31 protein-coding genes are annotated in these 48,484 nt (G+C 75.2%); 25 read left to right on the top strand and 6 right to left on the bottom strand.

Annotation, left to right across the window (positions count from 1 at the left end):
* The 3 genes from ACFVVA_RS38780 to ACFVVA_RS38790 all read right to left on the bottom strand — a co-directional run.
* The coding region (locus ACFVVA_RS38780) for a phosphoadenosine phosphosulfate reductase family protein (protein ID WP_387695403.1) at nucleotides 1-440 on the bottom strand (440 nt) is incomplete at its 3' end.
* Nucleotides 437-1,018 (bottom strand): adenylyl-sulfate kinase, encoded by a 582-nt coding sequence (gene cysC, locus ACFVVA_RS38785; protein ID WP_387695430.1) that lies wholly within the window; start codon nucleotides 1,016-1,018, stop codon nucleotides 437-439. The genes ACFVVA_RS38780 and cysC, both read right to left, overlap by 4 nt.
* Before the next feature lie 96 nt (nucleotides 1,019-1,114).
* Nucleotides 1,115-1,810: a phosphoadenylyl-sulfate reductase gene (locus ACFVVA_RS38790; protein ID WP_387695404.1), complete on the bottom strand. Its 696-nt coding sequence runs from the start codon at nucleotides 1,808-1,810 to the stop codon at nucleotides 1,115-1,117.
* A gap of 1,056 nt (nucleotides 1,811-2,866) precedes the next feature.
* On the opposite strand from ACFVVA_RS38790, the gene ACFVVA_RS38795 reads away from it, so the two are divergent.
* From ACFVVA_RS38795 to ACFVVA_RS38815, 5 genes are all read left to right on the top strand, one after another.
* The gene (locus tag ACFVVA_RS38795; protein WP_387695405.1) at nucleotides 2,867-10,255 is read left to right on the top strand and encodes a type I polyketide synthase; all 7,389 of its coding nucleotides are present in this window, start codon (nucleotides 2,867-2,869) and stop codon (nucleotides 10,253-10,255) included.
* 198 nt (nucleotides 10,256-10,453) lie between these two features.
* Nucleotides 10,454-14,674, top strand: coding sequence for an amino acid adenylation domain-containing protein (locus tag ACFVVA_RS38800; protein WP_387695406.1), 4,221 nt, complete (start codon nucleotides 10,454-10,456; stop codon nucleotides 14,672-14,674).
* 20 nt (nucleotides 14,675-14,694) lie between these two features.
* Nucleotides 14,695-18,102 (top strand): amino acid adenylation domain-containing protein, encoded by a 3,408-nt coding sequence (locus ACFVVA_RS38805; RefSeq protein WP_387695407.1) that lies wholly within the window; start codon nucleotides 14,695-14,697, stop codon nucleotides 18,100-18,102.
* Nucleotides 18,103-18,106: 4 nt separating this feature from the next.
* Nucleotides 18,107-19,657: a GMC family oxidoreductase gene (locus ACFVVA_RS38810; protein WP_387695408.1), complete on the top strand. Its 1,551-nt coding sequence runs from the start codon at nucleotides 18,107-18,109 to the stop codon at nucleotides 19,655-19,657.
* Nucleotides 19,645-20,436 carry a thioesterase II family protein gene (locus ACFVVA_RS38815; protein WP_387695409.1) on the top strand — a complete coding sequence of 264 codons (792 nt, stop codon included), beginning with the start codon at nucleotides 19,645-19,647 and terminating at the stop codon, nucleotides 20,434-20,436. Before ACFVVA_RS38810 ends, ACFVVA_RS38815 begins: the two co-directional genes overlap by 13 nt.
* On the opposite strand, the gene ACFVVA_RS38820 is transcribed toward ACFVVA_RS38815, so the two are convergent.
* Nucleotides 20,437-21,972: an MFS transporter gene (locus ACFVVA_RS38820; protein ID WP_387695410.1), complete on the bottom strand. Its 1,536-nt coding sequence runs from the start codon at nucleotides 21,970-21,972 to the stop codon at nucleotides 20,437-20,439.
* Nucleotides 21,973-22,109: 137 nt separating this feature from the next.
* Here ACFVVA_RS38820 and ACFVVA_RS38825 point away from each other — a divergent pair, with 137 nt between their 5' ends.
* The 3 genes from ACFVVA_RS38825 (at nucleotide 22,110) to ACFVVA_RS38835 (ending at nucleotide 25,020) form a co-directional block, all read left to right on the top strand.
* On the top strand, nucleotides 22,110-23,159 hold the full coding sequence (locus ACFVVA_RS38825) for a ketoacyl-ACP synthase III family protein (RefSeq protein ID WP_387695412.1): 1,050 nt from the start codon (nucleotides 22,110-22,112) through the stop codon (nucleotides 23,157-23,159).
* A 119-nt stretch (nucleotides 23,160-23,278) separates the two neighbouring features.
* The gene (locus tag ACFVVA_RS38830) at nucleotides 23,279-23,647 is read left to right on the top strand and encodes a hypothetical protein (protein ID WP_387695413.1); all 369 of its coding nucleotides are present in this window, start codon (nucleotides 23,279-23,281) and stop codon (nucleotides 23,645-23,647) included.
* Nucleotides 23,648-23,799: 152 nt separating this feature from the next.
* A complete protein-coding gene (locus tag ACFVVA_RS38835; protein WP_387695414.1) occupies nucleotides 23,800-25,020 on the top strand; it encodes a cytochrome P450 in 1,221 nt (406 codons plus the stop codon).
* An 84-nt stretch (nucleotides 25,021-25,104) separates the two neighbouring features.
* Here the strand turns inward: ACFVVA_RS38835 and ACFVVA_RS38840 are convergent, their stop codons facing one another.
* Together ACFVVA_RS38840 and ACFVVA_RS38845 are read right to left on the bottom strand one after the other, a co-directional pair.
* The gene (locus ACFVVA_RS38840; RefSeq protein ID WP_387695415.1) at nucleotides 25,105-26,355 is read right to left on the bottom strand and encodes an FAD-dependent oxidoreductase; all 1,251 of its coding nucleotides are present in this window, start codon (nucleotides 26,353-26,355) and stop codon (nucleotides 25,105-25,107) included.
* Nucleotides 26,356-26,401: 46 nt separating this feature from the next.
* Nucleotides 26,402-26,848 (bottom strand): SRPBCC family protein, encoded by a 447-nt coding sequence (locus ACFVVA_RS38845; protein WP_387695416.1) that lies wholly within the window; start codon nucleotides 26,846-26,848, stop codon nucleotides 26,402-26,404.
* Nucleotides 26,849-27,205: 357 nt separating this feature from the next.
* On the opposite strand from ACFVVA_RS38845, the gene ACFVVA_RS38850 reads away from it, so the two are divergent.
* The 17 genes from ACFVVA_RS38850 (at nucleotide 27,206) to ACFVVA_RS38930 (ending at nucleotide 48,478) form a co-directional block, all read left to right on the top strand.
* The gene (locus ACFVVA_RS38850; protein WP_387695417.1) at nucleotides 27,206-27,988 is read left to right on the top strand and encodes a thioesterase II family protein; all 783 of its coding nucleotides are present in this window, start codon (nucleotides 27,206-27,208) and stop codon (nucleotides 27,986-27,988) included.
* A 175-nt stretch (nucleotides 27,989-28,163) separates the two neighbouring features.
* The gene (locus ACFVVA_RS38855; RefSeq protein ID WP_387695431.1) at nucleotides 28,164-29,657 is read left to right on the top strand and encodes a class I adenylate-forming enzyme family protein; all 1,494 of its coding nucleotides are present in this window, start codon (nucleotides 28,164-28,166) and stop codon (nucleotides 29,655-29,657) included.
* 160 nt (nucleotides 29,658-29,817) lie between these two features.
* Complete coding sequence (locus tag ACFVVA_RS38860) at nucleotides 29,818-32,016, top strand: MMPL family transporter (protein WP_387695418.1); 2,199 nt, start codon at nucleotides 29,818-29,820, stop codon at nucleotides 32,014-32,016.
* A gap of 203 nt (nucleotides 32,017-32,219) precedes the next feature.
* Nucleotides 32,220-33,497 (top strand): type III PLP-dependent enzyme, encoded by a 1,278-nt coding sequence (locus ACFVVA_RS38865; protein ID WP_387695419.1) that lies wholly within the window; start codon nucleotides 32,220-32,222, stop codon nucleotides 33,495-33,497.
* A 5-nt stretch (nucleotides 33,498-33,502) separates the two neighbouring features.
* On the top strand, nucleotides 33,503-33,790 hold the full coding sequence (locus ACFVVA_RS38870) for a phosphopantetheine-binding protein (protein ID WP_387695420.1): 288 nt from the start codon (nucleotides 33,503-33,505) through the stop codon (nucleotides 33,788-33,790).
* 76 nt (nucleotides 33,791-33,866) lie between these two features.
* Complete coding sequence (locus ACFVVA_RS38875) at nucleotides 33,867-34,067, top strand: hypothetical protein (RefSeq protein ID WP_387695421.1); 201 nt, start codon at nucleotides 33,867-33,869, stop codon at nucleotides 34,065-34,067.
* Nucleotides 34,068-34,213: 146 nt separating this feature from the next.
* Nucleotides 34,214-36,157, top strand: coding sequence for an HAD-IIIC family phosphatase (locus ACFVVA_RS38880; RefSeq protein WP_387695422.1), 1,944 nt, complete (start codon nucleotides 34,214-34,216; stop codon nucleotides 36,155-36,157).
* A 41-nt stretch (nucleotides 36,158-36,198) separates the two neighbouring features.
* Nucleotides 36,199-36,414, top strand: a complete 216-nt coding sequence (locus ACFVVA_RS38885) for a DUF6059 family protein (RefSeq protein ID WP_387695423.1) — start codon at nucleotides 36,199-36,201, stop codon at nucleotides 36,412-36,414.
* A gap of 70 nt (nucleotides 36,415-36,484) precedes the next feature.
* Nucleotides 36,485-38,254, top strand: a complete 1,770-nt coding sequence (locus ACFVVA_RS38890; protein WP_387695424.1) for a fatty acyl-AMP ligase — start codon at nucleotides 36,485-36,487, stop codon at nucleotides 38,252-38,254.
* Nucleotide 38,255: 1 nt separating this feature from the next.
* Complete coding sequence (locus tag ACFVVA_RS38895) at nucleotides 38,256-40,034, top strand: acyl-CoA dehydrogenase family protein (RefSeq protein WP_387695425.1); 1,779 nt, start codon at nucleotides 38,256-38,258, stop codon at nucleotides 40,032-40,034.
* Nucleotides 40,028-41,812, top strand: a complete 1,785-nt coding sequence (locus ACFVVA_RS38900; RefSeq protein ID WP_387695426.1) for an acyl-CoA dehydrogenase — start codon at nucleotides 40,028-40,030, stop codon at nucleotides 41,810-41,812. Before ACFVVA_RS38895 ends, ACFVVA_RS38900 begins: the two co-directional genes overlap by 7 nt.
* Nucleotides 41,813-41,852: 40 nt before the next feature.
* A complete protein-coding gene (locus tag ACFVVA_RS38905; RefSeq protein ID WP_387695427.1) occupies nucleotides 41,853-42,152 on the top strand; it encodes an acyl carrier protein in 300 nt (99 codons plus the stop codon).
* The gene (locus tag ACFVVA_RS38910) at nucleotides 42,152-45,154 is read left to right on the top strand and encodes a type I polyketide synthase (RefSeq protein WP_387695432.1); all 3,003 of its coding nucleotides are present in this window, start codon (nucleotides 42,152-42,154) and stop codon (nucleotides 45,152-45,154) included. The genes ACFVVA_RS38905 and ACFVVA_RS38910 overlap by 1 nt, the downstream gene beginning before the upstream one ends.
* A 28-nt stretch (nucleotides 45,155-45,182) precedes the next feature.
* Nucleotides 45,183-46,223, top strand: a complete 1,041-nt coding sequence (locus ACFVVA_RS38915) for a 3-oxoacyl-ACP synthase III family protein (protein WP_359914412.1) — start codon at nucleotides 45,183-45,185, stop codon at nucleotides 46,221-46,223.
* Between the two features lie 22 nt (nucleotides 46,224-46,245).
* Nucleotides 46,246-46,476: an acyl carrier protein gene (locus ACFVVA_RS38920; RefSeq protein WP_359914409.1), complete on the top strand. Its 231-nt coding sequence runs from the start codon at nucleotides 46,246-46,248 to the stop codon at nucleotides 46,474-46,476.
* Nucleotides 46,473-47,288, top strand: a complete 816-nt coding sequence (locus tag ACFVVA_RS38925; protein ID WP_387695428.1) for a 2-oxo acid dehydrogenase subunit E2 — start codon at nucleotides 46,473-46,475, stop codon at nucleotides 47,286-47,288. Before ACFVVA_RS38920 ends, ACFVVA_RS38925 begins: the two co-directional genes overlap by 4 nt.
* Nucleotides 47,289-47,401: 113 nt before the next feature.
* Nucleotides 47,402-48,478: an alpha/beta fold hydrolase gene (locus ACFVVA_RS38930; RefSeq protein ID WP_387695429.1), complete on the top strand. Its 1,077-nt coding sequence runs from the start codon at nucleotides 47,402-47,404 to the stop codon at nucleotides 48,476-48,478.
* Nucleotides 48,479-48,484 lie beyond the last annotated feature (6 nt).

Genomic DNA, 48,484 nt, shown 5'->3' on the forward strand with positions numbered 1-48,484 from the left:
CGGCGGCCGCCGCCGAACACGGCGTCGAAACGGCCCGTCTCGATCGCGTCGAGCAGCGGGACGGTCTGCAGGGGGTTGCGGGTGCCGTCGGGGCGTTCGCGCAGGCGGCCGTCGTCGATGAAGTCCTGGACGTGGGCGACGTGCAGGCGCAGGTTGTGCCGGGCGGCGACGCGGTCGCGGTAGTCGATGACCTCGGGGAAGTTGTGCCCGGTGTCGACGTGCAGCAGCGAGAACGGCACCGGCGCGGGGGCGAAGGCCTTGAGCGCCAGGTGCAGCATGACGATGGAGTCCTTGCCGCCGGAGAACAGGATCACCGGGCGCTCGAACTCCCCCGCGACCTCGCGGAAGATGTGCACCGACTCGGCCTCCAGCGCGTCCAGGTGGGACAGCGCGAAGGGGTTGTCGTCCGTGCGGACCGAGGTGTCGGTCACGGTGGTCATGCCAGGCCCCGTTCGGTCAGGAAGGCGTGCAGTTCGGCAGCGGACTCGGCGACCTCGCGCCCCCGGGTCTGCAGACGCAGCTCCGGCCGCTCCGGGGCCTCGTACGGGTCGTCGACGCCGGTCAGGCCGGTGATCTCGCCGGCGGCCTGCCGGGCGTAGAGGCCCTTGACGTCGCGTTCGGCGCACAGTTCGACCGGGGTGGCGACGTGGATCTCCAGGAACTCGGTGCCCGCCGCGGCGTGGCGTTCGCGCACGGCGGCGCGGGAGTCGGCGAACGGGGCGATCACCGGGGCGAGGACCTTGACGCCGTTGGCGGCGAGCTTCTCGGCGACGTAGCCGATGCGGGTGACGTTGGTGTGGCGGTCCTCGCGGGTGAAGCCGAGGCCCTTGGAGAGGAACTCGCGGATCTCGTCGCCGTCCAGGACCTCGACCTTGTGGCCCTCGGCGCGCAGCCGTTCGGCCAGGGCGAGGGCGAGCGTGGTCTTGCCCGCGCTCGGCAGCCCGGTCAGCCACACGGTGGCGCCGCGCTCGCAGGGGGCGGCCGAGGGGGCCGCCTCTACGGCTCCGTCGGCGGCCAGGGCATGTGCTGTCACGGGGGTCTTCCTTTGCGTGAGGAGTGAGAAGTGAGGAGTGGTCAGGGGCAACCGGTTGATGTCGGCCGGTGCGGGGCCCGGTCAGAGGTGGATGCCGCACTCGGTCTTGCCGGAGCCGGACCAGCGGCCGGCCCGGGCGTCCTCGCCCTCGGCGGGCTTGCGGGTGCAGGAGAGCGGGGAGCAGCCGACCGAGGTGTAGCCCTCCCACAGCAGCGGGTTGAGCAGCACGCCGTGGGCGGCGACGTAGGCGTCCACGTCCTGCTGGGTCCAGCGGGCGATCGGCGCGATCTTGACCTTGCGGCGCTTGGGGTCCCAGGACACCACCGGGGTGTTCGCCCGGGTCGGGGACTCGTCGCGGCGCAGCCCGGTCGCCCAGGCGTCGTAGCCGGCCAGGCCCCGGTCGAGGGGCTCGACCTTGCGCAGCGAGCAGCACAGGTCCGGGTCGCGGTCGTGCAACCGCGGCCCGTGCTCGGCGTCCTGCTCGGCGACGGTCTTCAGCGGGGTGAGCGTGATGACGTTGACCGGCATGGTCGCGGCCACCGCGTCCCGCGTCCCGATGGTCTCCGGGAAGTGGTACCCGGTGTCCAGGAACACCACGTCCACCCCCGGGAACACCGAGGAGGCGAGGTGGGCCACCACCGCGTCCTCCATCGAGGAGGTCACACAGAACCGCCCGCCGAAGGTCTCGGCCGCCCAGGCGAGGACCTCCTGCGCGGAGGCCTCCTCCAACTCGCGCCCGGCCCGCTCCGCCAACGACGCGTAGTCAGTCGCGGTCATGCAGTCGTCCCCCATTGTCGAAAGCTGTTCCTCGCCCGCCCGGTGCGGCGGGGCCCATGGCTCGGCGGATGCCCGAGGAGTCCGGGGAATCCCGGATCAAGCGGCCCCGCGGCCGGTGGCAGGAAATCCGAACGGGCCGTCTCCTGTGAAGTTCTGACGGCTCAGCGATCGCGTATTGTCATGCAATGTCCACGCCAACAGTTCAAACTGTTCCCCCACCCGGCCCGGCGGATGGTCGGTGCGGCGATCCGGAATGCCGCGGAGTGCTGGAACTCGTACCCGAGCTCGGGCGGGAATGCGTCTGTGGACTTCCCGCCGAATCCCCGCGCGGGGCCCGTGGGCCGATCCGATTCGACCGGGCTCCCCGTGCCCACCTCCCCGTGTCGGGCAGCCCATTCGGTCATGCGGCCGAAACAGAGCATAGATCGCTTCGGTAGGGAGCGCCAGCCGTATCCGCCGGTTCTTTGATCTTGACGGAGCGTCTGATCCGCTGCCGTGGGGCGGGATTCGTGCAGCGTACGGGCGGTGCGACCCCGACCCGACGGTCGGGGCCGGGCCGGGCGGCGGGGGTCCGGGCCCCGGGGGCCGGTGGGGCGGTACGGCGGCAATGCCCGTTTTCTGCGTACTGGCCGTCCTTTCGCACTCTTTCTTCGCAGGTGTCGGGGAAGAGATGGTCTTGCATTTCGCTTGTGAGGAACTCCGACGATGCTTGACGCACCCCTGGTCGCTCATTACGGTGATCATCAATTCAATGGACTCCGGCAGGGTGGGGCGGCGGATCACGCGGCAGCCCGGGCCGGCCGGAGTGCGAAACGGGGGAGTGGTCGAGGGTGGTGTTGTCCATGCGAACGGATATGCCCGGCATCTGCTGAGGCCGCCTCGGGTCGGAGGGTTGAAGGCGCGTTGCCGCCTCCCCTTCCTTTTGTCTGCCCGAGTACTTTTCACTGCCATTCCGGCAGATTTCCAGTGGTTTCCTTCACGGCTTCACGTGTGTCACTTCAGGCTGCTCCGAAAGCGGGATAAAGCGTGGCAACAAAGTCTCGTCCGGATTTCTCCGTGTCCATTGTCAATGATGTTCGTGCACGAGCTGACGAGTTTCCGGAGAAGCCGGCGATCATCATGCTGGCCGAGGGGGAGAACGAGCTCGACCGGCTGTCGTTCGCCGAGTACGACCGCCGCGCCCGGGCGTTCGCCGCGGGGCTCCAGGCCCGCGGCCTGGCCGGCGAGCGCGTGCTCATCCTGCTGCCCCAGGGCGTCGACTACGCCGTCGCCTTCCTGGGCTGCCTCTACGCGCAGGCGATCGCGGTGCCCGCCTTCCCGCCGACCCGGAGCCGCAAGGGGGCCCGGGTCGAAGGCATCGTCGACGACTGCGATCCGCGGCTCGCCGTGGTGGGGGCCGACCGGGTCCGGTCGATGGTTGGTGAACTGCCGTCCTCCTGCGCTGTGATGACGATCAGTCAGCTCACCGCCGCGGACCCGGACGACTGGCGCGAGCCCGAACTCCGCCCGGACGACATCGGCTACCTCCAGTACACCTCCGGCTCGACGGGGCGCCCGCGCGGTGTGATGGTCACCCATCGGAACATCGTCCAGCAGCTCGACATGCTCGCCGACGGGCTGGAGCTGGGGCCGGACGAGGTGTCGCTGTCCTGGCTGCCGCTCTTCCACGACTTCGGCCTGGTGGCCGGCCTGCTGTTCCCGCTGCGGGCCGGTGCGACGAACGTGCTGCTGGCGCCGATCGACTTCGTCCAGGAGCCGTTGCGCTGGCTCGCCGCGGCCACCCGCTACCGGGCCGCGCTGACCTTCGGCCCCAACTTCGCGCTGGACCTGTGCTGCGACCGCATCCGCCCCGAGGACCGCGAGGGCCTGGACCTCTCCGCGCTCCGCACGCTGATGATCGGCGCCGAACCGATTCGCCCGCAGTCGATCGAGCGGTTCGCCGCCGAGTTCGCGCCGTTCCGATGTCGCGCCGACATCTTCACCCCGGCCTACGGAATGGCCGAATCCACGCTCGCCGTGACGGTGCGCCGGCGCGACGAACCGCTGGGACTCGCCTCCTTCGACATCGAGGAGCTGGGGCGCGGACGGCTGCGGCGCGTGGCGGACGGCGCGCCGGGAAGCCGCCTCCTCCCGAGCAACGGCGACGTCCTGCCGGACACCGGACTGCTGGTCGTCGACCCGGAGACCCGGACCCCCGTCCCCGACGGGCAGTGCGGTGAACTCTGGCTGAGCGGCGACACCGTGAGCCCCGGCTACTGGCGGAACGCCGAGGCGACCGAGGCCGCCTTCGGGGCCCGGCTGGCCGACGGCAGCGGCCCGTACCTGCGCACCGGGGACCTGGGCGGGCGGCTCGGCCCGCACACGTACATCACCGGACGGCGCAAGGACCTGATCGTGGTCCGCGGTGTCAACCACTACCCGCACGACATCGAGCTGACCGTCGCGGACTCCCATCCGGCCCTCGAACGCGACAAGGGCGTCGCCTTCCCGGTGGAGGACGCCGAGGGCGTCGAACAGCTGGTCGTGGTCAGCGAACTGACCCGGGAGGGATTCCGCGGCGCCGACCGCGAGGAGGTCGTCCGCAGCATCCGGCTCGCCGTCGTCGAGGAGCACGGACTCGACCCGCGGTCCGTGGTGCTGATCCGCCCGGCCCAGCTCCCGCTGACGTCGAGCGGCAAGGTCCGCCGGCAGGAGTGCAAGCGGCTCTTCCTGGAGGACGGGCTCAAGCCGGTCCACGTCTCCTCCGCGGCGGCCGTCCGCGACACCCCCGCGGACGCCGCGCCGGAGCGCTCCCGCAAGGCCGTGGCCGACTGGCTGACCGAGCGGATCGCCGGTCTGCGCCGGCTCACCCCCCGGGAGGTCCCGCAGGACGCCCCCTTCGGCTCCTTCGGGCTCGACTCCGCGGGCCTCGCCGGACTCGCCGCCGACCTCCGGGCCTGGCTCGGCGCCCCGGTCGACGCCAAGGACCTCTACAACCACCCCACCGTCGCGGCGCTGGCCGCCGCGCTCACGGGCGACCGGACCGAGGCAACCGCCGGGACCGTCGAGACGGAGAAGACGGACCGGACCGGCAAGACCGAGCGGACCGACAGGACGGACCGGACCGAGCGGGCCGGATCCGCCGGGGCGGCCGACGACCGCGAGGCGATCGCCGTCGTCGGCATGGCTTGCCGGATGCCCGGCGCCCAGGACGTCGAGGCGTTCTGGCAGCTGCTGCTGGACGGCCGGGACGCGGTGACCGAGGTCCCGGCGCACCGCCGTCTGCTCGGCTACCGGCTGGAGCACGGGGAGCCGGGCCGGGGCGGATTCGTCGACGGGGCCGAGGAGTTCGACGCGGCCTTCTTCGGTGTCTCCCGTGACGAGGCCCGCCGGACGGACCCGCAGCAGCGGCTGCTGCTGACCACGGTGTGGCAGGCCCTGGAGGACGCCGGGGTGGACCCGCAGGCGCTGGCCGGGGGCCGCACGGGCGTCTTCGTCGGGATCAGCACCAACGACTACGGCCGGCTCCAGGCCCGGGCCGGCGCCCCGGTCACGGCCCACGACGGGACCGGCAACGCGTCGAGCATCGCGGCCAACCGGATCTCCTACCTGTGGGACCTGCGCGGCCCCAGCCAGGTGGTGGACACGGCCTGCTCGTCCTCCCTGGTGGCCCTCCACCAGGCGTGCACCAGCCTGCGGCTCGGCGAGTGCGACCTCGCCGTCGTGGCCGGCGTCAACCTGCTCCTGGACCCGGGGCTGACCACGGTCTTCACCGAGGCGGGCATGCTCGCGCCGGACGGCCGGTGCAAGACCTTCGACGCGGCGGCGGACGGCTACGTGCGCGGCGAGGGCTGCGGTGTCGTGGTGCTCCGGCGGGCGTCCGACGCGGTCGCCGCCGAGGACCGGATCCGCGCCCTGGTCGAGGGTTCGGCCGTCTCCTCCGACGGGCGCAGCAGCACGCTGACCGCGCCGAACGGACCGTCCCAGGAGGCCGTGCTGCGGGCGGCCCTGCGGTCCGCGCGCCTGACCGCGGAGGAGGTCGGCTACGTCGAGGCCCACGGCACCGGCACCCGGCTCGGCGACCCGATCGAGATGGGCGCGCTGCGTGCCGTGTACGGGGAGTCGGCCGGCCCGGACCTCCACGTCGGCTCGGTGAAGAGCAACATCGGCCACCTGGAGGCCGCGGCGGGCATGGCCGGACTGATCAAGGCGGTGCTCTGCCTGGAGCACCGGCGGATCCCGGCCTCCCTGCACGTCGACACGGTCAACCCGCTGATCGGGCTGGACGGTTCCCGGCTGCGGATCCCGCGCGCGACGACGGAGTGGCCCGAGGGCCCCGCCCGGGCGGCGGCGGTCAGCTCCTTCGGCTTCGGCGGCACCAACGCCCATGTGATCCTCTCCGGCGCGCCGGCCCGGCGGGCCCGGATGGAGGCCGCGGAGGGCGGCGAGTGGTCCTTCCTCCCGGTCTCGGCGAAGAGCGGGCCCGCCCTGCGCCGGCTGGCCGCCGACTACGCCGGGGTGCTGGCGGGGGAGGGCGGCGCCGCCCCGGCGTGGAGCGCGCTGGTCCACACGGCGGGCGCCCGGCGCCAGCACCACGACCACCGGCTCGCCGTGCTGGCCCGGTCGGACCGGGAGGCCGCGGAGGCCCTGGAGGCGTACCGCGACGGCCTGCCGTCCCCCGCGGTGGTGCACGGCGTCGCGCACGGCGGCGGTCCCGGGCCGGTGGCCTTCGTGTTCACCGGCCAGGGCGCGCAGTACCCCGGGATGGCCAAGGCGCTGTACTTCGGGCACGCGGCCTTCCGCACGGCGCTCGACGAGGTCGACGCGCTGGTGCGCGCGGAGCTCGGTGTCTCCCTGCTGCCGACGCTGTGCGACGCCCCGGGCCCGCGGCTGGACCTGGAACGGACCGAGTTCGCCCAGCCGGCCCTGTTCGCCGTGGACTACGCGCTGGCCGAGCTGTGGCGCGCCTGCGGGGTGCGGCCCGACGCCGTGGCCGGGCACAGCCTCGGCGAGTACGTGGCGGCCTGCGTCGCCGGCGTGCTGAGCCTGCCCGACGCGGTCCGGCTGGTGGTCGCCCGCGCCGGTCTGATGCAGGAGCTGGCGGAGGCCGGGTCGATGTACGCGGTCCACGCCGGCCGCGAGCTGGTCGCGCAGCTGTGCGCGGACCTTCCCGGGGACCGCTCGGTGGTGCTCGCGGCCCTCAACGGGCCCGAGGACGTGGTGGTCTCGGGCGCGGAGCGGGCGGCCGCCGACCTGGCGGCCGACTGGGAGCGGCGGGGCGCGAAGGTCACCCGGCTGCACGGCACCCGGGCGTTCCACTCGCCGCTGATGGAGGGGCCGGTCGCGCGGTTCGAGCGGATCGCCGCGACGGTCGACTTCCGCACCCCCCGGATCCCCGTGGCGGCCAACCTGACCGGCGCCGTCGAACGGGAGTTCTCGGCCGCCTACTTCGCCCGGCACGCGCTCGAACCGGTGCGGTTCGGCGACTGCCTGGCCGCCCTGGCCGCGCTCGGCTGCACCACCGTCGTCGAGTGCGGGCCGCACCCGGTGCTCGGTCCGCTCGTCGAGGCCGTGCTCACCGACGCCGTCGGCCTGCCGACGCTGCACCGGGACGACACCGACGACCGCCGCTTCCGGCGCGGGCTGGCCGAGTGGTACGTCCGGGGCGGACGGGTCGACTGGGCCGGGGTCCTGCGGGACCGGGACGGGGAGCACGGCCGGCCGCCGCTGCCGGTCCCGCTGCCGGGCCACCCGCTCGCCCCGACCCGGCACTGGTTCACCGACGGCGGCGACGGACGGCACCCGCTGCTCGGCGCGCCGGTCGAGCTGGCCGGTGCCGGGAGCCACTGGTTCTCCCGCACGCTGACCGCCGGGCAGCCGTGGTACCTCGACGAGCACCGGGTGGCCGGGCGGCCGGTGCTGCCCGCCGCCGCGATGACGGAGTGGGCCGACGCGGCCGTCCGCGAGGTCGCCGGTGACGGGCCCCGGACGCTGCGGGGCGTGTCCTTCACCGCCTTCCTCGCCCTGCCGCCGGACGCGCCCGTCACCGCCCAGGCGGTCGTCGAGGCCCTGCCGGACGGCCACCGGGTCCGCGGCTTCGCTCGGGTGTTCGGGGCGGCCGCGTGGACGGGGCACGTCACGGTGGAGGCCGCCCGGCCCGCCGGGCCGGCCCCGGACACCCGGGTCGACCCCGGGCTCCTGCGGGCCGCCCTGGCCGAGCGGGACGTCGACGCCCTGTACGGGACGCTGCGCGCGCGGGGCCTCCAGTACGGCCCGGCCTTCCGCGCCCTCCGGGCGCTGTGGGCGGGCGAGAAGGAGGCCGTCGGCCTGGTGGAGGCGGACCTCCCGGCCGAGGACCGGGCGGCGTACCGGGCGCACCCCGTCCTGCTCGACGCGTGCTTCCACACGACCGCCGCGTTCCTCGGCGACACCGGGGACCTGCTCCTGCCGGTGGGCATCGACCGGATCACCGTCCACCGCCCGCTGCCCTCGCGGCTGTGGTGCGTGGCCCGGGACGCCGGAACCGGCGCCGACGGCGAACGCTCCTTCGACCTGGACCTGGTGTCCGAGGACGGCGAACGGCTGGCCACCGTCGAGGCGCTGCGGCTGCGGCCGGTCGCGCCGGAGCGGATCGCGGCGGCGGCCGGAGCGGCGGCCGGGGCCGCGGTGCGGGGCTACCGCACCGACTGGGTGCCGGCGCCGGAGGCGGGTACCGCCGGCCGGCCGGGCACCTGGCTGGTCTGCGGGACGGACGCGTCGCTGGTGGACGGCTGGTGCGCCGAGGCGGCCGTCCCGACCGCGGGTCTGCTGATCGCCCCGGACGCCTCGGACGAGGCGGTGGCCCGGCTGTTCGCCGAGGCCCGCGGCCGGGTGGACGGGGTCGCCGGACTGGTCCTCCAGAGCGCCGGGGACGACGCCGTCGTGCTCGCCGGCACGGCCTTCGCGATCCTGCGCGGGTTCCTGCGGGAGTTCGGCGCGGACCGGCCCGACCTGGTCGTCTGCTCGACCGGCGCGGTGCGGGTGCCGCAGGCGCCGACCCGCCCGGACGCCGGCCAGGCGCCGCTGACCGGACTGGCCAAGGCGGTCGTCGCCGAGTACCCCGACCTCACGTGCGTCCAGGTGGACCTCGAACCGCGCCGGACCCCGCCGACGCTGGCCGGACTGCTGGCGCGGGTCGCCGGCCTCGCGGGGCGCGGCCACCTGGCCGTGCGGGACGGCCGCTGGTACGCCGCCCGGCTGCGGGAGGCCGCGCTCGGCGGCTCGCCGACGGCACCCGTCCGGGCGGACGGCAGCTACCTGATCACCGGCGGGCTCGGTGCGCTGGGCCTGGCCACCGCCCGCCGGCTCGCCGACCTGGGCGCGCGCTGCCTGGTGCTGACGAGCCGTTCCGTGTCGGCCGAACCCCCGCGGGAGGTCGCGGAGCTGCGGGCCGCCGGTGTGCGGGTCGAGCTCTGGCCCGCCGACGTGGCCGACCTGCCGGCGATGACCGGCCTGTTCGGGCGGATCGGCCGGGAGCTGCCCCCGCTGCGCGGCGTCGTCCACGCCGCCGGGACCACCGACGACGCCCCGCTGGTCGACCTCGACCGCGGCCGCTTCGCCGCGGTCCTGCGGCCGAAGGTCCGGGGCGCGCAGTACCTGCACACCCTGACCGCCGACGCCGGGCTCGACTTCCTGGTGCTCTACTCCTCGCTCGCCTCCCTGACCGGCTCGGCCGGCCAGGCCAACTACGCCGCCGCCAACGCCTTCCTGGACGCTCTCGCCGAACAGCGGTGCCACGACGGGCAGCCGGCCCTCAGCATCAACTGGGGTCCGTGGGCCGAGGCCGGCCTGGCCGCCCGCCCGGAGCTGCTCGCCCGGCTCGCCCGCGCCGGCATCACCGGGATCGGCACCGACGAGGCCCTGACGGCCTTCGGGCGCGTGCTGGGCGGCGACCTGCCGGTGGTGGGCCTGGCGGCGGTCGACTGGGCCGCGTTCACGGCCGCCGGCGACCGGCGGCCGCCGTACACCCTGCTGAGCGGCCTGGCCCCGGAGCGGGCCGCGGAGCCGTCCCTCGACGGGCGGTCGCCGCAGGCGCCGGCGGAGCCGGCCGGGCACCGCACCGCCGAGCAGGTGGTCGAACTCGCCCTGCGCGACCCGCGGACCGGGCGGGCAGCCGTCACCGAGGAGCTGCTGGTTGCCGCCGGCGAGCTGCTGGGCCTCACGGCGCGCCAGCGGGACGAGCTGCGCCCGACCTTCGGGCACCGGCGGCTGAACGAGCTGGGTCTGGACTCGCTGACCGCGGTCCGGCTGCGCAACCGGCTGCTGGCGGACTTCTCCGCGGACGTCCCGCCCTCCTTCGTGTTCGGCGGCAACACCGTCGCCGACGTGGTCGACCTGATCCTGCGGCAGATCACGCTCCGGAGCCTGGTCGCCGCCGACGACGGCGGGGCCGACGAGGCCGGGGACGTCGAGGTCCTCACCTTCTGACCCGCCCACGGGCCGTGCCGTCGGCCGCCCCGGGACGTCCCGCGGTCCCCGCGGACCGCGGCCGTCCCGGCGGCCCCGCCCCCGCACCACCGGGCGCCGTCGCGTCCCGTTCCCCACCGCCCGACTTCGCCCAGCCTCCCCGCGGGGCCCGGCCCGCCAGGGCCAGCGCCCCCGACCTCCCGAACAGGAGTTCCCGGAATGACAGCACACGGACGGCACGGCGACCCGGCCGAGCTGCTCGGCCGGCTCGCCCAGCACGGCGTCCGGCTGCGGCTGGTCGACGGCGACCGCATCGAGGTGCGCGCCGCCGCCGGCTCGCTCCCCGACCACATCCGGCACGAACTCGCCGAGAACAAGGCCGAGTTGATCGCCCTCCTGAAGCAGGGCGACACCGCCCGGCAGGCCGGCGCGCTGCCGCGGGCGGTACCCGACCCCGAGCGGCGCCACGAACCGTTCCCCCCGTCCGACCTGCAGATGTCCTTCCTGGTCGGCAGCACCGCCCAGTTCGAATACCACGTCCGGCCGCACCAGTACATGGAGTTCGACTTCGCGGAGCTCGACCCGGAGCGCTTCGAGGCCGCGCTCAACCGGATGCTGCACCGCCAGCGCGGCAGCCTGGTGGTGGTGCGGGAGGACCTCCAACTGGAGACCGTCCGCGACCCGGCGCCCGTACAGGTGCGGGTGGCGGACCTGCGGCAGGCCGGCGAGGCCGAGGCCATGGCCGCCGTCGAGCGGACCCGCGACGAGATGCAGGCGGCCGAACTCCCGCTGGACACCTGGCCCTGGATGGACGTGCGGATCACCCGCTACGGCGACGGCCGGGCCCGGCTGCACTACAACAACAACAACTTCTTCAGCGACGGCCCGGGCACCGGCCGCTTCCTGGACAGCGTGCTGCGCGCCTACCACGACCCGTCCGAGGCCCTGGACGACCTCGAACTGGGCTACCGCGACTGCGTGCTGGCGCTGGCCGCGCTGGAGGAGTCGGAGCGCGGCGAGGCCTCCCGGGCGTACTGGTGCGACCGGATGGCCGACTGGCCCGAGGCGCCGAACCTGCCGCTGGTGAGCGGCGCGGACACCCGGACCCGGGCCCGGCTGACCCGGCGAGAGTTCACCCTGGACGCCGAGCAGTGGGCCCGCTTCAAGCGGCGCGCCACGGACCACGGCGTCACCCCCACCAACGCGGTGTACGCGGTCTACGCCGAGACGGTGGCGCACTGGAGCGGCTCGCGGCACTTCCTGCTCAACAACATGATGACCCACCGGCTGCCGATCCACCCCCAGATCACCGAGGTGGTCGGCAACTTCGCCTCGCTCTACCCGCTGGAGGTGGACTGGCGGCACGACGAGCCGTTCCACGACCGGGCGCGGCGGCTGCAGACCCGGGTCATGACCGACATGGAGCACACCTACTGGAGCGGGGTGAAGGTGCTCCAGACCCTCAACCAGGTGCGCCGCACCCCGGGCCGGGCAGCCTGCCCGTTCGTGGTCGGCAGCGGCCTGTTCATGGGGCACCTGGACCAGCCGGTCTTCAGCCACCTGGAGACGCCCCAGGTGCTGCTCGACAACCAGTTCTGGGAGCAGAGCGACGGCGGCCTGTGGGTGGTCTGGGACCTCATCGAGGCGATGTTCCCCGCCGGGCTGATCGACGCCATGCACGCCGCCTACCGCGACCTGCTCCTGGTGCTCGCCGAGGACCCGGCCGCCTGGGAGCGCAGCTCCTTCGACCTGCTGCCGGCCGCCCAGCGCGAGCGCCGGGCCGCCGTCAACGACACGGCCCGCCCCGTACCCGCGGGCCTGCTCGACCGCGCGCTCGCCCGGCAGGCCGCGCAGCGGCCCGACACCGCGGCCGTGCTGACCGCGGACGGCGCCGTGGACTACGCGCGGCTGCACGCCCGCGCCCAGGAGCTGGCCGCCCGGCTGGCCGCGGCCGGGGTGCGCCCCGGGGACAAGGTCGCCGTCGTCCTGCCGAAGGGCGACGAGCAGATCGCCGCCGTGTACGGCGCACTCGCGGCCGGCGCCGCCTACGTGCCCATCGACCCCGCCTGGCCGCGGGAACGCGTGGGCGAACTGCTCGCCGACACCCCCGCGGCGGCCGTGGTCACCTCGGCCGGGGAACGGGAGTCGATCGCCGCCGTCGCCTCCTGCCCGGTGCTGACGGCGGGGGAGCCCGCCGCCGACGCCGGTCCCGCGCCGGCCCGCGCGGGCGATGCGGGCGACACCGCGTACGTCATCTACACCTCGGGGTCGAGCGGCAGGCCCAAGGGCGCGGTGCTCGACCACCGCGGGCCGCTGAACACCGTGGTCGACATCAACCGCCGGTTCGGCATCGGCCCCGGCGACGTGGTCCTCGGGGTGTCCTCGCTCTGCTTCGACCTGTCCGTCTACGACGTCTTCGGCACCGCCGAGGCCGGCGCGACCCTGCTGCTGCCGCCGCCCGGGTCGGCCGACCCGGGGCAGTGGGCCGACCTGGTGCGCGAGCACGGCGTCACGGTCTGGAACTCGGTGCCGGCGATCATGCAGCTGTTCGCCGAGGCCGCCGAGCAGGCCGGGCTGACCTTCCCCGCGCTGCGCGTGGTCCTGCTCAGCGGCGACTGGATCCCCGTCCGGCTCCCGGCGCTGATCCGGCGGATCGCGCCCGGGGCACGCGTGGTCGGCCTCGGCGGCGCCACCGAGGCGTCGATCTGGTCCATCCACCACCCGATCGACCGGGTGGACCCGAACCGGGCGAGCATCCCCTACGGGCGCCCCCTGGACAACCAGACCTGGCGGGTGCTGGACCGGACCGGCCGCGACGCCCCCGACTGGGTCACCGGCGACCTGTACATCGGCGGCACCGGAGTCGCGCTCGGCTACCTCAACGACCCCGCCCGGACGGCCGCCTCCTTCGTCACCGACCCGGCCACCGGCGAGCGGCTCTACCGCACCGGCGACCTCGGCCGCTACCACCCCGACGGCGACATCGAGTTCCTGGGCCGCGCCGACTTCCAGGTCAAGATCCAGGGCTTCCGGGTGGAACCGGGCGAGATCGAACACGCCCTGGCCCGGCACCCGGCCGTACGGAACGCCGTCGTCGTAGCCCGCACCGCCGGCTCGGGACGCCAGCTCGCCGGCTACGCCGTGGCCGAGCGGGGCGCACCGCGTCCGGAACCCGAGGAACTGCGCGGCTTCCTGGCCGAACGGCTGCCCGGCCACCTCGTGCCGAGCTTCGTCGTCGTGCTCGACGACCTGCCGCTCACCGCCAACGGCAAGCTGGACCGCCGCGCCCTGGAGGCCATGGGCCCGGCCGGCGACGGACCGGACCGGACGTACACCGCCCCCCGGACGGAGACCGAGAAGGTCCTCGTGGAGATCTGGGAGTCGGTCCTCGGCATCGAGTCGGTCGGTGTCCACGACGACTTCTTCGAGCTCGGCGGACAGTCCTTCGCGGCGCTGCGCGTCATCGGCCTGGTCGGCCAGCGGCTCGGGCTGCGCGCCCCGCTCGGGGCGCTGCTGGAGCACCGGACGGTCGCCGGGCTCGCCGCCCTCCTGGAGGCCGGGCAGGAGGAGTGGTCCCCGCTGGTGGCACTCGACGCCACCGGCGGCACAACGCCCTGGCTGCTGGTGCACCCGGCGGGCGGGAACGTGCTCTGCTACCGGGGCCTGGCGGAACTGCTCGACGGCCCCGTCCACGCCTTCCAGGCGCCCGGCCCGGGCGTGGGCCGGGACCCGCTGGACACGGTGGAGGAGCTGGCCGAGTGCTACGCGCGGGCGCTGCTCGCCGTCCGCCCGCACGGGCCGTACCGGGTGGCCGGCTGGTCCTCCGGATCGGTGATCGCCTTCGAACTGATCCGGCTGCTGGAGCGGCGGGGCGAGACGGTGGAGCGCTTCGTGGTGATCGACTCCCCGGCCCCCGAGCGGGCCGCGGCCCCCGGAACCCGGGAGACGGACAGGGCCCGGGAGACGGACGGTGCCCGGGAGACGGACGAGGCGGCCGTGCTGCTCTGGTTCCTGGAGGACCTGGACATCGGCTTCGACCCGGCGGCCGTGCGCCCCGGGGCGGCTACCGAGCTGGCCGCGGCCCCGGCGGCGGAACGGCTCGCCCGGGCCGTGGCGCTGGCCCGCGAACAGGGGCTCGACCTCCCGGACGCCGCCGACCTGGCCCTCAGCTGGCCGGTGTTCCGCGCAATCATCACCGCCTGCCACCGCTACCGCGCCGGGACGATCACGGCCGACACCACCGTGATCCGGGCGGCGCACGGGAGGGTCAGCGAGTTCGCCGGCCACCCGCACGCGGACTCCGCCGAGTGGGGCTGGGCCCCGCTCACCACCGGCCGGACCACCGCCGACCGGACCGACGGCACCCACCACACCCTGCTCACCGACACCCACGTCGCGGCCGTCGCCGCACTCATGACCACGTGTCCGGCTCAGCACTGACCCCAGGGGGACCACCCGCGATGGACCACGACCTGATCTCGGAGCTCCAGCACCTGGGCATCAAGCTGAGGCTCTCCGGCGACAGCCTCGAAGTGATCGCGCCGCCCGGCGCGGTCACCGCCCGGATCCGGGACGAACTCCGGGCCCGGCGCGGCGAGCTGATCGACCTGCTGCGCGCGGCCGGGCAGAGCGCCGGACCGGCGCCGCTCACCGCGCGGCCCGACCAGCGGCACGAGCCGTTCCCGCTCACCGACATCCAGCACGCCTACTGGATCGGCCACAACCGGGCGCTCGAACTGGGCGGGGTGGCCACCCACTTCTACTTCGAGCTCGACCGCGACGGCCTGGAGGTGGACCGTCTGGAGCGCAGCCTGCGCAAGGTCGTCGCCCGGCACGACATGCTGCGCGCGGTGATCGGCCCGGACGGCCGCCAGCGGGTGCTGCCCGAGGTCCCGGACTACGAGATCCGCCACTACGACCGGGCGGACGCCACCGAGGACGCCTTCGAGGAGCACCTGCGCTCGCTGCGGGCCGAACTCGACCACCAGGTCCTCGCCCCCGACACCTGGCCGCTGTTCGACATCCGCGCCACCCGGCACCGCGAGGGGCTGCGCCTGCACGTCAGCCTCGACCTGCTGATCATGGACGCCTACAGCTTCGACCTGTTCTTCCGCGACTGGCAGCGGCACTACGAGGACGAGCAATGGGCGCCGGAGCCGTTCGCGATCGGCTACCGGGACTTCGTCCTCGCCGAGGAGGAGAAGCGCGGCGGCGCCCGGTACCGGGCCGCCGAGAAGTACTGGCTGGACCGCCTCGACGAACTGCCCCCGGCCCCGGACCTGCCGCTGGCGATCCAGCCCGGCTCGGCCGAGCGGACCGTCTTCACCCGCCGCCGGGCCTCGCTGCCCCGCGAGCAGTGGGAGCTGGTCAAGAAGACCGCCAGGGAACGCGGCCTGACCCCCTCGTCGGTCCTGCTGGCGGCCTTCGCCGACGTGCTGCGCCAGTGGACGTCGCAGGGCGACTTCACCCTCAACCTGACCCTGTTCAACCGGCCCGCCGAGGCGCACCCGCAGATCGGCGGGATCATCGGCGACTTCACCTCGCTGACCCTGCTGCGGATCAGCGGCGGCCAGGACGAGAGCTTCGCCCGGCGCACCGCCGGCTTCCAGCAGCAGCTGATGCGGGACCTGGAGCACCTGTCGTACAGCGGCGTGCGCGTGCTGCGCGAGCGGGCGCGCCGGCTCGGCAGCGGCCTCGGCGCCGGCATGCCGATCGTCTTCACCAGCGCCCTCGGCTTCTCGGGCGACGCCGACACGATGGACGGCATGGCGTTCTTCGGCGACTACCGCCACGGGGTGAGCCAGACCCCGCAGGTCTGGCTCGACCACCAGGTGCTGGAGGAGAACGGCGAGCTGGTCTTCAACTGGGACGCGGTGGAGGCGCTGTTCCCCGAGGGCCTGCTCGACGACATGTTCGCCGCCTTCCGGACCCTGCTCGGCCGGCTGAGCGACGATCCGGCCCTCTGGGACGACCTGGCCCCCACGGTCGGGGCCCCGGCCGCGCAGCTGGAGGAGCGCGAGCGGGTCAACGCCACCGCCCTCGACCTGCCCGGCGGGACGCTGCTGAGCCTCGTCGCCGAGCAGGCGCGGCGCACCCCGGAGGCCACGGCCGTCGTCTCCGAGGGCGGCGCGCTCACCTACGGCGACGTGCTGGCCTCGGCGCACCGGCTCGGCCACCGGCTCGCCGGCCTCGGCGCCTCCCGCGGCGAGCTGGTCGGCGTGGTGCTGGACAGGGGCCCGGAGCAGATCCCGGCGGTCCTCGGGGTGACGGCCTCCGGCGCGGCCTACCTGCCCATTGACCCGCAGTGGCCCGCGGCGCGCCGCCGGCAGCTGCTGGAGTCCGGCCGGGCCGCCCTGGTGGTCACCTCGGCCCGCTACCGGGACGAGCTGGAGTGGCCCGCCGGAACGGTCCTGGTGACCCTGGACGAAGAGGAGACGCTGGCACAGCCGGCCACCGAGCCGCCGACCGCGCCAGCCCCGGAGGACCTCGCCTACGTGATCTTCACCTCCGGCTCCACCGGCGTCCCCAAGGGCGTGATGATCGACCACCGGGGGGCCGTCAACACCGTACGGGACATCAACCGCCGCTTCTCGGTCGGACCGGCCGACCGGGTGCTCGCCCTCTCGGCGCTGACCTTCGACCTGTCCGTCTACGACGTCTTCGGCACCCTCGCGGCCGGCGGCACCGTCGTCGTGCCGAGCCCCGAGCGCTCGCACGACCCGCTGCACTGGGCCGAGCTGGCCGAGCGCCACGGCGTCACGGTGTGGAACTCGGTGCCCGCCCTGATGCAGCTGTGGGCGGACTCCTCGGTCCGCCTGTCCGACGAGCGGGCCGGCGACCTGCGGCTGGTGCTGCTCAGCGGCGACTGGATCCCGGTGGCGCTGCCCGACGCCGTCCGCGCCCGGCACCCGCGCGCCGAGGTGGTCAGCCTGGGCGGGGCGACCGAGGCCTCCATCTGGTCGGTGCACTACCCGATCGGTCGGGTGCCGGCCGAGTGGGCCAGGATTCCCTACGGCAAGCCGCTGGCCAACCAGACCCTGCACGTCCTCGACGACCGGTTCCGGGCCCGCCCGCTCTGGGCCACCGGCGAGATCTGGATCGGCGGCACCGGCGTGGCGAAGGGCTACTGGGCGGACCCGCAGCGCACCGCGGAGCGCTTCGTGCGCCACCCGGAGACCGGCGAGACGCTCTACCGCACCGGGGACCTGGGCCGCTACCTGCCCGGCGGGGACATCGAGTTCCTCGGCCGCCGGGACTTCCAGGTGAAGCTCAACGGCTACCGGGTGGAACTCGGCGAGATCGCCGCCACCCTGGAACGGCTCCCGGGCGTCGGCCGGGCGATCGCCCGGGTCGACACCAACCCCGCCACCGGCCGCCGCCGGCTCGTGGCCTACGCCGTCCCGGCCGGGCCCGGCTGCGACCCCGGGGCCGCGGCACCTGGCGGCCCGGTGCGCCCGGACCCGGCCGTACTCTTGGCGGAGCTGGCCGAGCGCCTCCCCGACTACATGGTCCCCAAGCACTGCCTGCTCGTCGACGCGATCCCGCTGAGCGCCAACGGCAAGGTCGACGCCGCCGCGCTGCCGGCGCCGTGGAGCGACCTGGACGAGCAGGAACTCGTCGCCCCCCGCGACGAGTTCGAGGCGGCCGTGCTCGCGATCTGGGCCGAGGTCATGGAGTTCGACGGCTTCGGGGTCGAGGACAACTTCTTCGAACTCGGCGGCGACTCCCTGCACGCCGTGCACATCCTCACCAAGGTGCGGGAGACGTTCCAGTGGGAGGGCGACACCGAGGAAGGCCTCCAACTGCTCTTCGAGAACCCCACGGTGGCCGGACTGGCCGCCCTGGTCAAGGACCGGCGGGGGGCGTGAGCAGGTGAGCACGGAGAGCGGGATCCCGTACTGGGACGACGTGGTCGTCGGCGCGGGCTCGGCAGGGGCGGTGCTCGCCGCACGCCTGTCGCGACGGCCCGGGCGCCGGGTACTGCTGATCGAGGCCGGGGAACTCCCGGACGGCGACGGCGCGTCCGACGAGCGGGCCGGGGTGCCCGTCCTGACCGGCCGCAACTGGGACTTCACCGCCAAGGCGTCCGAGGACGCCAGGCGCGGGTTCCCGTACGGGGTCGGCAAGGCGGTCGGCGGCTCCTCCGCCGTCAACGGCGCGCTCGCGCTGCGCCCGCTGCCCGCGGACCTCGACGCCTGGGCGGCCGCCGGCAACCCGGAGTGGACCTGGGAGCAGGTGCTGCCGTACCTGGTCGCCCTGGAGACGGACCACGACGCCGAGGGGCCGGCGCACGGCACCCGGGGACCGGTGCCGATCCGCCGGACCGGCGAGGACGCGCTCGCCACCACGGCCCGGGCCTTCCTGAACGGCTGCGCCCGGCTCGGCGTGCCCGTCCTGGCGGACCTCAACTCCGGCGCCGCGCTCGGCGCCGGCGTCACGCCCGCCAACGCCGTCGACGAGCGCCGGATCTCGACGGCCGAGAGCCACCTGCGACCCGCCCGGGAGCGGGGCGACGGCCCGACCCTGTGGACCGGCAGCACGGCGACCCGGGTCCTGCTGGACGCGCGGAACCGGGCCACCGGGGTCGAGGTGCGGCGCGACGGCCGGCTCCGGCAGGTCGCGGCCGGCCGGGTGACCCTGGCCGCCGGGGCGATCAACACCCCGGCGGTGCTCCAGCGTTCGGGCATCGGCGACCCGCGGCTGCTGGCGGCCCTGGGCATCACCCCCGCACTGGACCTGCCCGGCGTGGGACGCAACCTCGTCGACCACCCGGCGGTCGTGCTCTGGTCCGAGCCCCGCGCCGGGGTCTGCCGGGCCGGGGACAGCTGGCACCAGGTCACCGCCCGCTGCGCCGCCGACCCGGCCGGCGCCGCGGCGGACCTGGGGCTGTTCCTGCTGGACGCGGTGCCCGTCGCGGCGAACCCGCTGATCTCCGGCATGCTCCGCGCCGAACTGGCCGTCGGGCTGTCCGCCATGGTGCTGCGGCCCGCCTCCCGCGGCTCGGTGACGATCCGGGACGCGGACGCCGCCACCCCGCCGGAGATCCTGCTCGGCCTGGCGACCGACCCGGCCGACGTCGAACTGCTGATGGCCGCCGTCCGGCAGGCCTGGGAGCTGCTGCGGTCGGCGCCGATGGCGGTGCTGCTGGAGCGGGTGCTGGTCTGGACCGACCGGATGGTCCGGGAGGACCGGCTGCTGCGCGGCGCCGTGACCAGGTTCGTCTCGCCGAGCTGGCACGCCGTCGGCACCGCCCGGATGGGGCCGGCCGACGACCCGGAGGCGGTGGTGGACCAGCGCTGCCGGGTGCACGGCGCCGAGGGGCTGTACGTCGTCGACGCCTCGGTGCTCCCGGTGATGCCCAGCGCCCCGCCCAACCTGACCTGCCTCGCACTCGCCGAAAGGGTGGCCCGATGGATGGACTGACCGGGATCCCGGCCGCCCCCCGGGCCGGGGAGTGGGCCGTGCGCCGCCGGGGGCGGCCCCCGGCCCGGCTCAGGCTCTTCTGCCTGCCGCACGCGGGCGGCGGCGCGGCCGCCTTCCGCTCCTGGGCCCCGCACCTGGGACCGGAGATCGAGGTCGTGCCGATCCGGCTGCCGGGGCGCGAGTCCCGCTTCCGGGAGCGCCCCCACGACCGGCTCGGCGACCTGCTGCCGCCGCTGCTGCGCGACGTCGCCCCGCTGCTCGACGGGCCGCACGCCTGGTTCGGCCACAGCATGGGCGCGGGCATCGCCTTCGAGGTCTGCCGGGCCCTGCACCGGCTCGGCCTGCCCGAACCGCGGCGGCTCCTGGTGGCCGGCCTGCCGGCGCCGCAGCTCCCGCGCCGGGCGACCCCGGTGCACGACGCGCCCGCGCCCGAACTCTTCGAGCGGATCGGAGCGTTGAACGGGCACGGCGCCGAGGCCCGGGCCGGCAACCCGCTGCTGAACGTCATGCTGCCCACCCTGCGGGCCGACTTCGCGGTGGCCGAGACCCATGTGCACCGGCCCGGCCCGCCGCTGGACTGCCCGATCACCGTCTACGGCGGCCGCTCGGACGCCTCCACGACCGAGGACGAGCTCCGGGCCTGGGGCCCGCACTCCACCGCCGGCACCACCGTCCGCCTCTTCGACGGCGGGCACTTCTTCCCGCACGACGCCCCGGAGGCGTTCCTGCCGGTCCTGGTACGGGACCTGCTCGACCGCCGCCCGGCGCACCTCGGCTGATCAGTCGTCGGCCGCCACCGACGGCACCCTCCGGCGGCGGCCGGCCGTACCCCGGCCGGCCGCACCCGGCAGCAGGACCCAGGAGAGCACCGCCCCGGCCGCCACCACCGCCGCGGCGACGCCGAGGGCGGTCGCGGCGGCTCCGGCGAAGGCGTGCTCGGCGACGGCGACGACCGCCGAGCCGGCCTCCGGGCCCTGCCGGCCCGCGTACTCGACGGCGCCGCCCAGGCTCCGGCCGGCTTCCTCCGGCAGCGCCGCCGTACCGTCGGCGTAGCCGCGTGCGAGGGCGGTGCCGACCACGGCCACCCCCAGGGCGTTCCCCAGTTCCTGCAGGGTGTCGTTGAGCGCCGCCGCGCTGCCGGACCGTTCGGCCGGGACCAGCCCGATCACGGTGTCCGTCGCCGGGGTCAGCGCCAGACCGCCGCCGACGCCGATCAGGACGCACCCGAGCAGGACCGGGGGATAGCTCCCGGACGCCTGGCCGAGACAGAGGATCCCGCCGGCGGCCAGGGCCAGCCCGCCGGCCACGCCGCCCCGCGGACCGCCCCGCCGCGCCACCGCCGGCGCGAACGCCGATCCCACGCCGACCGCCAGCGCCAGGGGCACCACCGCCGCCCCCGCGCGCAGCGCGCTGTAGCCGAACTCCAGCTGGAGGCGCTGGGTGAGGACGAAGAGCGTTCCGGCGATGCCGAGGAACAGCAGCATGTTGCCCGCGCTCGCCCCCAGGAAGTTCCGGTCGCGCAGCAGCTCGAAGTCCACGACGGGGCTGGGATGCCGGCGTTCCCAGGCCACGAACGCGGCCGCCGCTCCGGCGGCCAGCGCCAGCGCGGCGACGACCGGCCGCGCCGTCCAGCCGTGCCCGGAGGCCTGGATCACGCCGTACACCAGGGCGGCCATCGCACCGGCGCCCAGCAGCGCCCCGACCGGGTCCGCGGGCCTGGGCACCGGTGCGGCGGACTCGGGCAGCAGGACGGCGCCCGCCAGCAGGGTCACCAGCACCGGAGCCAGGTTCACCAGGAAGACCGAGCCCCACCAGAAGTGGCTCACCAGCAGGCCGCCCAGCACCGGTCCCACGGCCACGCCCAGCGCGGAGACGCTGCCCCAGACCGCGATGGCGCGGGGACGTTCGCGGGCCGGGAAGACCTGGTTCAGGATCGACAGCGTGCCGGGCATCATGAACGCGGCGCCCAGGCCCATCGCGGCCCTGGCGGCGACGAGTTGGGCCGGGCCGTCCGCCGCCGGCGCCAGCAGCGACGCGCCGCCGAACAGCGCCGCGCCCAGCAGCGTCGCGCGCTTGCGGCCGTACCGGTCGGAGAGCGCGCCGGCGGTGAGCAGCAGGGCCGCGAAGGTCAGCGCGTAGGCGTCGACGATCCACTGGGTCCGGCCGAGGTCGATGCCGAGGTCCCGGACGAGACCGGGGACCGCCACGTTGAGCAGCCCGTTGTTGAGCACGGTGGTGAACAGCGCCAGGGACAGCACCCCGAGGATCCACCAGCGCCTGGGGTGCCCGGAACCGTCCGGTGCTGGGGTCTGCATGGGGCGGCTCCTCCGCGCTTCTCGCCGCGCGGTGGTCCGCGCGGCCCGGGCGCCCAGACTCCGGCGGTGCTCTTTAGCCGAGCCAAAGCCGCCCCGCCGATCATGCGGGGAAGGTCCGTGCTGAGAGGGAGCGACCCATGCGCTTTGAAGACGTCTACGTGGCGGGAACCGGGGTGTGGCTGGCGGAGCCGGAGTCGGCCCGCACGGCCGTGGAGGACGGTCGCTACGACGCGGAGCAGGCCGAGCAGGACGACCTGCTCTCGGTCTGCGTGGCCGACGAGAGCACCGCCCCGCCGGACATGGCGGTCCAGGCCGCCACCACCGCCCTGAAGCGGTCCGGCCTGGACGCCTCGGAGGTCGGGCTGCTGATCCACTCCGGCGTCTGGTTCCAGGGCGTCGAGATGTGGCCGGCCGCGTCCTACGTCGCCGGCCACGCGCTGGGCCGGGACACCATCGCCTTCGGCTTCCAGCAGGAGTGCAACGCCGCCCTCGGGGCCCTGGAGCTGGCCGCCCGCCAGGTCGCCGGTCAGCCGGAGAAGGCGGCCGTGGTCACCACCGCCGACCGGTTCGGCGCACCGCTGATCAAGAGGTGGAGCAGCGAGCCCGGTTTCGTCTACGGCGACGGCGCGACCGCGATCGTGCTGTCCGGCCGGGGCGGGATCGCCCGGCTGCTGTCCACCGCCAGCGGCTCGGACAACGCCATGGAGGCGGTGGTCCGCGGCCCCGAGCTGAAGGCCGTCCCCACCGGTGAACCGCTGGACCTGCTCGGCCGGGTGGGCCACTTCATGCGCACCGACGCGGGAGGCCTGCGCGAGGCGACCCAGCGGGTCGGCGCCGTGATGAGCGCCGCCGTGGACACCGCGCTGGCGGACGCCGGCATCGGCCGCGAGGACATCGCCCGGGTGGTGACGCTGGCGAGCGGCCGCAGCCGGATGGAGTGGCAGGTGCCGCAGCTGCTGGGCATCCCGTTCGAGAAGTCCACCTGGGAGTTCGCCCGCCGGGTGGGCCACCTGGGCGCGGGCGACCAGATCGCCGCCCTCAACCACCTGCTGGAGCACCGCCGGCTCGCCCCGGGCGACCGGGTCCTGATGGTCGGCGGCGGATCCGGCTTCAGTTTCACCTGCGCGGTCCTGGAGATCACCGGGCAGCCGGACTGGGAGCCGGCCGGTCTGCGGACGGCGGGCTGACCGGGCGGGACCGGGCCCGGCCCCGTCCGGCCGACCAGCGGTAAAACGCCGTGGTACGAGGGATACTGACGATCAGTGCCCTGACGGAAGAGGCGCATGACACGGAAAGCGGAGACGACATGACCCCAGAGACCGCCGGCGTCCGTCCCACCCCCACCCCCGCGTCCGGAGCCGGGCGCGCGGCCTGGGGCGGGCTCGGACTCCTCCTGCTCGTCTGGACGGTGTTCGAGGCGGCGAAGTACACCGGCCTCACGCTCGTGCTCGCCGTCGCCGGGCTCCTCGTCCCCCTCCTGGCCGGGCTCGCGCCCCGGGCGGCGGTCGTGCGGCACGCGCTGCTGCGGGTCTGGATACCGCTCGCCGTCATGCTCGTCTGCACGGCGATCCCGGGCCCTCCCGAGGACACCTCCGCGGCCTTCACCTTCGGGATGGCCTGGCTGACCCACCTCGCGCTGGGACACGCCCTGCGCCGGGGGCCCGCCGCCTCCTGACGGACCTCGCGACACCGGGCCCGCGTCCTCACGGCCGCGGGCCCGAGGCGTGTCCGGCCGGCCCCGCCCCGGTGTCCTTTACCGGGCCGCTAGCCCCGGCTGCGAGCGTGGGCGGTGACCGACCACCACCCAGCAGAAGGAGCATCCAGCCCATGGACAGCACCGCGTCCTCAGCCGGCCAGGACCAGCTTCAGTACCCGTTCCACCGTCCCTCGGCGGTGCAGGTTCCCGCCGTCTACGCCGACCTGCGCGCCCAGTGCCCGGTCGCCAAGGTCCGGCTCCCCAGCGGCGACGAGGGCTACGTGGTCAGCCGCTACGAGGACGTCCGCACGGTCCTGTCCGACCTGCGTTTCAGCCGCGCCGCCACCGTGGAGCCGGACGCGCCGAAGCTGACCAACCTGCCGCCCATGCCCGCGAGCCTGTTCACCATGGACCCGCCCGAGCACACCCGGCTGCGCCGCCTGGTGTCGCGCGAGTTCACCGCCCGCCGGGTGCAGAACATGCGCCCGCGCATCCAGGAGCTGACCGACGAACTGCTCGACCGGATGGAGCAGTCGGACGGTCCGGTCGACCTGAACACGGTCTTCGCCTTCCCGCTGCCGGCGATGGTGATCTGTGAGCTGCTCGGGGTGCCCTTCGAGGACCGCGAGAAGTTCCGGGGCTGGTCGGACGCATTCGTCTCGCTGACCTCGATGTCGCCGGAGGAGATGAACGCCAAGCGCATGGAGCTGTTCGGCTACCTCGGCCGGCTCGTCCAGGCCAAGCGCGAGGAGCCCGGCGAGGACCTCATGAGCGCCCTGGTGAACGCCCACGACGAGGAGGGCAGCCTCAGCGAGATGGAGCTCATCGTCATGGGCATCACGCTGCTGGTCGCCGGCCACGAGACCACCGTCAGCATGATCGGCACCTGCGTGCTGACCCTGCTGCGCCACCCCGAGCACCTGGCCGCGCTGCGCGAGCGGCCGGAACTCATGGAGCACGCGGTCGAGGAACTGCTGCGGATCAACCCCATCGGCGACGGCGGCCCGTACCGGGTCACGCTGGAGGACGTCGAGATCGGCGGCACCGTGATCCCGAAGAACAGCGGCGTGATCGCGGCGACCAGCTCGGCCAACCGGGACGCCGACCGCTTCTCGGACGGCGACCCGGACGCCTTCGACCCGACCCGCGCCTCGGCGACCGGGCACCTCGCCCTCGGCCACGGTGCCCACTTCTGCCTGGGGGCCGCGCTGGCCCGGGCGGAGCTCCAGATCGCGCTGTCGACGCTGCTGCGCCGCTTCCCGAACCTCGCGCTCGCCGACGAGGTCGACAACCTGCGGATGACCACCGGGATGATGGTCCACGGCCTGGAGCGCCTGCCGGTCACCTGGTGACCGGCCACGGCCGCGGAACGCCGCTGCCCGGGTCCCGTCCGGGACCCGGGCAGCGGCGTAGCCGGGTGGAGTGGTGACGGGCCGTCAGGTCCCGGCCCGCATCCGCGCGGCGCGGTGCGCCGCACTGGGCTTCTGCAGCTGGAAGTAGGCCCCGGCCAGGACGCGCCGCTTCAGCCGGGGGCTGCGGTCGAGCACCTGGTAGAGCGAACGCCGCAGCGTGCCGCCCAGCGGGCCGTGCAGCGCGAACAGCCTCTCCTGGCGCAGCTGCAGCCCCCGGGAGCGGCTCACCGGTTCCTCGCGCGAGCGCTGGAACTGTGCGGTGGCCCGGGTGACCGCCGGCCCGCCGCCGGCGGTGAACGCCCGCTCCAGCAGCGGGGCCAGGGTGACGGCGTCGATGATGGCGTGGTTGACGCCCTGCCCGAGGATCGGCGTCAGGGTGTGCGCGGCGTCCCCGACCAGCACCAGCCCGGGCATCGACCAGTTCGGCACCACGCTGGTGAAGATGTCCAGCATGGAGGTGTCCGACCAGCTGGTGATCTCCTGGCGCACGGCACCGGACAGCTCCGGGGCCAGCTGGTCCAGCCGTTCGTACAGGGCGTTCAGACCCTTGGCGCGCAGTTCCTTCAGGCCGCCCTTGGGGATGTTGAAGCCCACCCGGACGCTGTCGGGGTGGGTGGGGATGAAGAGGCCGTGCTGGTCGCCCCTGATGCGGATGCGGTAGGTGCGGTCGTCCCACTCGGCGGGGAACGGCAGCTTCAACCAGACCACGTCGCGGTCCAGCGGCACCTTCCGGTACGGCAGCCCGGCCATCTCGCGGACCTTGCTGAACCGCCCGTCGGCGCCCACGGTCAGAGCCGCCCGGACGGTGATCTCGCCGTCCGGGGTACGGGCCCGCACCCCGGTGACGGTGCCGTGGCCGTCCTGCTCCAGCGCGACGGCGGTGGCGCGGCGCAGCAGCGTGAAGCCGGGCAGGCCCTCGCCCACCTCCGCCAGCGCGGACAGCAGCGCGGGCTGCGGCAGTTCCACAGGGTAGGGGTGGGGGTAGGGAAAGTCGTCGAAGTCGGCGCGCATGACGGTCCGCCCGCCGTCCACGATCTCCATGTGGTGCATCTGCTGGTAGGCCCCGTCGAGGGCGTCGAGCAGTCCCAGCCGCTCCAGCAGCCACACCGAGTCGGGCGACACGGACTCGCCCCGGAAGGAGCGGTTGAAGTGGCCGCTCTGTTCGAGCACCACCACGGAGACCGAGCGCTTGGCGAGCTCCACCGCGAGGGTGAGGCCGGCCGGTCCACCGCCCACCACGCACACCTGGGCGGTCAGCTCTGCTGTCATCGTCATCCTGCCTCTCCGGGGGTCACGGGTCGATCGATGGTCCAGCGGTGGGCTAAAGGCGCTCTTGCAGGGCCTGCTCCTCCACCCGGGCCTTCAGGGCGTCCGTCAGGGTGACGAAACCCCGGGCGCTCTGACGCACGATCGAGCCGGTCAGCGGGACCAGCAGCCCGCTGAACCGCTCGCTCTGCAGGACGTGGGTGCCGCCGTCCCGGGCGGTCAGTTCGAAGGCGTGCACCCCGTCGAAGATCCCCGGGACCCCGAGCCGGCCGCGCCACCGCAGCAGCCGTCCCGGCTCCGCGGCCAGCACGGTCGGCGTGAAGTCCATCTCGCGGCCGCCGGGCAGCCGGAAGCGGAGCGCCAGCCGGGCCCCGGGCTCGGCCTCTCCCGCGGCGCGGACCAGGAACGGGTTCCACTCCTGGAACCGGGCGAAGTCGGTGAGCACGGCCCACACCTCGCCGGGAGTGGCGGCGATGTGGACCTCGGACGAGATGCGGCGCATGACAGGCGCGCTCCTTCGGTGCGGCGGCGTCGGACACTGATCCGGGCAGGGTGCCCCGCCCGTACCGTGCCGCCCCGGGCTTCAGTCCCGCTTAACGCGCCCGATGGCGGGCCGCGCCCGCCGCCGCGCCCGCCCGGCCGGCGACGGCCACCGGCCCAGCGCAGCCCGTTCTTTAGGGCCCGCACCAAAGCTGACGGACCGTCGGCCGGTCCGCCCCCACCGGCCGAACCCGCCGCTCCGCCCGCCCGGCCCGGCACCCCCGACCGGGGCCGGGCGGGCGGAGCGCGAGAGGACGCCGGGGCAGGGTGCGGAGCCTCGGCCGCCGGGCGCCGCCCGGCCGAGAGGAGACCCAGTACCATGACGCGCTACCTCACCCGCACCCCGCCACCCCCGGGACGACTGCGGGTGTTCTGCTTCCCGTACGCGGGCGGCGGGGCCTCGGCCTACGCGGGCTGGCAGCGCCGGATCACCGCGGACGCGGAGCTGCTCCCGGTCCAACTGCCCGGCCGGGAGGGGCGGATGGCGGAGCCGCGGTTCACCGACCTGCACGACCTGGTCGCCGACCTCGACGCGGAGCTCGGGCCGGAACTCGACCACCCGCACGTGCTCTACGGGCACAGCATGGGCGCCCTGATCGCCTTCGCGCTCGCCCAGCACCGCCACGCCCGCGGCGCCCGGCTGCCCGCGGCCCTGGTGCTCGGCGGCCACCGGGCGCCGCACCTGCCCGCGCCGCTGCCCGACGAGCCCGGCATCCCCGACGCCGACCTGGTGCGGACCCTGGACGCCTACGGCGGACTGCCCCGGATCCTGCTGGACCACCCGGAGTGGCTCGCCGCCCTGCTGCCGATCGTCCGCGACGACCTGCGGCTGTGCGCCGCCGCCGGCACCGTCGCCCGCACGCCGCTGCCGGTGGCGCTGCACGCCTTCGGCGGGGCCGAGGACCGGCTGGTCACGGTGCCCGAGGTCCGGGAGTGGGCGCGCTACTCCACCCGGGAGAGCGAGATCGCCGTGGTGCCCGGCGGCCACTTCTTCCCCCGGGAGGCGCCCGGGTTCCCGGAGCTCCTCTCCGCCGTGCTGCGCCGCTACGGGGCGGCCCCCGGCGCGATTCCCGGCACGGCCCCCGGGCCGGCGCGCTTTTAGCGGTGCCAAAGCCCCCTCTCGGACGATGCGGGACGAGGCCGGGGGGCCGCGCACGGCCAGATGCCCGACCACCCGTCACCGTCACCGACTAGGGGGAGCATTGACCACGCGCACGTTCGAGACCGTACCCGTACCCGGGGTCGCCACCGCCGCCGGCTCGGAGCACGCCGCCCGGATCGCCAACGCGGCCGAGGAGTTCCTCGGCGCCGCCGCCGCCGCCCGCCCGGACGCACCCGCCGTACGGGACCGCTACGGCGCCTGGACGTACGCCGAACTGGACGCCGCCGCCGACTCCTTCGCCCGGATCCTGGCCGGCCACGGCATCCGGCCGGGCGACCGGGTGCTGGCCCGGGTGGGCAGCTGCCGCGAGTTCACCGCCCTGCTCTTCGGGGCCTGGCGGAGCGGCGCCGTGCTGGTTCCCGTCAACCCGGCAATGCGGGCCTTCCACCTGGGGCCGGTGCTGGCCGACTCGGCGCCGTCGCTGATCGTGGCGGAGGCGGCGGAGCGGGAGCAGGCCGACGGGCTGCGCTGGCCCGCCGGGGTGCCCGTCGCCGTGGTCTCCGAGCTGGACCTCTCCGGGCCCGCCGACCCGGCCGGGCGCGGCGAGGCGCTGGTGCCCGCCGACCGGCTGGCGCTGCTGATCTACACCTCCGGCAGCACCGCCGCGCCCAAGGCCGTGGCCTGCCCGCACGCCCAGGTGGTGTTCGCCGCGCGGGCGATCGCCCGGCGGCTGAACTACCGCCCGGACGACGTCGTGCTGACCGCCGTGCCGCTCTCCTTCGACTACGGCCTCTACCAGGTGCTGCTCTCGGCGCTGGCCGGGGCCGAACTGCTGCTGTCCGGCCCGGAGGGCCACGCCCGGCTGCTCGGGTTCGCCCGCGACCACGGCGCCACCGTGGTGCCGCTGGTGCCCTCGCTCGGCGAACTGCTGGTGCGCCTGGCCTCCCGGGACCCGCGGCCCACCGGGGTCCGGCTGTTCACCAACACCGGTGCCGCGCTCAACCCGCCGCTGATCGCCTCGCTGCGGGAGGCCTTCCCCGGCGCGGCCGTGGCCCCGATGTACGGCACCACCGAGTGCAAGCGGATCACCGTCCTGGAGCCCGACGGCGACCTGGCCCGGCCCGGCTCGGTGGGGCGCGCGCTGCCCGGCACCGAGGTGCTGACGCTGGACGACGACGGCCGGCCGCTGCCGCCGCACGAGATCGGCGAGATCGCCGTCCGCGGCCCGCACGTGATGGCCGGCTACTGGCAGGCCCCGGAGCCCACCGCGCAGCGGTTCCGGGTGAGCCCGGAGGACGGCCGGGTCACGCTCCGCACCGGCGACTACGGCTGGCTGGACGAGGACGGCCACCTGTACTTCCAGGGCCGGCGCGACGACCTGTTCAAGCGGCGCGGCTCGCGGATGAGCACGGTGGAGATCGAGGCCGCCGTCCTGGACATCGACGGGGTCCGCGAGGCGGCCCTGCTCGCCCCGGAGGAGGACCGGGACATGGTGCTGTTCGTGGTCGGCGAGGTCACCGCCGAGCAGGTGCTGGGCAGGCTGGCCGACCGGCTGGAGGCGGCCAAGGTCCCGGACCTCTGCCGGGTGCTGCCCGCGCTGCCGCTCACCGCCAACGGCAAGACGGACGGCAAGGCGCTGCGCGCCCTGCTGGCGGGGGAGCCGGCCTGACCGTCCGGCCGCCGCGCCGCGCCGCGCCGGTGACGTGCAGTCAGCGGACGGGCACGCCCCGCTCAAGCGAGAGCCAAGGGCCTTCGCCGAGGGTGGGGCGGCCGTGTCCGCTTCTGCGCCCGCGCTGCCGCACCACGGCCGCGCGACGGAAGGAATGCCGATGTTCACCGCTCTGGGCTCCGCTCTGCACGGGCGACGGAGAGCCTCCCTGCTGTTGACCCTGCTGATCACCGTGCTGGCCGCGGTCTTCGGCGGCTCCGTCGGGGACAGGCTCACCAACGGGCTGTCCGACTACGACGACCCGGGCGGCGGCAACGTCGTCGCCCGGGAGACGATCACCCGCGCCACCGGCATCGACTCCCAGCAGGGCTACCTGCTGCTGGTCCGCACCGACGAGCAGCTGCGCGGCGCCGGAGCGCCCCCGGCCGCCGTGACCGCGGCCGTCCGGCTGCTGAAGGACCGGCCCGAGGTCGAGCGGGTCGTCGACTACTCGGCCGACCCCGCGCTGATCTCCCGGGACGGGCACAGCACGGTGGTGGTCGGCGCCGTGCGCCCGATGGCCGAACCGGAGACCAAGGCCGCCGAGCAGGAGCTCCAGCGGGCCGTCAAGGACGACCCGGCGCTGAACGGCCGGGCCTGGCTCGGCGGCGCCACGCCCGGCCACGTCCAGGTGGCCCAGGTCTCCGACACCGACCTGGCCGAGGCCGAGGGCCTGGCCACGCCGGTCATCCTGATCGCGCTGTTCCTGGTCTTCCGCGGCCTGGTGGCCGCCCTCGTCCCCCTGCTGGGCGCCGTCGTCTCGCTGCTGCTCACCATGGCCGGCCTGCGGATCGCCACCACCGCGATGGACGTCTCCACCGGGGCGATGAGCCTGGCCTTCGCCCTGGGGCTGGGGCTGTCCATCGACTTCGGCCTGCTGATCGTCACCCGCTACCGGGAGGAGCTGGCCGAGCACGGCCCCGGCGCCGAGGCGCTGCGGCGGACGGTCGCCACCGCCGGGCGCACCGTGCTGTTCAGCGCGCTCACGGTGGCGGCCGCGCTGCTCGCGATCATGGTGTTCCCGCACCCGTACCTGCGGTCCATGGGCCTGGCCGGCGTCATCACCGTCGTCTCGGCGGCCCTGTTCGCCCTGCTCGGACTGCCCGCGCTGCTCGCCGTGCTGGGCCACCGGATCAACGCGCTGGCGCCGCGCCGCTGGCAGCGGTCCGCGGCGGCCGGGCAGGCCACCGCCGGGCGCTGGCACCGGCTGGCCTCGGCGGTGATGCGCAGGCCCGCGGTCTTCACGCTGGTCGCCACCGCCGTCCTGCTGCTCGTCGCCTCCCCGCTCACCGGGGTGCGGTTCACCGGCGTCGACCCGACCTCGCTCCCCAAGGACATCAGCGCCGGGCAGGTCGCCGCGCGGCTCGGCGGCGACTTCGGCGAGATCGCCACCAGCCCGTTCCAGATCGTCCTCGACACCGCCGACGACACCGGGCTCCAGGAGTACGCCCGGCGGGTCGCCGCGGTGCCCGGGGTGGAATCGGTGGGCGAGCCGCAGCGGCTGGACGCCGGGCACTGGGAGATCGACGCCGTCCTCGCCGGCAACCCGCTGGACGGTCCGGCGCTGCGGGCCGGCGAGCGGGTCCAGGACGTGGCGGCGCCCGTCACCGCCCGCTTCACCGGGACGACGGCGGACTTCCTCGCCCAGCGGGGCAGCATCGCCGACCGCCTGCCCCTGGCGTTCGGCGTGCTGGCCGGCGTGACGGTGCTGCTGCTGTTCGCCTTCTCCGGATCGGTGCTGCTGCCGCTGCTGGCCCTGGTGATGAACCTGCTCTCCACCGGCGCCGCGTTCGGCTTCCTGGTGTGGGTCTTCCAGGACGGCAACCTCGGCTTCGCCGCCCACAGCGGGCTGGAGACCACCACGCCCGTGCTGGTCTTCGCGCTCGCCTTCGGCCTCTCCACCGACTACAACGTCTTCCTGCTGGGGCGGATCAAGGAGGCCCGGGCCGCGGGCCGCGGCGACCGGGAGGCGGTGGCCGACGGCCTGGCGCAGATCGGCTCCACCGTCACCAGCGCCGCCGCGCTGTTCTGCGTCGCGGTGGGCGCGCTGGCGATGTCCCGGCTGGTGTTCGTCCAGGAGCTGGGCCTCGGCGCCGCGTTCTCCGTCCTGCTGGACGCCACGGTGGTGCGGGCGCTGCTGGTGCCCGCGCTGATGGCGCTGCTCGGCTCCGCCACCTGGTGGGCCCCCGGTCCGCTGCGCAGGCTGCACGCGGCGCTGCGGCTGGACCGCATGGAGGGCCCGGCCGCCCCGGAGCCGGCCCCTGTCCCGGAGCCGGCCGCCGCGCCGGCCGCCGAGAGGGTCCGCCGGCCGGTCGCCTGATCCGGGCGCCCCGGGCCCGTACGGCGGAGCCGGGGCCGGATCGCTTTTAGCGGCGCCCAAGTCCGCCCTCGCAGGATGGTGGTGGCGGTGCGTCAGGAGACGCTCGCGCGCTCCCGGCGCGCCGCCACCAGGCAGGCGACCGGCCGCGCGCCGGCGGGGCACCGACCGCGGGGCGCCGCGCACGCCGCTACGAAAGGACCGCGATGACCACCGATCCTGAACTCGTCTCGGCGTACGGGAGTCCGCTGTACGTCTACGACGCGGCCCGGGTCCGGGCCGCCGCCCGGGACCTGCGCGAGGCCGTCCCGCAGCCGTCCCGGATCTACTACTCCCTGAAGGCCAACCCCCACCCCGCCCTGGTCGCCGAACTGCGCCGCGGCGGCGTGCACGCCGAGGTCACCTCGCGCGGCGAGCTGGCCGCGGCGCTGGAGGCGGGGCACCCGGCCGGGGAACTGCTGTACTCCGGGCCGGGCAAGGTGGCGGCCGAGCTGGACGAGGCGGTGCGCGCCGGGGTGCGCGCCTTCTCCGTCGAGTCCTTCGGGGACCTGGAGCGGGTCGGCGCGGCCGCCGCCGCCCATGACGCGGTGGCCGACTGCGTGCTGCGGATCAACGCCGCCGGCGCGCCGGGCACCGCGGGGCTGCGGATGACCGGAGGCCCCTCCCAGTTCGGCTTCGACCTGGACTGGCTCGCGAAGGAGGCCGACCGCCTGCGGGTCGCCGGCACCCGGGTCGTCGGGCTGCACTTCTTCCCGCTGACCAACTCCGCGGACGAGGACGGCCTGATCGCCGAACTCGCCCAGAGCGTGCGCACCGCCGCCCACCTGCGCGACCGGCTCGGCATCGAGCTGGAGCTGCTGGACCTCGGCGGCGGCTTCGCCTGCCCGTACGCGACGGCCGGTGAGCGGCCGGTGTACCGGCGGCTGCGGGAGGCCCTGGCCGAGGTGCTGGACGAGAACCTGCCCGGCTGGCGCGAGGGGCGGCCGGTGGTCGCCTTCGAGTCCGGCCGCTACCTGGTCGGCGACAGCGGGCGGCTGCTGAGCACCGTGACCGACGTCAAACCGAGCCGGGGCAGCACCTACGCGGTGCTCGACGCCGGGATCAACCACCTCGGGGGGCTGTCCGGTCTGGGCCGGCTGCTGCCCCTGCGGGCCCAGCCGACCGGGCCGGCCCGGACCCCGGCCGCCGGGGAGCCGGCCGAGCCGGTGACCCTGGCCGGTCCGCTCTGCACCCCGGCGGACATCCTGGCCCGGGCCGTGGAGCTGCCCGGGGTCCGTTCCGGCGACCTGCTCGCCGTTCCCAACGTGGGCGCGTACGGCCTCACCGCCAGCCTGCTCGGCTTCCTCGGCCACCGGGCCCCGGCCGAGGTGCTGGTCGACGGCGACCGCGTGGTCTCCGCGACCCGGCTGGCGCTGCAGCGCCGGGCCCTGGAGCCCGGCGACGGCGCCGCCGACGCCACCGACCCATCCACCGCACGGAGGTAGCACCGATGACCGACGAGACCCGCCAGGACCGGCCGTGGGACACGGCCTTCGAGGAACTGCTGCTCCGAACCCTGCCCCGGCTCGCCGCCCGCGGCCCGCTGACGGGTGACGCCAGCCTGCGCGCCGCGGGCCTGGACTCGCTCGCCATGGTCGAACTCCTCGTCCAGGTCGAGCAGTTGTACGGGATCGGCATCCCCGACGGGGAGCTGGTGAGCGACACCTTCTCCACCCCGGACCGGCTGTGGAACGTCGTCTCCGCCCTGCGCGCGGGGCGGACGGCCGACCCGGCCTGACACCCGCCCGACCCGTCCGTCGTCCCACCAGCAGAGCGGGAGCCGCCATGCGTCACATTCAGCCCCGGGACATCCGGTGATCTCCGCGGCGATCATCGCCGTCGTGGTCCGCGCGGCCTTCTGGGTGCGTTCCCGCCTGCGCCGCCGCCGGGCCGCCGAGGAACAGGCCGTCGTGGAACAGGCGGTGGAACAGGCCGCGGAACAGGCCGGGACGGCCGGGAACGCCCCCGGCCCGGGACCGGCACCGGAGCGCGACGGGGCTCCGGCCGGCCGCTGAGCACCACCGCTACCACCAGCTCCCGGGCCGGCGACACGACGTCGCGGGCCCGGGAGCGGCCGTTGCGCCCCGGCCCGCGCGCAAGGACGCCTTAAGAGGGTCCGCGCAGGCTCGGCGCGTCCATCAGAGGCAGCGAAGGAGAGACCGTGACCGCGGTTGTGAACACGGCCACCGGCGAGCGGACCGGCCCGCTGGACCGGCTGCGCGCCCTGCACGGCGAGGGGCGGCTGGCCGAGGAGTACCCGCAGGTGCCCGGGCTGCTGGCCGAACTGGCGGCGGGCGCACCGGCCGGGACGTCCGGGCGGGACCTGGCCCGGGCCGGGCAGTTGCTGGCCCGGCTCGACCCGGCCGAGGTGCTGGCCCGCCACGAGGGGCTGGAGGCGGTCGGCGTGGCCGTCACCGGCCACTCCACGCTCGGCTCCCTCACCGCCCCGCTCACCGCCGAGCTCGCCCGCCACGGCTTCGTGGCGAGGACGACGACCACCGACTACGGCTCCTGGCTGCGGGACCTGCAGGACACCGGCAGCGAGCTGTACGCGGCGGGCGTGGACCTCGCCCTGTGCGTGCTGGACGCCCAGCTGGTGTTCGACGAACTGCCGCACCCCTGGCGGGCGGAGGACCTGGAGGACGCGGTCGCGGCCAAGCTGCGCCTGCTGACCGCGCTGGCCGCCCGCTACGTCGGGCACGGCACCGGCACCCTGGTGCTCAACACGGTGCCGCTGCTGCCCGTCCACACCCGCCAGCTGGTCGACGCGCGCTCCCGGGCGCGGATCGGCATCGCGTGGCGGGAGTTCAACGCCGGGCTGCTGCGCATCGCCCTGGACCACGAGCGGGTGCGCGTGGTCGACCTGGACCCGCTGGTCGCCGCGGGCGGACCGGTGAACGAGCCCCGGCTGGCCGCCTACGCCAAGGCGCAGCTCGGCGAGGAGCTGCTCGCGGCGTACGCCCGCGAGGTCGGCCACCTGGTGCGCGGCCTGCGCGGCCGGGCCAGGAAGGTGCTGGTGGTCGATCTCGACAACACCCTGTGGGACGGCATCCTGGGCGACGACGGTCCGGAGGGCATCGCCGCGGCCACCACCTACCGGGGCGAGGCGTTCGGCCGCTTCCAGCGGGTGGTGGCCCAGATAGGAGCCCAGGGCGTCCTGTTGGCGGTGTCCAGCAAGAACGACCAGGAGGCGGTGCTGGGGGTGCTGCGCGACCACCCCGACATGGTGCTCCGGGAGGGCGACTTCGTCCGGGTGAACGCCAACTGGGAGCCCAAGGACGGCAATCTGCTGGACATCGCCCGCCGGCTCAACCTGGGCGTGGACAGCTTCGTCTTCGTCGACGACTCGCCGTTCGAGTGCGGGCTGGTCGCGAGCAGCCTGCCCCAGGTGGCCGTCGTCCGCCTGGACGAGGAGCCGGCCCTGCACGTGGAGCGGCTGCTCGCGGACGGCTGGTTCGACGTGGCCGCGCTCACCGCGGAGGACCGGGTCCGCGCGGACCAGTACCGCTCCGAGGCCGCCCGGCAGGACCTGCTGGACGGCGCCGGCTCGATGGAGGACTACCTGGCCCGGCTCGACGTGCGGGTCTCGCTCTCGCCGGTGCGGGAGCACGAGGTGGCCAGGGCCTCCCAGATCACCCTGCGCACCAACCAGTTCAACCTCACCACCGAGCGGCTCCAGGCGGCCGACGTCCGGGCCCGGACGGACGCGGCGGAGCACCTGGTGCTCGCGGTCCGCGCCACCGACCGGTTCGGCGACAACGGGCTGGTGGGCCTGGTCCTGGTGCGCACGGCCCCGGACGGCTGGCACATCGACAACGCCCTGCTGAGCTGCCGGGTCTTCGCTCGGGGCATCGAACAGGCCGCGCTGGCCGCCGTGCTGGAGCGCGCCCGGCGGGCCGGGGCGCCGGCCGTGCACGCCCGGTTCCGGCCCACCGCCAAGAACGGCAAGGTGCGCGGGTTCTATCCGTCGCTGGGTTTCGTGCCCACCGGCGAGGACGCGGCCGGGGAGGTGTCCTTCCGGCACGACCTGGAGGTCCTGCCCGAGGTGCCGGGGCACGTCGCCCTGACCGCGGACTTCGACCGGGCCCCGGACCGGGGGGCGTAGCGGTGGGGCCGGGGGAGCGGCGGCGTGCGGCGCTGCGGCGGTTGGCCGTCGGCTGGGTCCGGGCGCTGGCCAACCTGGGCGCGATGTTCGGGGCGGTGACGGTCGAGTACCACCTGACCGTCGGCCGGGAGCCGGCGCCCGCGCCGTTGGAGGAACCGCCGGCGGACCACCCCGAGCGCCTGCTGCGCGGGGTCCCGCTGTCGGAGCGGGAGCAGGAGCTGTGGGCCCAACTGGAGGGCCTGCGCAGGCGCGTGTAGCGCAACGGCGGCTTTAGTGCTCGAACTGATGATCGGTCCGGACGTGTCGACCGAACGAGGGGGATTGACGGTGGCGGGTTTCCGATCGTTCGCGGAGCTGGTGCTCGCGCGGGCGGCAGAGCGTGGGGATGCGGACGCCTACCTGTTCCTGGAGAACGGGGTGCGGGGGGTGGAACCGGAACGGCTCACGTACGCGGGCCTGGACCGGTCGGCGAAGGAGCTGGCGTCCTGGCTGCAGGAGCGGGGGATGACCGGCCGGCAGGTGCTGCTGCTGTACCCGTCGGGACTGGAGTTCCTGACGGCGTTCATCGGCTGCCTGTACGCGGGCGCGGTGGCCGTCCCGGCGCCCCTGCCCACGGAGCAGGGCCAGCACTTCCAGCGGGTGTCCGGGATCGTCCGGGACGCCCGGGTCGGCGCCGTGCTGACCATCGGCAAGCACGCGCCGGACGTCGGGGCGTGGCTGGCGGACGAGGGCTTCTCCGACGTGCTCTGCCTCGCCACGGACGGGCCGGTGGGCGACGCCGCCGCCTGGCGCGACCCGGGGCTGCGCCCCGAGGACCTGGCCTTCCTCCAGTACACCTCCGGCTCGACCAGCGAGCCCAAGGGCGTGATGGTCTCGCACGCCAACCTGCTGGCCAACGAGGCCGCCATCCAGCGCTCCACCGGCAGCGGCCCGGACACCGTGCTGGGCGGCTGGCTGCCCTTCTACCACGACATGGGCCTGATCGGGCACGTGCTCCACCCGCTGTGGCTGGGCACCAGCGCGGTGCTGATGTCCCCGACCTCCTTCCTGCGCCGTCCGGTGCGCTGGCTGGAACTGATCGGCGAGCACCGGGTGACCATCTCCGCCGCCCCCAACTTCGCCTACGACCTCTGCCTGCGGCGGGTGACCGACGCCCACCTGGAGGGCGTCGACCTGTCCAGCTGGCAGGTCGCCTGCAACGGTGCGGAGCCGGTCCGGGCCGACACCCTGCGGGCCTTCGCGGAGCGCTTCGGACCGTACGGCTTCCGGGCCGACACGTTCTTCCCCTGCTACGGCATGGCCGAGACCACGCTGCTGGTCTCCGGCAAGCGGCACGGCCGGCCGGCGGTGCTGCGCGAGGTGGACGCCGCGGGCCTGGAGGCGGGCCGGCTGGAGGGGCCGTTCCTCCGGGAGCCGACGCGGGCCCTGGCCTCCAGCGGCGTCGTGGGCTCCGAGGACTTCGAGGTGCGCATCGTCGACCCGCAGACCCGTGCGGAACGCCCCGAGCGCGAGGTCGGCGAGATCTGGGTGCGCGGCGCCAGCGTCTCCTCCGGCTACTGGGACCGCCCCGAGGTCAACGCGGAGGTGTTCGGCGCCCGGATCACCGGCGCGGAGGAGCTCGGCCGCTGGCTGCGGACCGGCGACCTGGGCGCGGTGGAGCGCGGCGAACTGTTCGTGACCGGCCGGCTGAAGGAGATGATCCTGATCAACGGCCGCAACATCTACCCGTACGACGTGGAGAACGCGGTGCGCGCCCTGGAGCCGACGGCCTTCGGCGCCGGAGCGGTCTTCGCCGTCGACACCGGCCAGGAGCACCTGGTGGTGATCCACGAGGTCCGCCCGAGCGCCCTGGCGGACCAGGACCTCAAGAAGCTCACCGCCACCGTCCAGGCCCTGGTCAGCCGGGAGTTCGCGGTGCCCGCGGGCAACGTCCTGCTGGTGCGCCCGGGCACCGTCCGCCGCACCACCAGCGGCAAGATCCAGCGGACCCTGATGCGCAAGCTGTTCCTGGAGGGCGCCGTCACCCCGCTGCACGACGTGCTCGACCCGGCGGTGCGCGAGCTCGTCGGCACCCGCGACCCGGAACCGGTGGGCTGACATGGACCACGCGCCGTACCGCGTCGCCGAGGAGCTCGAACAGTTCCTCGGCGACCCGGACGCCCCCGGCACCGTGTTCTCGTACGCCCGCAGCCTGGAGCTGGACGAGAGCGAGACCTTCCCGGCCGACATCTGCCGGGTCCTGGAGGACTGGCGCCTCCAGGACCACTACGTGCCCGCCGAGCACGGCGGCCGGCTCACCGACTACGAGACCGTCATGCAGGTCATGCGGACCGTCGCCCGCCGCGACCTCACCGTGGCGATCGGCCACGGCAAGACCTACCTGGGCGGCGTCTGCGTCTGGGTGTCGGGCAGCCCCGAGCAGGCCGCCCGGCTGGCCGCGGACATCCGCGCCGGCGTCCCGGTGTCGCTGGGCCTCACCGAGCGGGCGCACGGCAGCGACCTGCTCGCCGACGAGGTGCACGGCGAACCGGACGGCGCCGGGGGCTGGCTGGTCAGCGGCGAGAAGTGGCTGATCAACAACGCCACCCGGGGCAGCGTCCTGTCCGCGCTCGTGCGCACCGACCCGGCCGGCGGCCCGCGCGGGTTCAGCGTGCTGCTGATGGACAAGCGCGGCCTCGGCCCGGAGCACTACCGCTGCCTCGACAAGATCCGCACCCACGGCATCCGCGGCGCCGACATCAGCGGCATCGCCTACGACCGGGCCCCGGTGCCGGCCGCCGCCCTCGTCGGCACCGAGGGCGGCGGCCTGGAGACGGTGCTCAAGGCGCTCCAGCTGACCCGGACGATGTGCGCCGCGCTGTCGCTGGGCGCCGCCGACCACGCCCTCGCGCTGGCCCTGGACTTCGCCGAGCGGCGGGAGCTGTACGGCCGCCGCCTGGTGGACCTGCCGCAGGCGCGGCAGGTGCTCGCCTCGGCCGCCGCCGATGTGCTGGTCGGCGAGGCGCTGGCGACGGTCGCGATCCGCTCGGTCCACACCCTCACCGGCGAACTCGGCGTGGCCGCCGCCGCCACCAAGTACCTGGTGCCCACCGGCACCGAGCAGGTCATCGCCGAACTGACCCGGCTGCTGGGCGCCCGCGCCTTCCTCAAGGGGGAGCACGCCGGAGGCATGTTCCAGAAGGTCGACCGGGACCACCGGATCGTCGGACTGTTCGACGGCAACACCCTGGTCAACCTCAACTCCCTGGTCAACCAGTTCCGTTCACTGTCCCGCGGCTGGGAGCGGGGCACCGGGGACACCGCCGGGGCCGCCACCGCCTTCGACCTGGCCGCGCCGCTGCCGGCCCTGGACCCCTCCCGGCTCTCCCTGGTCGCCAAGGGCGGCAGCGGCATCGTCGCGTCGCTGCCGGCCTCCGTGGCCGCCCTGCGCGCCGAGGCCGGGCACGACCCCGCGCTCGACGGCGCCCTGGAGGCCGCCGAACTGCTGCTCGCCGCGACCGGCCAGGTCCACGCCGAGATGGCCGCCCACCGCTCCCCGGTCTCCGACGTGCCGACCGCCGCCTTCGAGGTCGCCCGGCGCTACAGCCTCTGCCTGGCGGGCGCCGCCTGCCTGGGCCTGTGGGCGCACAACCACCGGGCCGCCGCCCGGGGACGCACCGGCGCGCTCTGGCGCGACGGCGTCTGGCTGTGGCCCGCCCTGGACCGGCTGCTGGTCCGGCTCGGCGAACAGGACGACCCCCGGCCGGAGGCCTACCCCGCGCTGCTGGCACGACTGCGCGACACCCGGGCGGCCGGCGAGCTGCACTCCCTGCTCCCGCTGCGGCTGCACCGCCCCGCACCCACCGACGACCGTCCTGCCGAGGGGGCGCCATGCTGACCGACTCCGCGGCCCCCGGACTGCCCCGTCCGGAGGCCCCCGCCGACCGCCCCCGGGAGGGGGCCCAGGAGACCGCGGCCCGGGACCGGGTCGCCGAGCTCGAACGCCGCTTCGGCGACCCGGGCGACCCGGCCAACCCGGTCGGCACCGAACGGCTGCTGGCCGCCGACGAGGCCGGCGAGCTGTCCGGGGCCGGCGAACACCTGCTGGACGACCTCGGCCTGACCGCCGAATTCGTCCCCGCCGAACTCGGCGGGCGGCTCACCCGGATCGACACCCTGGCCCGCACCCTGCGGCCGGTCTTCCGGCGCGACGTCGCACTCGGCCTCGGCCACGGCGTCACCTCGTTCATGGCCGCCGTCAACGTCTGGACCGCGGGCAGCGCGCAGCAGCGCTCCCGGCTGGCCGAGCTGCTGCTCGGCGGCGCCAAGGTCTCGGTCGCCTACCACGAGCTGGCGCACGGCAACGACTTCCTGCGCAACGACTTCCGGGCCCGGCCCGAGCCCGGCGGCTACCGGCTGCACGGCCGCAAACAGGTCATCAACAACGCCGACCGGGCCGCCGCCTTCGCGCTGTTCGCCCGCACCGACGACGCGCCCGGCGCCCGCAGCCACTCGGTCCTGCTGGCGGAACGCGACCAGCTCGACCCGGCCCGCTTCGCCACCCTGCCCCGCCACCCCACCGCCGGGGTGCGCGGCTGCCGGATCTCCGGCCTGGACTTCGACGACTGCCCCGTCCCGGCCGCCACCCTGGTCGGCGAGCAGGGCCAGGGCGCGGAACTGGCGCTGCGCTCCTTCCAGATCACCCGCAGCGTCCTGCCCGGGATGGCCCTCGGAGCCGCCGACACCGGCCTGCGCACCGTCGTCGGGTTCGCCCTGGGCCGGCGCCTCTACCGGCGCCCGGTCGCGGAGATCCCGCACGCCCGCTCCACCCTCACCGGCGCCTTCCTGGACCTGCTGGTCTGCGACAGCCTCTCCCTGGTCGGAACCCGCGCCGTGCACCTCCTGCCGGAGGAGACCAGCGTGTCCGCCGCCGTCGTCAAGTACCTGGTGCCCAAGGTGCTGACGGAGGTCATGAACGACCTGTCGATCGTGCTCGGCGCCCGGTTCTACCTCCGCGACGGCGAGTTCGGCGCCTTCCAGAAGCACCTGCGCGACCTCCCGGTGCTCAGCCTCGGCCACGCCGGCTCGGCGGCCTGCCAGGCCACCGTCGTCCCGCAGCTGGCCAGGCTCGCCCGGCGGGCCTGGTTCACCGGCGACGAGGCGCCCGCGGCGCTCTTCGAAACCCGCACGGACCTGCCCGGGATCCCCTTCGACCGGCTCACCCTCGCCGCCGGGCGGGACAGCCTCAGCGCCTCGCTGGTCGCCTCCCGCGACGACCGGCCCGACCCGGCGCCCGAGGAGCGGGCCCTGCGGACCCTCGCGCTCGCCATGGTGGACGAGCTGCGGCGGATCCAGCAGGACAGCCTCGCCCTTGCCCCCCGGGACCGCACCGCCCTGGCCGGCCCCGGCGCCTTCGCCCTGGCCGACCGCTACGCGGTGGTCCTCGCCGCGGCCGCCGTCCTCGGCGTCCGGCGCGCGGCCCGGGCCGACGGCACCGACCCCTTCCTCGCCGACCCCTCCTGGGCCGCGGCCGCCCTGCACCGGCTCGCCCGGCGCCTCGGACGGCGCCCGGCCGACCTGCCGGCCGGCTGCGAGGAGACGGTCCACCAGGAACTGCTGCGCCGCTTCCACGAGCGCCGCGGCTACGACCTCTACGACACCCCGCTGGCCGGCTGACCGGCCGCCCCGTCCTTTCCCACGCAGCGAGGAGCACCTCATGACCGTCCCCACCACCGGCCTTCCGGCCACCCTCGGCGAGCACACCGTCGAGACCCTGACCGGCTGGCTCGCCGACCGGATCTCCCTCTACCTGAAGCGCCCGGCCGACGAGATCTCCCCCGGCGTCCCGCTCGCCGAGTACGGCCTGGACTCGGTCGCCGCGCTGAGCCTGTGCGGCGACATCGAGGAGGATTTCGACCTCGTCCTGGAGCCCACCGTGGCCTGGGACTACCCGACCGTCGACGCACTCGCCGGATACCTGGTGGAGGAGCTGCGCGCCACCGTGGGAGAGGCATGATGCAGCCCGTCGCCATCGTCGGCATCGACTGCCGCTTCCCCGGCGCACCGGACCCCGCCGCGTACTGGGACCTGCTGATGCGCTCCGGTGACGGCGTCGGACGGGTACCCGAACAGCGGTGGAACGCCGACGACTTCTACTCGCCCGAAGGCGCCGAGGGGCACTCCAACACCACCAGCGGCGGCTTCATCACCGACCCGGACGCCTTCGACCACGAGTTCTTCGCGATCTCGCCGCGCGAGGCCGCTGCGATGGACCCCCAGCAGCGGCTGGTCCTGCAGTGCGCCTGGCGCGCGGTCGAGGACGCCGGAATCGCGCCGCAGAGCCTGGCCGGGACCGGCACCGGGGTCTTCGTCGGCATCATGGGCAACGAGTGGGCCCACCTCCACCTCACCGACTACGCGCGGGTCACCGCGCAGGTCGGATCCGGCAACGGCTACTGCATGACCGCCAACCGGATCTCCTACCACCTCGACCTCAAGGGCCCGAGCCTGGCCGTGGACACGGCCTGCTCCTCCTCGCTGGTCGCCGTCCACCTGGCGTGCAACGCCCTGCTGGCGGGGGAGTGCGACACCGCCGTCGCGGCCGGGGTGAACATCGCCCTCACACCGGCCCTCGGCATCTTCTACACCCAGGCCGGGCTCTCCGCGCCCGACGGCCGTTGCAAGCCCTTCAGCGCCGACGCCGACGGCATCGGCCGCGGCGAGGGCGTCGGCGCGGTGGTGCTGCGCCGCCTCGAGGACGCGATCGCCGACGGGCAGCCGGTGTACGCGGTCATCCGCGGCACCGCCGTCAACCAGGACGGGCGCAGCAACGGCCTCACCGCGCCCAACCGCTGGTCGCAGCAGGAGGTGCTGGCCTCCGCCTACCGCCGGGCCGGGGTCGAGCCGTCCGACGTCGCCTTCACCGAGGGCCACGGCACCGGCACCGTGCTCGGCGACATGATCGAGGTCAAGGCGCTCGGCGACCTGCACGCCGACCGCACCGGCAAGCCGCTGGCACTCGGCTCGGTCAAGGGCAACCTCGGCCACACCGAGGGCGCCGCCGGGATCGCCGGACTCATCAAGGTGGCGCTCTCCCTGCACCACCGGGTGGTGCCCGCCAGCCGGTTCGCCGCCAGGGAGAACCCGGCGCTGAAACTCTCCAAGTACGGCCTGCGGCTGCTCAAGGCGCCCCTGCGGCTGGCGGCCGGAACCACCGTCGGCGGCCTCAGCAGCTTCGGCATGGGCGGCACCAACGCCCACGCGGTGCTGGAGTCCGCGCCCGGCGGCGCCGCCCGGCCCACGGCCGGATCCGCCGCCCGGCCCACCGGCCTCGGGGCGGCGGTGTTCACCCTGACCGCGCCCACCGCGCAGGCGCTGCGCCGCAACCTGGTGGCGCAGGCCGACGCCCTCCAGCGCCAGCGGGTGACCCCGGTCGGCGCCGTGGGCTGGAGCAGCACCCGGCTCAAGACCGGCCACCGGCACCGTTTCGCCGTACCGGCCACCGACACCGCCGACCTGGCGGCCGTCCTGCGCCGGGCGGCCGACGACGAGGACCTGCTGACCCGCCTCACCGGCGGGCCGGGCGGGCGGCCGCGGGTGGCCCTGCTCTTCACCGGGCAGGGCTCGCAGTACCCGGGCATGGCGGCCGGCCTCTACCGCGACGCCCCGCTGTTCCGCCGCCACCTCGACCGGGCGGACGAGGCGCTCCGGCCGCACACCGAGGGCTCGGTGCGCGACCTGCTGCTCGCCGCGGACCCCGCCGTCCACCGCACCGGCTGGGCGCAGCCGGCCCTGTTCGCGGTCGGCTACGCGCTGGCCGCCACCCTGACCGAACTCGGGGTGCGCCCCGGGATGCTGCTCGGCCACAGCATCGGCGAGTACGCGGCCGCGGTGCTCGCCGACGCGCTGCCTCTGGAGCAGGCGGCCCGGCTGGTCTCCGCGCGCGGCCGGCTGATGCAGGAACTCCCCGCGGGCGGCGGGATGCTGGCGGTGCGCGCGGAGGCCGCCGTGCTGGCCGAGCGGATCGCCGGCGAACCGCTGATCGGGATCGCCGCCGTCAACGGGCCCACGGCCACCGTGCTCTCCGGAGACCTCGCGGCGCTGGCCCGGATCGAGGAGGAGCTGACCCGCGCCGGGGTGCGCTCGCGCCGCCTGGAGGTCTCGCACGCCTTCCACTCGCCGCTGATGGAGCCCGTGCTGGAACGCTTCGCCGCGATCGCGGAGGAGGCCGGCGGGAGCGTCCCGGCCCTGCCGGTGTACTCCACGCTGCGCGGCAGGCTGCTGGAGGCCGAGCCGATGGACGCGGCCTACTGGGTCGAGCACATCGGCGCTCCGGTGCTGTTCGCGGACGCCGCACGGCAGTTGCTCGCGGACGCGCCGACCCACCTGCTGGAGGTCGGCCCGCGGCCGGTGCTCGTTCCGATGGCCCGCCGGCTGGGCGGTGCCCCCGCCGGGGCGGGCCCGCGCGGCGTCCTGCCGGTGCCGGGCGAGCAGGCCGGCGGGCGGGAGCTGGCCGAGGCCGTCGCCGAGCTGTTCCGCGGCGGGGCCGACCCGGACTGGCACGCGGTGTACGCCGAGGAGGACCGCAGGGCGCACCGGCTGGCCCCGTACGCCTTCGCCGACGACCGCCGGTTCTGGGCCCGCCCGCCCGTTCGGTCCACGTCCGATCAGTCCGCGCTCGACCCGTTCACGTCCGATCTGTCCGCGCCCGACCCGTCCGCCGCCGACCCGCGGCCGACCGGGTCCGACCCGGGCCTCCGAGCCCCGGACCCGGTGGCCGGCGCCGTCCTGGCCGCCGTCGCCCAGGTGGGCAGCTACGCGCCCGAGGAGATCACCCCGCACGCACGGCTCTTCGAGGACCTCGGCTTCGACTCGGTGATGGTCATGGAGCTCAAGAAGCGCATCGAGGAGCGGCTGACCGGCCTCGAACCGCTGAGCGTGGAGGACCTGCTGCCCCGGCTGTCCTCGGTCGGCGACCTCATCGGCTTCCTGGGCGAACGGCACACCGCCGCCGTCTGAACCCGTCCCGCAGAAAGGACCGCACACCATGCAGCCGCCACCCGAGCGCGATCCCGTCCAGGCGTACCTCGCCTCGGTCGGGACCGCCCTGCCCGGCGACCCGGTCGACAACGCCGCGCTCGCCAAGGTGCTGGGGGTCAACGAGGAGTGGATCGACCTCTTCATCGGCACCCGCACCCGCCACTTCGCCCGCGACCTCGCCACCGGCACGGTGCGCTGGTCGCTCGCCGACCTGTGCGCCCAGGCCGGCGCCCGGGCCGTCGCCGCCGCCGGGATCGACCCGGCGGAGATCGGTTTCGTGGTGCTCGGCACCGCGACCCCGGACCACCTGATGCCCGCCACCGTCAACCACATCGCCGACCAGCTCGGCCTGGACCAGGTGCCCACGTACCAGCTCCAGTCCGGCTGCGCCGGTGCCGTCCAGGCGCTCGGGCTCGGCCGGACCCTGATCGCCGGCGAGGGCCACCGGGCCGGCCTGGTGATCGGCGGCGACGTCTGCAGCAAGCACCTCGACCTCGACCGGGACCTGGCCGGTGCCGCGCCGAGCGACCTGGTCAACTACGTGCTCTTCGGCGACGGCGCCGGCGCCGCGGTGCTCACCGCCGAGCCCAGGGGCGAGGCGGTGGCGCTGCGCCGGGTGCTCAACCGGTTCACCGGCCTCGGCCGGGAGCCCGGCCAGGTCATCGACTGGTTCGGCCTGGCCGACCGGTACGACGACCGGCAGGCCGTCCGGGAGGACTACAAGGCCATCGAGGAGTTCGTCCCGGTGATGGCCGTGGAGATCCTCTGGGAGCTGCTCGACGACCTGGACTGGTCCGCCGAGGAGCTCGACTACCTGCTGCCCCCGCAGCTGTCCGGCCGGATGACCCGCCGCATCCACGAGCAGCTCGACGTGCCCGGTGCCACCGAGGTGTCCTGCGTCGCGGACACCGGCAACAACGGCAACGCGCTGCCCTTCCTCCAGCTGGAGCGGCTGCTGGGGCAGATGTCCCGCGGCGAGAAGGCCCTCGCGGTGGCCGTGGAGTCCAGCAAGTGGATCAAGGCGGGCTTCGCCCTGGAGAAGATGTGACACTCCGTCACCGATTGGACGCATGATGCAGACCGTCGACGAGTTCGCCCGCCTGGTCCGCGAGGAACTGGGCATCCCGCTGGCGGACGGGGACATCGCCGCCGACCTCGACCGGATCCCCGAGTGGGACTCCCTCTACCTGCTCAAGCTGGTCACCGCGCTGGAGCGGAGCACCGGCCGGCCGCTGCCGGTCGGACGGGTGATGGAGGCCCGCAGCCTGGAGGAGATCTACCGGCTGGCGGTCGACCGGTGACCGCCGCCCGCCCGCACCCCGAGCGCCGCCGGCGGCACACCCTCTACTTCCTGGAGTACGCCGCCCGGCAGCGCCCGGTGCACCTGGACACCGAGGTCGACATGACCCGCGTCCAGCGCCACCGCGCCGAGGCCGGGGCGGCCGGGAGCCGCTACTCGGTGGTCGCCTACCTGCTGCACGCCACCGGCCGCGTGCTGGACCGCCACCCCGAGGCCAACGCCGTTCTGGCCCCGGGCTGGCCCGGCCTGCGGGGCCCCCGGACGGTCCGCTTCACCGGCGTCACCGCCAAGCTCGCCCTCGACCGCCCGGTCGACGGCGAGCGCACCGTGCTCTCCGCACTGCTGCCGGGCCTGGAGAGCGCCGACCTGCCCGCCATCCAGGCGCGGATCGACCGCTACCGGGACACCGCCGCCGCCGACCTCCCGGAGTTCCGCGGCGTGCGGATGCTGGGCCGGCTGCCGGTCCCGCTCGGCCGGCTGGCCTTCGCCGCCGCGCTGCGCAGCCCCCGGCGCCGCCCCGGCGTCCTCGGCACCGTCGCGGTCAGCTCGCTCGGGCACCGCCCGGTGGACGGCTTCCACGCCGGCGGCGGCACCGCGGTGACGCTGAACGCCGGCCGGGTGCTCGACCGGCCCGTGGTGCGGGACGGCCGCGTCGCGGTGGCCCCGCTGATGCGGCTCGGCCTCACCTTCGACCACCGGGTCATCGACGGCGCCCTCGCCGCCGACGTCCTCGCCGACCTCAAGCAGGCCCTGGAGGGCTTCGAGGACGGCGCGGGTCCGGACCGCCCCGCCGGCGCCGCGGGGACGGCCTGAGCCGCCACCCGCACTGTCCTTCCGGGCGGGGCCGGGCCGGGGCCGCCCCCGGCCCGGCCCGTGCCGACCACCCCGCCCCCCGCCTACCGCCCCCGCCGACCCGAGGACGCACGATGGACCATCTGGCAGAGCTCAAGGAGTTCGCCCGGCTGCACGGACGCGGCCAGGGCCTGACGGAGCAGTACGTCCGGTCCGTACTGTCCCGGATCACCGGGGACGAACCCGGCGACCCCGGCTCCTGGGCGCGGGTGTGGACCGCCGAGGGCGACCGGCTGCGGGCCGGCCGCCCGCTCGACGCCTGCCGGCGCTACGCGCTCGCCCGCTTCCCGTACCACGGCGACGAGGACCGGCTGGAGGCCCAGCGCCGCTGCGTCGACGCCTTCGACACCTGGCGGCGCACCGGCCGCAACGGCATCGAGCGGCTGGAGTTCGAGCACCCGGACGGCAACCTGGCGGCCTGGGCGTCCGGCCTGTCGGCGGACCGGCCGCGGCCGCTGCTGCTGATCATGGGAGGCATCGTCAGCGTCAAGGAGCAGTGGGCTCCGACGCTTCCGCTGTTCGCCCGGCTCGGCTTCGCCGCCGTCGCCACCGAACTGCCCGGGGTCGGCGAGAACACGCTTCCGTACCGGGCCGACTCCTGGCGCCTGCTGCCGTACCTGCTGGACCGGCTGGCCGACCGCGCGCGGGTCGCCGAGACGGCGGCGCTCGCCCTCAGCTTCAGCGGGCACCTGGCGCTGCGGGCCGCCGCCGAGGACCCCCGCATCCGCAGCATCCACACCGTCGGGGCGCCCGTCGCCGGGTTCTTCACCGACTCCGCCTGGTGGCCCGAGGTCCCCGGCATCACCGTGGAGACCCTGCGCCGGCTCACCCGGACCGCGGACCGGGACGAACTCCGGGACGTCCTGGCCGAGTTCCCGCTCACCCCGGCCCAGCTCGGATCCGTGGACATCCCGGTCGACTACGTGGCCAGTTCCCGCGACGAGATCATCCCGCAGGGCGAGCACCGCCGGCTCGCGCTGCTGGCACCGCGGGCCCGGTTCAAGGTCTTCGACGACGTCCACGGCTCCCCGGGACACGTCGGGGCGATGCGCCGGTGGCTGATCCTCTCCCTGCTGCGCGCCCGCCTGAGCGAGGGGCGGCGCCGGCCGCCGGCCGGCGCCGCCCTGGCACGGACGGCCGGGTCCCGCTGAGGGCCG

Origin of the sequence: Kitasatospora sp. NPDC058048, from assembly GCF_042885555.1 — a bacterium.
GTDB classification, from domain to species: Bacteria; Actinomycetota; Actinomycetes; order Streptomycetales; family Streptomycetaceae; genus Kitasatospora; species Kitasatospora lactacystinica.

What these genes read in the sequence shown, in the direction of transcription:
- ACFVVA_RS38865 (WP_387695419.1), top strand. Translation starts at nt 32,220, where the DNA reads ATGACCACCGATCCTGAACTCGTCTCGGCGTACGGGAGTCCGCTGTAC.
- ACFVVA_RS38930 (WP_387695429.1), top strand. Translation starts at nt 47,402, where the DNA reads ATGGACCATCTGGCAGAGCTCAAGGAGTTCGCCCGGCTGCACGGACGC.
- ACFVVA_RS38920 (WP_359914409.1), top strand. Translation starts at nt 46,246, where the DNA reads ATGATGCAGACCGTCGACGAGTTCGCCCGCCTGGTCCGCGAGGAACTG.
- ACFVVA_RS38850 (WP_387695417.1), top strand. Translation starts at nt 27,206, where the DNA reads ATGACGCGCTACCTCACCCGCACCCCGCCACCCCCGGGACGACTGCGG.
- ACFVVA_RS38910 (WP_387695432.1), top strand. Translation starts at nt 42,152, where the DNA reads ATGCAGCCCGTCGCCATCGTCGGCATCGACTGCCGCTTCCCCGGCGCA.
- ACFVVA_RS38845 (WP_387695416.1), bottom strand. Translation starts at nt 26,848, where the DNA reads ATGCGCCGCATCTCGTCCGAGGTCCACATCGCCGCCACTCCCGGCGAG.
- ACFVVA_RS38915 (WP_359914412.1), top strand. Translation starts at nt 45,183, where the DNA reads ATGCAGCCGCCACCCGAGCGCGATCCCGTCCAGGCGTACCTCGCCTCG.
- ACFVVA_RS38860 (WP_387695418.1), top strand. Translation starts at nt 29,818, where the DNA reads ATGTTCACCGCTCTGGGCTCCGCTCTGCACGGGCGACGGAGAGCCTCC.
- ACFVVA_RS38825 (WP_387695412.1), top strand. Translation starts at nt 22,110, where the DNA reads ATGCGCTTTGAAGACGTCTACGTGGCGGGAACCGGGGTGTGGCTGGCG.
- ACFVVA_RS38820 (WP_387695410.1), bottom strand. Translation starts at nt 21,972, where the DNA reads ATGCAGACCCCAGCACCGGACGGTTCCGGGCACCCCAGGCGCTGGTGG.
- ACFVVA_RS38835 (WP_387695414.1), top strand. Translation starts at nt 23,800, where the DNA reads ATGGACAGCACCGCGTCCTCAGCCGGCCAGGACCAGCTTCAGTACCCG.
- ACFVVA_RS38840 (WP_387695415.1), bottom strand. Translation starts at nt 26,355, where the DNA reads ATGACGATGACAGCAGAGCTGACCGCCCAGGTGTGCGTGGTGGGCGGT.
- ACFVVA_RS38905 (WP_387695427.1), top strand. Translation starts at nt 41,853, where the DNA reads ATGACCGTCCCCACCACCGGCCTTCCGGCCACCCTCGGCGAGCACACC.
- ACFVVA_RS38790 (WP_387695404.1), bottom strand. Translation starts at nt 1,810, where the DNA reads ATGACCGCGACTGACTACGCGTCGTTGGCGGAGCGGGCCGGGCGCGAG.
- ACFVVA_RS38830 (WP_387695413.1), top strand. Translation starts at nt 23,279, where the DNA reads ATGACCCCAGAGACCGCCGGCGTCCGTCCCACCCCCACCCCCGCGTCC.
- ACFVVA_RS38800 (WP_387695406.1), top strand. Translation starts at nt 10,454, where the DNA reads ATGACAGCACACGGACGGCACGGCGACCCGGCCGAGCTGCTCGGCCGG.
- ACFVVA_RS38900 (WP_387695426.1), top strand. Translation starts at nt 40,028, where the DNA reads ATGCTGACCGACTCCGCGGCCCCCGGACTGCCCCGTCCGGAGGCCCCC.
- ACFVVA_RS38895 (WP_387695425.1), top strand. Translation starts at nt 38,256, where the DNA reads ATGGACCACGCGCCGTACCGCGTCGCCGAGGAGCTCGAACAGTTCCTC.
- ACFVVA_RS38815 (WP_387695409.1), top strand. Translation starts at nt 19,645, where the DNA reads ATGGATGGACTGACCGGGATCCCGGCCGCCCCCCGGGCCGGGGAGTGG.
- ACFVVA_RS38870 (WP_387695420.1), top strand. Translation starts at nt 33,503, where the DNA reads ATGACCGACGAGACCCGCCAGGACCGGCCGTGGGACACGGCCTTCGAG.
- ACFVVA_RS38805 (WP_387695407.1), top strand. Translation starts at nt 14,695, where the DNA reads ATGGACCACGACCTGATCTCGGAGCTCCAGCACCTGGGCATCAAGCTG.